Below are 54,693 nucleotides of genomic sequence, written 5' to 3'. Positions count from 1 at the left end.
CGCTCAACTTCCTCGGTGAGCCCTTGGTCGCCCTCGGGCTCACGGTTCTGTTTGCGATCGTGGCGCTCGGCTGGTCGCGTGGCATGCCGCGCGATCGGGTCGGCGGCATCCTGCGCAAGAGTCTGCCGCCCATCGCCGCGCTGCTGCTGACCATTGGCGCGGGCGGAGGGCTCAAGCAGGCGCTGGTGGTTGCCGGCATCAGCACGACGGTCGGCAAGATCGCGGTGGGCGCCCATATGCCGCTGATTCTGCTTGCGTGGCTGATCGCCGTCGCGTTGCGTCAGGCCACCGGCTCGGCTACCGTCGCGACGACGACGACGGCCGGCATTGTTGCCCCGGTCGTCATCGGCCTGAGTCCCACGCACGATTCACTGATGGCGCTGGCAATCGGCGCGGGCTCGGTGTTTTTCTGCCACGTGAACGACGCGGGTTTCTGGATGGTGCGCGAGTATTTCGGCCTGAAACTGAAGCAGACGGTGTTCGTGTGGTCGATCCTGCAGACGATCGTGTCGGTGGTCGGTCTCGCGCTCACGCTCGTGATGTGGAGCGTCCTGACCTAAGGTGGCTGCCTCGCTGACGCCGCGCCGGCGTCCCGCCTCTGTCCGACTCCTACTGGCAGCGATTGATGCCCGATTGGCATATCGTCCGCCTGGCGCCGGCCTAGACTGCTTCGTATCGGAAGGCGCCATGAAACGCGCCTTTTTCTTTTCTTGATGCGAACGAGTGTCCAATGCTCGAACTGAGGCCGTCCTGCGAACGATGCGGCAAGCCATTGCCACCGAATGCCCCTGACGCAATGATCTGCAGCTACGAATGCACCTTTTGCGAGGCCTGCGCGTTGAGCGCACTCTCCAATGTGTGTCCGAATTGCGGCGGCAACTTCCAGCACCGGCCGATCCGCCCACGCGCGATGCTGGCGAAACATCCCGCCAGCACGGAGAGGCGTGCGTCGCACGTCGACGAACCGGCCCATGCGGCCTATCTTGACCGGTATCGCATGACCCCGCCTAACGAGCGCTAGTCCGTTGCGCTATCGGCACCCCGCCATGCATCTCACTCTTCCGAGCGGACCTCGCTGGAGCCGTCGAGGCCGCTGACTTCACGCGATGCCGCCCGCAGCAAACCGATGTGCTTGCGGTAATTGCGGCAACCGCTGCAGGTCGGCAGATGCAGACCGACGGCAATCCACTCGCCGGCCGATAACGGCCGATCAAGCGCGTCCGATAGTAGACGCGTGATGTTCTTACACTTCCCCATTCGCATCCTCTCTCGTTAGGCCCTTCTCGGTCAGGCACGTGCGCAGCCTGAGTCGCGCGCGATAGATCAGGACGCTGCAGTGATTCGCGGTCATCTGCAACTCCGTGCAGATCTCGTCCATTTCCAGGTCGAGGAACTCGCGCATCATGAACACGCGGCCGATATGTTCGGGCAGGTGGTCAAGACACATCTCGAAGAGCTGCCAGAACTGCTGCTGGCGCAGCGCAGTCTCTGGTGTCGGCCAAGGGCGCGGTTTTGCCTCGCTGGACCAGTGGCCGTTGTCCTTGAAGAGCTCGCGGTCGAGCAGCGCTTCGCCCTCGAGTTCGGAGTCCAGCTCCGACAGGTTCACGGTACGTTTGCGGGCGCGCAAGGTATCGACGAGCTTGTGCCGCAGGATGCCGAACACCCAGGTCTTGTGTTCCGATTGCCCGGCGAACCGGTCAGCTTGCGACCATGCAGCGGCGAGGGCCTCCTGCACTGCGTCTTCGGCAGCGGCCGCATCGCGCAGTTGCAGTCGCGCAAAGCGCAACAGGTCGCGCCGCAATTGCATCAGATAGATCGGGTCGTCGAACGCGGGGCCGGCCGTTTGTGTCATGCGAGCCTCCGGCGCGACGCGCCCAGCCTTGACGCAGCCGACGTCCCAGCCGGCGTGACGTGTCTGCCCGCGCGTTGTGCAAGATCGATGGTCTTCATGAGTGGATGTTTTTCTGGGCGCTCGAGGTGGGTCTCGCGTCCATTCTCTCGCACGCTCCTGCCGGAGTGAACTGGAATTCAACATGGCTGCGCCCACCATCGGTGACTTCGACAGGGATAAGTCGTTTGACGGACGAATTTATGACAGTCGCGGCGATCGAAATTAATCATTGCGACATTTGCAAGTACCGCTCGACGGCGATAGTCGCTCCGCCTTGTTCAGCAAGCCTCCCGCGGATGTGGACTGCCTCGTCGGCCCATCCCGAAAAAGCGATTATTGCATTTACAAAGAGAATCTCTTATCAACTTCACCGTTTTTAAGGAGGAGCTTCATCGATATTCTTCAACCACCGAATCGATCGTCTCTGATCGCGAAACCTACGCTGAGTTGAGGAGTATCACCATGAAACGCATCATTTCCGTCCTGATCGCCTCCGTCGCCCTGTTTGCCGCTGTCTCGAGCGTGGCTGATGCCGCGACCGCTCCGGCCAAATGCAATGGACCGGCTTCGTATTGCAACGTGTTCTTCGGTCAGTAACGCCTGACGAATCTGCTTAAAAGAATCTGCTTAAAAATGGGCGCCCGTGAGGCGCCCATTTTTTACTCAGGAAAGCAGAATATCTGCTTTCCTGACATAACAATCTGCGTTTCGCCGCCGCCCGCGCTTTCTCCGCAGGCCGCCACCTTCAAATGTCTCGGTCCGGCAGGCCGCATACGTGCTACAGTAAGCCAGCCGCTTGTAGATCTCTCGCGCGCTTGCGCCGACCCGCCCAAGTCTTCGCCTTATTGCGCTCCCCGGATCGATCAGGATCCTTTCTTTCATGTCACTTCGCGTGGCCGCCAGTCCCGTCTCATGGATGCGACCGTCGTGCCCGCGTATCGACACCCCCTGCGCCCGTCGCAGGTCCGCCTGCCGCGGAAAATGTAGTGAGCAGTAGTTTGCGCGGGGCAACGCCGGCGCTACCGCCACCACTCTCGCCTGGCAGGGCACTCAACGGAGACGACTACCATGAACAACATCATAAGAAGCTACCGCGGCCTTGAGATTTATCCGTTGGTGTATCCGCATCAGCCGCGTGGCGCCAACGGTACACGTCACTACGATGCGGGTTTCGATGCGGCGGTGAAAATCTGCCGCCGCGGCACCGACAACACCGTCACGACAAGCCGCGTATTTCGCGTGCCGAGCCGCTCGCCATTCGGCACAACCGGCGACGCGCGGATGGCATCGGCGAGTCACGCCGAACTCGTGATTGACGGCATGATTGCCGGACAGTCGATCGTCGGATTGTGAGCCGCGTATAGATGGCCTATTCCACCCACCATGCGCGGCGCGAGGCGCCGCACGACCAGCCGGACCGCTCGGGCCGGGGCAATTACCTCGTCGCGGTGTCGTCGCGCCGCACGTCGAGCGGGACCGTGCCCACGCTCAAGGTCACGCGGTTAAGTGATGCCCGGGTGATCTACCCGTTCCAGGGGCACGCCGACATGCCGTTCTTCGAAAGTGCGCAAGCGGCCGAGCTGTATGCGCAAACGTACGGCTTGGCACTGGTAGATGGGGATATCGCGGTGCCGGAATGAACCATCGGCACGACCGAGCAGACTGGAAGAAAAAGAAAGCCGCTGCGATCCAGCGGCTTTTTCACGTAACAACGGGACTACTAAACGCGACCGACTACTTTAGCGAGGCATCTTCGTCGACGGGGTCACGGGCCGGTAGCGCCACTTTTCCGCGCCGGAGTCGATCCGCGCATCGTCCTCTTTGCGTTTCTCCGCTCGGGCCTGATCGGCCTCTTGCAGTTCCGCACGTTTGTCCTTGAGGGGACGCATTGCATCTGCCCGGTACGACATAAAGCCTCCGTTGTTGTATTGGGTTGGATCGAGCGAGGCGAACTACGGCTTGCCACCGCCATCCATGCCACCGCCGTCCATACCGCTGCCGCTTCGCCATACCTGCTTGCCGCGCTCCGACAGCTCACCGCAGCTATGCTGCGCGTCGGCCTGCGTACCATCTACCGCCATCTCGCCGCCGGCCTGTTCCTGCGATTTCTGCTTCTGATTCTTGCGGGCTGCGAGGGCTTCATCGTGTGACTTACCAGCGTAGTCGGTTGTCATGGTCGAATCCTCCATTTTGGGGACAACTACATGGGAGCAGGCCGCCGTGCGCCTGCTCCGGGCACGCGTGCCCAGCCGCCAACGCGGGGGTCATAACGTTCGAGACGGGCATCGGTCACAAGTTCGGACTTATCTTGTAACGCTTTCTCATGCATTCTTAATAAAACGGTCATTTGCCTGAAATCGTCTCAGACCGGAGACGTGCTTGACTGGAAAGGCAAAACCCCCACTTATCCACAAGGTTATTCAGTGAAATTGTGGATAACTTTGTTGAGGTCCTGGTTATCCACTGCACATTCCGCGAAGCTGATAGCGGCAGTGACCCCAATTTCGCCGCATGGCGCGCCTGAGTTGCCTTCTGCGTCACGCCATCTGAACGGGCGGGATGGGCGGCGCGACGTCGGCCGCCTTTAATCCATACTGGTCCGCCCCGGCGGCCTGCGCCAGATCCGTCAGACGTGATGGTGTCCCGTCACGCGATCCCAGCCATGCCGTACCGCTGCCTTGAAACGCTCCCACGTGTCGGTCTGGCCGGGTGACGTGGTCTCCCAATGGCGCCGTGCTTCCGGCTCCACTTCGTCCCAGGGACGATCGCGATAGCGCAGGTCACGGGCGATCGTCGCACCGTATCGGTATGCGGGCACGTAGTCTTCATAGCGCGCCTGGTCGCTCGCATACTGCTCGTCGTAGTGAGTCCGGAAATCCTCCTCATACTCGAGAAACTCGTCCGGGATCGCCTGCTCCTCAAGGGGTTCAGGACGTCGCGCCGCGGGTGCGACATCGACGGGCGTGAACACGGCCCCGAAGCCCGGAGCGCTGCCCGCCGCGATCGTGTTGAGGGTCGCCGCTTCGCTGAGCGGTGGCTGCGGCATCAAGGGATCTTCGATCAGTGGCTCGGGCGGTGCGGGCGACGTGGCCCGCAGCGGATCGTCCACGGGCCGGGCTGCAGCGGGCACCCGAGCGGGCGCCTGATTTGCGCCGCCCATGCCGAGTTCGTCGAGCACCGAGTGTTCGCGGCGCGCGTCGGGATCATCCAGGCCCGCGTCCCAGCCGGGCAAACGCTCGCCGATGTCGGTAGCGCCCAGCCGCGTCAGGGTCTTGCTTGCGAGCTCCGCATGCGATTCGCTGGCCGCGCTGACGCAGACCAGCACGGCGCCGCGACGCACGGCGTCCGCATAGCGGTCCGCCTCTGCCGGACGCGGTTCCTTGGAGAACAGGCTGGTGATGAATCGCTCGATATTCGCGAGGACGCTGGCATTCGCGACCGCATCAGTCGCCGCAGTCGCAGACGGCACCGGGTTGGCTTGCAGTTCGATGGTGTCGCTGGCGAAGCCGGTCTGCACGAGCGTGTCGCGCGCATTTTCCGCTTGGGAATAGGTGTCGAATAAACCAATCACGGTGTGTCGCATGGCTGTCTCCCGACGTTTTATGACGGCCGCCGCGACCGCGCGGGGCCTTACATCAGTTGGGAGGCGCAACGATCATGCCGGGTCACGCAGCGTCGCGTCTGCGCCCCGGCAGCACTACGTCGCGGGAATTGCCCCGCACCGCCGCGGACGGCCGCCGGCGACGGGCTGGGCGCTTTTACAAAACCCGGTAATTAGCGCCGCACCGCGCTGGGACGAGCCGCGCCGGGCGAAGCTGAGCGTTCAATCCGCAGGATGCGCGCTGGTTTGCGCCAGATCGTGTTGAAGATCCTGCAGCAGCTTCTCGAGCAGTGCGATATCGAACGGTTTCGACAGCACCCGCACGTCGACGTGGCGCGCGCGGTCGAGTTCTTCCGCGTAGCCCGTCACAAGGATCACCGGCAGGCGGGTTTCGAACGCCTGGACCGCTTCGGCCAGATCGATGCCATTCGTCGCACCGGGCATGTGGATGTCGGAGATCACCAGGTCGAACGGCAGTGGCTCGCCGGTGCGAGCCTGCTTCGCGTGGGCATCGTCGAACAGGCGTAGCGCGGTATCGGCGTTAAAGACGCAGGTGACCTGGTGGCCCATCATCTGCAGCAAGGCTTCGGTGCCGGCGGCAACCTCGTCGTTATCCTCGACCAGCAGAATGCGCAGACCGTGTGGCGCGCTGGTGTCTTCCACGTTCGGCTCGGCGGGACGCTCGGCTTCCGGGAGGGCGGCCGCGCGCGGCAGGTAGAGCCGAACCGAGGTGCCTGCGCCGATCGCGCTGTCGATCGCGGCAAGGCCGCCCGAGCGCTCGCAGAACGCGAAGACCTGCGGCAGGCCGAGACCCGTGCCCATGCCCTTCGGCTTGGTCGTGAAGAGCGGCTCGAAGGCCCGGGCCAGCACATCCGGCGGCATCCCCACGCCGGTATCTTCGAGCGAAAGCTGTACGAAGTCGCCCGTCAGCGGAAAGCCTTCCTCATGACGGAAGGTGATATTGGCCGCCCGCACCGTGAACCGGCCACCATTGGGCATGGCATCGCGCGCGTTCACGGCGATATTGATCAGCGCGAGTTCGAGCTCGGCGACGTCGACCCGCATCGGCCAGACGTCGGTACCGATGTCGATTACGAGCGAGACCTTCGCGCCTAGCGACGCACGCAGCAGTTCGCGACAGGCCGGCAGCCAGCGTTCGACCGCGAGCGTCTCGTTGCGCAGCGGCTGCTTGCGCGCGACGCCAAGTAGCTGCCGGGTGAGCGACTGACCGCTCTTGAGCGCGCGTTCGATGGCGGACAGCTCGCGATCGAGTCCCGGCGCGCCGCGGCGCCGGGCAATCTGCACGTTCGCTGAGACGATCATCAGCAGGTTGTTGAAATCGTGTGCGACGCTGCCGACCAGATTGCCGAGCGCTTCCATCTTGCGCGACTGCCGGTAGGCGGATTCGATCGAGCGGCGCATCGACGCTTCCGCCTGCCAGCGCTCCCACGCTTCCTCTTCGGCGCCCAGACGGCGCAGGGACAGCCAGATCACGCACCACAGCACGATGGATGGCGTGAACATCGACAGGATCAGCACGCTCAGATGGCGGTACCAGGCCGCCCAGATCGCCGAGGTGCGATAGCCGCACGACACATACACCGGATAGGCGCCGACCCGCCGATACGCCACGATCAGATTGTCGTTGTCGAACACGGAGCGCGTCCGGACCACGCCGGCGCGGCTGCCCTTGGCGAGGGCGTCGGAAAACGTCGTATGCGGCGCGATCATGACGGGCTGGCCGGGCGCGGACGGATAGTGGGCGAGAACCGCGCCATCGGCGCGGGTCAGGCTCATGGTCATTGGCGTGTCGTTGCCGCCGAGCAGTTCCTGGTAGAACGCGCTGAAATATCCGGGCCGCAGCGCAACCGAGACCACGCCGGCGAACGCACCGTCCGCGCCGCGCCGCGCGACGCCGGTGTTGAAGACGTTTTCGCCGGCGACCTGGCCGACCATGTCCTTCGAGACGTGCTCGAGCACCTGGCCGTCGCGAATGCCGCTGAAGTCGTCGCGCTTCGCAATCGAGAGAGGTGGGGCCGGGTAAAAACGGCTGCTCGCGAGCAGCGTGCCGTCCTGGCCGAAAATCGACACCGCCGCGACCTGTGGATAGCCGCCGCCCATGGTACGCAGCTTGTCGTGGATGTCGGCTTGGCTCGCGCGGATGCCGTCGTCGTCGAGGCCCTGCACCAGATCGACAACGCGCGCATCGAGCGCTTCGTTCATATCGAACACTTTCAGCGCGTGTTCTTCGGCAACCCGCACGGTACGCAGCGTCAGGTCGGTCGCGTCGGCATCGCGTGCCCGCAGGTCGCTGTAGGCCATGGCCGCGACATACACGCATGGCAACACGATTGCCGCGACCAGTAAGGCAATCAGCGTCATGCGCCGGACGTGAAAATTCTGTTCCGGCACCGCTGGGAACAGCGCCTCGTCCTCCCGGTTAGGGGAAAGGCGGCTCGCTTCGCGCGGGTCGGACCGGTCGGGTGTCATCTTTTAATACCGCTGCAATCGTCAGAGACGGAAAATCTTACAGTTACCATCATACGAGAAGCCAGAATTCGCCGGGAAGGATCGATCGGGCCGGTAAGAATAGACCAAACAGGTCGTGCGGAAGTTTTTCTCCAAACAGCGACGAATCCAGAAGCGCAAACGTACACAAAAGCATAAACCGCGTAATCAATAAGATTGATGATTATTAAATTCCCAGAATGGCCGAAGCTTGAGTCATTCCTGTTCGTTAAATCCAATTTGACGAGTTGCCTTTTCGCCGGATTAATTTAAGAATCTCGTCACGATAACTTATGCGTCCGCCATGCTCGGACGCACGTGCCGCGAGGGCCAGCCACATAACGCACACAAGGCGTGACGGAGGGGGTTCGCGGGAACCCGCGCGACAGGCTGGAGTTCGCCTTTTCCACTTGGCCGCGCTGAATCACCTACGGGGTAGGCTCGAACATGCCGGTCACCACTATCGTTCCGCGTGCGCCCATGCGCATCCGCATCGTTCCTCTCGCGCGCGCGACAGCGTGCGAATTCTCCGGCTGTTCGCAATCTGTATTTCCTTTGGCATCGGAGCGACCTTGCACGGGTCCGGCCTCGGCCCGCTAAAGAATCTTTGATGCAGGCCGTTAACACGACCGAGCTAATCCCGTTTTTTCGACCCGCCGCCATGCCATTGCCCATTGTGATCGCCGATGATTCGCTGCTTGCCCGCAAGGTGCTCACAAAGGCGCTGCCGGCGGACTGGGACATCGACGTCAGCTATGCCTCGAACGGCCGCGAAGCCCTCGCGCTGTACCGCGAAGGCAAGGCGTCAGTGATGTTCCTCGACCTGACCATGCCGGACATGACCGGCTATCAGGTGCTGGAGGCATTGCAGCACGAGGACCTGAACACGTTCGTGATCGTAGTGTCCGCTGACGTGCAGCCCATGGCGCAGGAGCGCGTGCGTTCGCTCGGCGCTATTGCCTTCATCGCCAAGCCTGTCAGCCCCGAGGCGCTACTACCCATCCTCAAGGAGTACGGGTTGTATGTCTGAGCCAGTCCTCAACGAAGATCAGCGCGACGCGCTGCAAGAGGTCGCCAACCTCGCGATGGGCCAGGCCGCGACCCGTCTGGCGCGGCTGCTCGATACGTTCATCGAACTGTCGGTGCCGCGCGTGCAGGTCGTGGAGATCAGCAAAGCGGCGGCGGCGTTGCGCGAGATGACTGGCATCCAGGAGACAGTGAGCGCGGTGCGTCAGGGATTCCGCTCGGACATCAAGGGCGAGGCGCTGGTGATCTGCCGCAGCGGCAGCATCGAGCAGCTGTGCGGGCTGGTGAACGACCCGTACCCGCGCTCCGCGTACGAGAAGGTGAGCCAGCAGGAACTGATTTACGATGTCGCCAACGTGCTGACGGGCGCGTGCGTCTCGTGCATTCTCGAGCAACTTGGCCGCACGCCGGTGTTTTCGGCGCCGGGTTTGCTCGGCGAGTCGATGTCGCTTGACGATGTGTTTCAGCCCGGTGTGCTCGCCTGGGAAGTGGCGCTGCTCGTGGAAGTCAATTTCGCGCTCGAAGACCAGAGTTTCCGCGCACATCTGGTCATGCTGATGGCTGAAGAGTCGATCCGCCACATGAACGACGCGCTTGACGCGTTGCTGTCCAGCCTATGAATGTTGCCCCTGCTTCGTTAAGCGATCTCGTCGTCGAGCGCGTCGGCTTTGGTATTTTCGTCCTCGACCGCGAGATGAAGGTGCTGATGTGGAATCGCTTCATGCAGGATCACAGCGGTTTGTCGGCCGAGCAGGTGGTCGGCAAGTCGATTTTCGCCAGTTTCCCCGAGTTGCCGCGCGTGTGGCTGACCCGCAAGCTCGAGAGCGTGTTTCAGCTCGGCAGCTTCGCGTTCAGCTCGTGGGAACAACGCCCCTATCTGTTCAAGTTCGACCATGACCGGCCGATTACCGGCGGCGTCGATTTCATGCAGCAGGATTGCACCTTCATGCCCCTTACGCGCGAGCGCGAAGTGGTGGCCGTGTGCGTGACGATCTCCGACGTGACGCACGTCAGCATTGTGCAGCGCGAGCGCGAAGAGGCGGTGGCCAAGCTGCAGGAATATGCGGATCGCGACGGCCTGACCGGCATCTCCAATCGCCGCTTTTTCGAAGCACGGCTGCGCGACGAATACACGCGCTGGCAGCGCTATGGCGGCGACATGTCCGTGCTGCTGTTCGATCTGGACCACTTCAAGAAGATCAACGACCAGTTCGGCCACGGCGTTGGCGACACGGTGCTGCGCGAGATGGCGCAGCGGGTCGCGCAGGTAGTGAGGGTGCAGGACACCTTCGGCCGCTTCGGCGGCGAGGAATTCGCGCTGCTCTTGCCGTGCACGCCGCTCGAAGACGCGATGCAGGTTGCCGAAAAGATCCGCCATACGATCGGCGATGCGCCGGTCGACGTGCAGGGTGTGTCCGTGCCGGTGACGGCGAGCGTCGGCGGCGCCGCAGCGCGCGTCGGCGTGCCGAACTACGACGTGCTGATCAACGAAGCGGACGCGGCGCTCTATAGCGCCAAGCGGCAGGGCCGCAACCGGTCGGTCGCCTTTATTTGAGGGCAGGTGCTCGCCGCGCCAATCGTCCCGCGCGACGCATAATTCGGCAATAATGGCCGATTGGTTCCGCCCCAAACTGCGTTATCCCGCAAAGGTTGTTATACTTTTCGCCGTTTCCGGCATCCCGGACGGTGTATTTGCGCGTGTCCGCGCGCGCGGCTTGCCCTGCGGGTAGGCCCGACTTCTTGACCGCCTCCAGAGGGCCCCTCAGCGGAGATCGTCTTGGCTGTTTCCAATCTTGTCGTGGACGATACAGAAACCGACGCCGCTGCCGCCACATCGGGCAGCTCGTTCTATCTTGCGATGCGCATCCTGCCGGCTGCGCAGCGCGACGCGATGTATCAGGTCTACGCTTTTTGCCGCGCTGTCGACGACATTGCCGACAGCAATCTGCCGCGCACCGAGCGTGCTGCAGGGCTCGAGCGCTGGCGTGCCGACATCGACGCCTGCTATGCCGGCGCGCCGCGCGCTTCATTGCGCGCGTTGACGCGGCACATCCATACGTTTCACCTGCAACGCGAAGACTTTCACGCGATGATCGACGGCATGGCGATGGACGCCGCCGCCGATATCTGCGCACCGGACGAGGACACCCTCGACCTGTACTGCGACCGCGTCGCGAGTGCCGCAGGCCGTCTGTCGGTGAGGATATTCGGAATGCAGGAAGAGCCTGGCCGCCTGCTGGCGCACCACCTCGGCCGCGCACTGCAGTTGACCAATATCCTGCGTGATATCGACGAAGACGCGGATATCAACCGCTGCTATCTGCCGCGCGAGCTGCTCGCGCTGGAAGGGATCGCGACGACCACGCCGCATACCATCGCCGACGATCCGTCGCTGCCGCGCGTCTGCGCCAAACTCGTGACGCGTGCACGCGAGCACTTTGCTCAGGCGGACGCAGTCATGGACGCCACGCCGCGCAACCAGGTCCGCGCCCCGCGCATTATGTCCGGGGTCTATCGCTGTCTTCTTGATCGCACCGTTGAGCGCGGCTTCGATCTGCCGCGCACGAAGGTCAGCAAGCCGCGCGCGCGCCTGCTGTGGATCGTGGCCAAGTACGCCTTCTTCTGATGTCGAAGCTCGTCCACGTGATCGGCGCGGGCCTTGCCGGCCTGGCCGCTGCGGTGCAATTGCAGCGGCGCGGTGCGCAGGTCGTGTTGCACGAGGCGGGCGCGCAGGCCGGTGGACGGTGCCGGTCGTATTACGATCGCACGCTGGGCGCGACCATCGATAGCGGCAATCATGTGGTGCTGTCCGGCAATGCCGCGACGCTGAATTATTTGCGGGCGATCGGTGCGGCCGACGAATTGACGGGACCGGCGCAGCCCGAGTATCCGTTCATGGATCTCGCGACGCGCGCGCGGTGGACCGTGCGCCTGTCGGCTGGACGCTTGCCCTGGTGGATCTTCGATCAGACGGCTCGGGTGCCGAACACTCACCCGAGCGACTATCTGACGCTCGCGCCGCTGCTGTTCGCGAAGCCCGGCCGCACCATGGCGCAGACCATGCGCTGCGACGGCGTGCTGTGGGACCGCTTGCTGCGGCCGCTATTCCGGCTGGTGCTCAACCACGAGCCGCGTGACGCCACCGCTGAACTGGTAGCCGCAGTGGTGCGCGAGACCTTGGCGGCAGGTGGCCCGGCGAGCCGGCCGCTCGTCGCGCGCAATGGGCTGGGTAGTGCGTTTGTCGATCCCGCGTTGCGTCTGTTGCAACACGGCGGTGCTGCGATCCGGCTCGGCGCGCAGTTGGATCAAATCGTGTTTGCGGATACGAGCCGTATCAGCGCGCTGGATTTTGCGGGCGAGGAGCGACTCGAACTCGACGCCGGCGCTGCCGTGGTGCTGGCGGTGCCGCCTAATATTGCGCAGACGCTGGTGCCTGGTCTGCAGGCGCCGCGCCGTTTTAGCGCTACCGCCACCGTGCACTTCGCCGTCGAACCGCCGTTCGGCGTGCCGCCGCTCACGGCCCTGCTCAACGGGACGGCCGAGTGGCTGTTCGCGTTCGACGGGCGCCTGTCCGTGACGATCAGCGGCGCGGATCGTCTGGTCGAGACGCCGCACGAGGTGCTCGCGAAGACGATCTGGGCGGACGTGGCGCAGGCCGCCAGCCTGCCGCTCGAGCCCATGCCGGCCTGGCAGGTTGTCATGGAACCGCGCGCGACCTTTGCGGCTGTGCCTGGCGAGGAGATGCATCGGCCGGGCACGCGCACACGCTGGAAAAACCTCATGCTCGCGGGCGACTGGACGGCCACCGGCCTGCCCGCGACGATCGAAGGGGCGATCCGCTCAGGCCAGAAGGCCGCGGATACGCTGCTGAACGAACCGATGGAACGTAGATGAACGACTTATCCCTTGCCCGGACGACGGGCAACGACTCGCCCGACTCGCCCGAGACGCCTGCAATTGTCGCTGGTGCTGGTGCTGACGGCGCGGCCATAGCCACGGCCGGCGCTGTCACGCAGGCCACCGCCGCACTCGACGACGCCGTAACCCGGGCGACCGACGCGATCCTTGCCGCACAGAAGCCGGACGGCCACTGGGTCTACGAACTCGAAGCCGACGCGACCATCCCCGCTGAATACGTGCTGCTGGTTCACTACCTCGGCGAAGAGCCGAATCCGGAACTGGAGCAAAAGATTGCGCGCTACCTGCGCCGCATCCAGCTGCCCAACGGCGGTTGGCCGCTCTTCACCGACGGCGCGCTCGACGTCAGCGCGAGCGTGAAAGCGTACTTCGCGCTGAAGATGATCGGCGAGCCGGAAGACGCCGACCACATGCGCCGCGCCCGTGAAGCGATTCTGGCGCACGGTGGCGCCGAAGCCGTGAACGTGTTCACGCGTATCCTGCTCGCGCTGTTCGGCGTGGTGTCGTGGTACGCAGTGCCGATGATGCCGGTCGAGATCATGCTGCTGCCGCAGTGGTTCCCGTTCCACCTGTCGAAGGTGTCGTACTGGGCGCGTACCGTGATCGTGCCGCTGCTGGTGCTGAACGCGAGGCGTCCGGTGGCGCGTAACCCGCGCGGCGTGAGGATCGACGAACTGTTCCACGGCGCGCCCGTCACGACCGGCTTGCTGCCGCGTGCGCCGCACCAGAGCCAGGGTTGGTTCACGTTTTTCCGCGGCGTGGATCACGTGCTGCGCCTGATCGACGGCCTGTTTCCGAAGTACACGCGCGAGCGTGCGGTCAAGGCAGCCCAGGCGTTCGTCGACGAGCGCCTGAACGGCGAAGACGGCCTCGGCGCGATTTTCCCGGCCATGGCCAACTCGGTGATGATGTATGACGTGCTGGGCTATCCCGCCGATCATCCGAACCGCGCGATTGCCCGTCAGTCGATCGACAAGCTGCTCGTGATCAAGGATGACGAAGCGTATTGCCAGCCTTGCCTGTCGCCGGTGTGGGATACCTCGCTTGCCGCGCATGCGCTGCTCGAAACCGGCGACCCGCGCGCCGAGCAGGCAGCCGAACGCGGCCTGCAATGGCTGCGTCCGCTGCAGATTCTAGACGTGCGCGGCGACTGGATCTCGCGCCGCGCGGACGTCCGTCCCGGCGGCTGGGCGTTTCAGTACGCCAACCCCTACTATCCGGACGTCGACGACACGGCTGTGGTTGTGATGGCCATGCAGCGCTCGGCCGCACTCACGCAGTCGAACGTCGACGACCAGGCGATTGCCCGCGCCCGCGAGTGGGTGGTCGGCATGCAGAGCAGCGACGGCGGCTGGGGCGCCTTCGAGCCGGAAAACACCCAGTATTACCTGAACAACATTCCGTTCTCCGATCACGGCGCGCTGCTCGATCCGCCCACTGCGGACGTGTCGGGCCGTTGTCTGTCGATGCTCGCGCAACTGGGCGAGCTGCCGGCGAACAGCGAGCCGGCGCGCCGCGCGTACGACTACATGCTGAAGGAGCAGGAGCCGGACGGCAGCTGGTACGGCCGTTGGGGCATGAACTACGTCTACGGCACGTGGACGGCGCTCTGCTCGCTGAACGCCGCCGGCATGTCGCACGACGACCCGCGCATCAAGCGCGCGGCGCAGTGGCTGGCGTCGATCCAGAACGAGGACGGCGGTTGGGGCGAGGACGGCACGAGCTACAAGCTTGACTACCGCGGCTACGAGCGGGCGTCGAGTACGTCGTCGCAGACCGCCTGGGGCCTGATGGGTTTGATGGCCGCAGGATGTGTCGAGCATCCGGCCGTGGCGCGTGGTATCGAATACCTGCTGCGCGAGCAGCGCGAACACGGTCTGTGGGACGAAACCCGCTTCACAGCAACCGGCTTCCCGCGCGTGTTCTATCTGCGCTACCACGGCTATCGCAAGTTCTTCCCGCTCTGGGCGCTGGCGCGTTACCGCCAACTGAAGCGCGACGGGCTGACACGCGTCGCGGTCGGGATGTAATGGTGTCCGCCTCCACCCGCTCTACCCAGTCGGTTGCGTCATCCCAAGCCGCCGGTGGCACATTGCCGGTGATCGCCGTCACCGGCATGGCCTTCGAGGCGCGGATTGCGCGTGGCGAAGGCGTCGAAGTGGTGTACGCGGCGCGCGCCGATCTGCTCGAACGGGCGCTGAGCGCGGCCGTCACCCGTGGATGCTCGGGGATCATCAGTTTCGGCACGGCAGGCGGCCTCGCGCCCGATCTGGAACCCGGGGTTGTGATCGTTGCGGATGCCGTGGAAGGCCCGCTCGGGCGGTTCGCCACCGATCTGCGCTGGTCCGAGCGTCTGGCCGCCGCGCTGGCTGGTACGCCGCTCGGGGCGCGCCTGCACCGCGGTTTGCTGGCCGGCGTTACGGCGCCGCTGACGGGCGCGCACGACAAAGCCGTGCTGCTTCGGTCCAGCGGCGCGCTCGCTGTGGACATGGAATCGCATATCGCCGGCGCCATTGCTGCCGCGCACGGCGTACCGTTCGCCGTATGCCGCGCGATTGTCGATCCCGCGTGGCGCACGCTGCCGTCCGCTGCGACGGCAGGACTGCGTGATGACGGCAGTACCGCCATCGCGCCGATCCTGCGCGAATTACTGAAGCAACCGTCGCAGTTGGGGCCGTTGCTGCGGCTTGCCGCCGACGCGCGCGCCGCGCGCACCGCGCTGGTTCAGGCGCGTCATGCCCTCGGTGCGGCGGGGGCGCTGCAGCCGACAGTCTAAGAAGGTCTACAGGAAGACCGGCCGAGGTGCTTTTTTGACGAGCTAGGGAAAACCCTAGTATTTGGTATAATCTAGGTATTAACCCTAGGTTTTGACCTCACGGTCGAACCCCATCACCTCTTGTATGGGACAGATGCCAAATGAATTTCCACACCAGAAAATGGGTCAAGCCCGAAGACCTGAACCCGAACGGCACGCTGTTCGGCGGCAGCCTGCTGCGCTGGATCGATGAAGAAGCCGCCATTTACGCCATTTGTCAGCTGGACAACCAGCGCGTGGTGACCAAGTTCATGTCGGAGATCAACTTCGTCAGCTCAGCGCGCCAGGGCGACATCATCGAACTCGGCATGACCGCGACGCATTTCGGCCGCACGTCGGTTACGCTGCGCTGCGAAGTGCGCAACAAGATCACGCGCAAGAGCATCCTGACAGTCGAGAAGATGGTGTTCGTGAATCTGGGCGAAAACGGCGAACCGGCTCCGCACGGCCGCACGCAGATCCGCTACGCGGACGAAGCGTTCGAGCGTTATCGCGCGGAGTTGAGCCCGGCTACGCAGCCGGTTACGGGCGTCGAGGACACCGTAGCCCGGGTCGAAGCGGATACGATGCACTGAAGGCGGTGTTCACGGTACGTGGTTTGAGCGGCACCTGATTGGCGCCGCTCCGGCCGTGCGTGTGCGAACGCTGAAACGAAACAGCACGACCCGGTGTGAACCGGGTCGGGCTGTTTCGCATGGCGCGGGCGGTTTGCTACTTGACCGGAACCGGCACGGCAATGGCAGCCGCAGCAGACGCCGGCGCCGCGGCTGCCTGCGCGCTCGCCGCCTTCGCCGAACTCGCGCTCACTGCAGGCTGGGCGGTCTGAGCGTCGTTAGCGGGGGCCGTCTGATCCACCGGTGCGGCGCCTGACGCGCCATTCGCCGGTGCAGCCGGTGCCGCTGAATCGCCCGGATCCGTGTAGTTCGGCAGGCCGGCTGGCTCGCTACCCGATGCGCCATTCGCTGGCGCGGCCGGCGCCGACGAATCACCCGGATCACTGTAGTCCGGCAACCCGGCCGGCGCAGTACCCGATGCACCCGGTGCCGGGGCTGCGTCCGCGCCGCCCGGCGCGTCAGGATCCCCATAGTTCGGCAAGGGCGCGGCATTCGGGCTCGAGCCCCTGAGCAGCGAGGCACGCTGCTGCGTATAGGCGTCGCGCACGAACGAATACTTGTCGAGCGCCGCCGCCTGCAGCAGGTCCGACGCTCCGAGCAGGTCAGAACGTGCGCTGATGAACTGGGCGACGTACAACGGATTGCGCGCCGCCGGTTTCGTGTAGTGGATCAGGTTGAAGCGAAAGTCGACGACGTAACCGGTGCTGTCGCGGATCGAACTCGGGCCGAACAGCGGCAGCACGAGGTACGGGCCAGACGGCACCCCCCAGCGACCGAGCGTCAGCCCGAAGTCTTCATGGTGTTTTGGCAGCCCCGCGGGCGTCGCGAAGTCGATCAACCCGCCAATCCCGAAGGTCGAGTTCATCGCGAAACGCATGATGTCCTCGGTCGCATCGGTGATCTTCAATTGCAGGATGTTGTTCGCTGCATTGCCCAGGTCCCCGAGGTTCGAAAAGAAGTTACTGATCGCCTGGCGTAGGGGTTGCGGCGTCACCTTCTGATAGCCCCGCGCGACCGGCTGCGCCACCGCCCGGTCGAGCGCGTCGTTGAACTTGAAGATCTGGCGATTCATCGGCTCCAGTGGGTCGCCGGGCTTGCGGTCCGGCCCCGTCGCGCACCCTGTGGCAACACCTGCAACGAGCAGGGCCAAGGCGGTGGTTCGCATCTTCATTTCGTGATTCCTTGCTTTTCTTTTGAAGCGCGACGCGCGCGCGGCTTACCCATCAAGACGGGTTGAAACACCACGGCACCGATCAGTGTGCAGAAGAGGGAGAGCGCAAGCAGCCGCCCCATGCTCGACGTTCCCGGATGATGCGACAACCAGAGGCTTCCGAATGCCGTCGCGGTGGTAGCCGCGCTGAACATCACGGCGTGGGTGAGGCTCGACTGCAGCAGGCCCGTCTGCCCGTTGCGCCATGCCATCACAAAGTAGATTTTGAACGCAACACCCACACCAAGCATAAGCGGCAACGCGATGATGTTGGCGAAATTAAGTGGCATGCCGAACACTACACACAATTCAAGCGTCACCAGCGCCGACACCAGCAGCGGGATCAGCGTGCGCAGCACGTCGCTAATACGTCGCAGCGCGAGCCACAGCAGGATGGTGATCGTCAGCAGCGCCCAGCATGCGGCTTGCAGGAACGCCTTGATGATTACGTCTGCAGAATGCAGGATCGAGATCGTGCCGCCAATCGCGCCGGGCTCCGCGGTCTTCACAGCACGCGCGAAGCGGCGCAGCATCACGTCGTCGCCGGGGTCCGCGCCCGGCAGGACCTTCGGCGCGATATCGACGAGCGCGCGGCCGTCGGCTGACACCCAGTCGCGCGAGATCTCCGGCGGCAAGCTGGCCCGCGTGATTTCAGTGGGTTGCAGCAGCGCGGCGAGTTGCGCAAGCGCGATCTTCAGCGTGCCGGCCATCGCGGTTTCGGCGCGATCGCGCGTGGCGGGGCTGGCGGCGGCGAGTTTTTGCAGCGTCGCCGCAAGATGTTGGGCCTCCGTCGCGCCCGGACCTGGATGGTCCTCTGCCGCGAGCACCAACTGGTTCGCTGCGCGCTTCAATGCGGCAACGCGCAACGCGTCGCTCGACGGCGGCGCGGGTGTTTGCGTTAGCGCCGGCAGCAACTGCTGCGCCGCGCTGTTGATCAGCAGGAGCTTTTGCGTCTGATCGGTCGGGATGAAGGTGCTCAATGTGGAGACGCGGCCAACTTCCGGCAGCTTCTTCAGCCGCGCAGCGATCTGATCCGCCGCCGCGAGGGAAGGCGCCAGCACACGCACGTTGTTGACCGCCGCTTCCGGCGAATCGTTCAGCGAGAGCAGCGTCGCCATCGACTCCGTATGCGGATCCTTCAGATGCAACGGATTGAAGTCGAAGCGCAAATGGGTGAGCAGCGGCAACGCGCCGATCACGACCACGAGGGTGCCGATCAGCACCGGCTTGCGGTTGCGGTCGAGAAAGTCGTCGACCGGCGCCAGTTGAGTGAAACCCGGCGCGGCGGCTTCGCCCGGCGGGTTGAAGATTTTCAGGAGTGCCGGAAACAGCGTCATGTTGGTCACATAGGCGACGAACATACCGACACCGGCGATCTGCCCCAACTCGGCCACGCCGCGATACGCGGTGGGCAGGAACGAAAAGAACGCCTCGGCGACCGCGACGGCGGCGAGCGTCAACGGCACGCCGATGGTGTGCGCGGTGTTGATGAGCGCGGCGGCCAGACGGTCGTCGCGATGGCGCTCTTCGCGGTACTTGACGCCGAACTGGACCCCGAAGTCGATCCCGAGCCCGACGAACAACACCATGAAGGCGACCGAGATCATGTTGAGCGCGCCGACCATCATCAGACCGAGCGCCGCCGTGATGGCCAGACCAACGAACAGCGTGATCAGCACGGCGACGATCATGCGTCCCGAGCGTAACGCGAGCCACAGGATCACCAGCACCACGACGAAGGTAATCATGCCGTTGAGCGCGGCGCCGTCCTGCACGGAGGCGAACTCCTCGTCGGCGAGCGGCTGTTCGCCGGTCAGACGGATCGACGCGCCGTAGTGGGCCCCGAGATCAAGCGATGCGGCGGTGGCGCGGATCGCGGCCGAGGCGCGCGCACCAGGTTCGAGCGCGCCGTAGTCGACCACCGGCTGCACGGTGATGAAGGCACGCGCCGGATTGGTGGAGACGTCCTTGTCGACGAGTGCGCGCCATGAGAAGGCGGCGGGCTGGCCGGCGAGCACCCGGTCGAGCACGTCGGCGCTTTGCGAGAGCAGATGGCTCATGTCGCTGAGCTTTACCTGGCCGAGCTGGAGCGGCAGCAACAGGCTGGTGGTGAGGACACCTGCGAGACCTGTCAGGCTGGGATCTTTGGCCAGCGCGTTGACGAGCGGACGTGATTGAACGAGTTGCCCTGTGGTGGACTGGACCTGGTCGAGCGACGGAAACAGCAGGCCGTTGTGCTCGAAGAACGAACCGCCGGCTGGTTGAGTGACGGCGACGAATTCCTTGGGCTGGCTCTTCAGCGCGGCGGTGAGGGCATTGGCGGCGGCGTCGGCGAATTCGGGGGCACGCGCTTCGACGACGACCAGCACGGTCTGACCGCGTTGGGGGAAGGCGTTGTCGATGGCGTCATCGAGGGAGGACCAGGCCTGATCGTTCTCGACGAGGCGGCTGATGTCGGTATTGATCTTGAAGTGACCGGCAACGTAATAGCCGCTTAGGACCGCGAGGATCAGCGAGAGCAGGATGACGCGCAGCGGGCGGCTCACCGACCAGGCGACGAGACGGACGATAGATGACTTCAGCATGTAGGCGAGTGGGGCCCTGTCATGAATGGCGTTTTTGGCATGAGGGCACAAGTATACCGGCGTGGAACTGATTGGCTCAGCTTGTGGTGCATGGTTGCACGTCCAAAATCGGTATACTGGCTTTCAGCGTGGCCCGGCGGGTCATCCAGTGGTCATTTTTACTGTCCTGATGAGCTTATGAAACGTTATCTGTGTGCTTTTCTGGCGGCTGCGGTGGTTTCCACTACGGCTTTTGCGCAAGCTGCGCCTGATGCGGTGGTCAAGAGCGCTGTTGAAGGCACGGTCAGCGCGATGAAGGCCGATCCGCAGGCGCGCAGCGGCGACATGGGCAAAATCACCCAAGTGGTGATAACACATTTCGTGCCTGCGACGGACTTCCAGCGTACGACGCGGATTGCTGTGGGTAAGGCGTGGACCACGGCGACGCCGGAGCAGCAGAAGCAGTTGTACGAGCAGTTTCAGACGTTGCTGGTGCGGACGTATGCGGCTTCACTGGCGCAGTTGCGGGATCAGGAGGTGACGTTCAAGTTCGCGCCGGCGAACGTGGCGGCGGGCGGCAAGGATGCCGTGGTGCAGTCGCATGTGATTAGCAATGGTGGGGATGATTCGGTCGGGTATCGGATGGAGAAGACGGACTCCGGCTGGAAGGTGTATGACATCGATATGATGGGGGCCTGGCTTATTCAGGTTTATCAGACGCAGTTTGCTGATCAGCTCGCCAAAGGCGGGGTTGATGGGTTGATTAAATTTTTGACTGAGCATAATGCTCGGAGTGCAGGCTGAGTTTTTTTGGTTGTCTGGCTGACGGCTTTGGGTGGTTTTTTTATGGCGTTGGCCTTTGGTTGATTTCTTGTTGGTCTGTTGTTTTGCCTGCGGCGCCTCGTTTGTTGATTGTTCGCGTCGGGCGTTGGCCTTTCCTTGTTTTCTTATCGGTCTATTAGCTTCGCCCCTGTGCGGGGCGGCACCTACTTTCTTTGCCGCCGCAAAGAAAGCGGGCTCACACCGCCAGCCTGTAGGTGTCCACCTCTTGAGCGAACCCAGAGTGGTCCGAGACAAGACGGTCCCTCGCGCCGCCCCCGTTAGTGACACAGGGTTCATTCATCCCACTCCGCACTGCGTGCGTCGCGGATGGGTCTGCCGGGGACGGCGGGGGCGGCCAACACTTAGTTTTCCTACAGACTTTACGGAAGGGGTTGTGCCCGACGGCGTGGCGCGCAGCGCGACGCTGGAACGGATGAGTGCTTTGTCACTAACGTGGGTGGTGCAAGGGCGGGTCTTGTGTTGGGCCGTTCCCGGGGGATGACCGAGATGGCTCACTACGGGCTGGCGGTCGCAGCTCGCTTTCTTTGCTTACTTTCTTTGCGGCGGCAAAGAAAGTAAGTGCCGCCCCGCACAGGGGCGAAGCTAATAGACCGCTAAGAAAGCAAGGAGAGGCCAACGCCGTAGGCAAACAGCCGAAACAAGGCGCCGCAGGCAAAACAACCAGACCGACAAGAAAACAAGAAAAGGCCAACGCCGTAGGCAAAAAACCCAAAACCGTCAGCCAGACAAACAAAAAAAACCGACCCTTAAACTTCCCGCGCAGCAAGCGGCTGCATCAACTTAGCGGGCAGCTTAAACTCAACTTTCTCCTCACGGCCAGCCATAGTAGAGACGTCAACAGGCCCGAGAGCGCGCAGCGCATCAATAACATTCTCGACCATCTCTTCAGGAGCCGAAGCACCGGCGGTAATGCCGACCGTCTGCACGTCAGCAAACCATTCGGCCTTCACTTCCGAGCCATCAGCAACAAGATAACTAGCAACGCCAGTCTCACTGCCAATCTCCCGTAAGCGATTCGAATTCGAACTATTCGTCGCCCCGACCACCAACAACACCTGCACCTGCGTGCTCAACTCCCGCACCGCCGCCTGACGGTTTTGCGTCGCATAGCAAATATCCCGCGTATCCGGACCGACGATATTCGTAAACCGCCGCAGCAACGCATCAATGATCCCGCGCGTGTCGTCGACCGAAAGAGTCGTCTGCGTCACATACGCAAGCGGCGCATCCACCGGCAAATCCAGATGCGCGACCTCAGCCTCGCTCTGCACCAGCAACACCTTGCCCGGAATCTGGCCAATCGTGCCTTCGACCTCGGGGTGCCCCGCGTGCCCAATCAGGATCAGCGTCCGCCCAGCAGCCACGTACTGGCGCCCCTGCACGTGCACCTTCGTGACGAGTGGACAGGTCGCGTCGAGCACGTCGAGACCGCGCTGTTCCGCGTCGCGTTCGACGGTCTGGGCAACACCGTGTGCGCTGAAAATCGCCACCGCGCCTTCAGGCACCTCGTCGAGCTCCTCGACAAAGCGCGCGCCCTTCTGACGCAAGTTGTCCACCACATGGCGGTTGTGGACGATTTCGTGACGCACATACACCGGTGCGCCGTGTTGCTGTAACGCGCGATCGACGATTTCGATCGCCCGGACCACCCCCGCGCAAAAGCCACGGGGTTGAGCAAGGATGACTCGCATAGGCTGCCGAACTCCGACTGACGCAGGTTTCGAGGAAGTCGGTCTAAACGACTTTATCGCCGCGACAATGATAATAATTGATGTCTGAAAACCGGTGCAAAGCCGGTAGACGAAAACTAAACGCGCATTCTAACGCTATCGGGCGCGCTTTGCTCTGCTGTAGCCCCGTCCCAGCGGCCCGTAAGGCCCGTCCGGCATGAATGCCGCGCTGCAGTCCCCGTGCGGAACCCTTAAACTATAGGGTCCTGCGGTTAATGCTTACAACCGCATTACCTTATGTATTACCTTATGTATTTGAGGCTCGCCGTAATATGGAAGCCGATCACTACGAAAACTTACCGATCGCCAGCGTGCTGTTGCCTAAGGCGCTGCGCATGCCCGTCGACGTGATCTATCAGGTTGCCCGCACGGCCGCTGACCTCGTCGAAGAAGGCGACTGGAGCGCCGCCGAGCGTCACGCGCGGCTCGCCGATTTCCGCGCCGGGCTCGACGCAGTGGCAAGCGGCTACATGGCGCCGGTGCATCCGCTGATGTTCGGCAAGCTGGCCGGTGTGGTAGCGCAGTATAAACTCCCGCTCGCGCCGTTCTACGACCTCGTCTCGGCGCTCGATCAGGACATCGATACCTCCCGCTTCGCTGACCGGTCTGCCATGCTCGACTATTGCCGCCGCTCCGCGCACCCGGTGGGACACCTGATGCTGCATCTGTTCGATGCCGCGACGCCGGCCAATCTGGCCGATTCAGATACTATCTGCACCGCGCTTCGTCTGATCAATTTCTGGCAGGACATCGCGATGGACCTGAAAAGCGACCGCGTCTACCTGCCGCAAAGCGACCTCGAGCGCTTTAACGTCACCGAAGCCCGCATGGTCAACGGCGTGGCGGACGACGCATGGCGCGCATTGATGGCTTACGAGGTCGCCTACGCCCGCACGATGCTGGTCCGCGGGGCGCCGCTCGCGCTGCGCATCCCCGGGCGCGCCGGACTTGTCCTGTGCGGCATCGTCCACGGCGGGTTGCGCATTCTCGAGCGCATCGAGCAGGCCGGCTACGACGTCTTCCGTCATCGTCCGGCGCTCGATGGCTTCGACTGGTTTGTCGTCACGGCGCGTGCGCTCGCAATGTGGCTGTCCCGGCGCGTCGGTGTACGCGTCACTTCGATTGAGGGCAACGCGTAATGCAGGTGGTTCTGTTTGGTCTGTCGTGTATCTCCCTGTTGATCTGGTGTGTGCTGGTGTTTGCCCGCGGTGGTTTCTGGCGGGCACGTCCCGCTGCGCCGCTCGCGAGCGCGCCACGCGACGCATGGCCGGCCGTGGCCGCCGTGGTGCCGGCCCGCAATGAAGCCGACGTCATCGCGCAGGCGGTCGGCACGCTGCTAGCCCAGGCGTATCCGGGTCCGTTCCATGTGATCGTGGTTGACGACCACAGCACGGACGGCACCGCCGACGCGGCCCGCGCGGCCGCGCTGGCGCTTCAATGTCCCGAGCGCTTGACGGTGCTGGGCGCGAAGCCGCTGCCGCCTGGCTGGTCCGGCAAGGTCTGGGCACAGTCGCAAGGCATCGAGGCCGTGCGTACGCTTGGCCTGCCTGCCGACTTCCTGTTGCTTACCGACGCCGACATCGGCCACCCCACCGACGCCGTGACGCAACTCGTCGCTCGCGCCGACGCCGAACAGCGCGACCTTGTGTCACTGATGGTGCGGCTGCGCTGCGACTCGTTTTGGGAAAAGGCGCTGATTCCGGCCTTTGTGTTCTTCTTCGCCAAGCTGTATCCGTTCTCGTGGGTCAACAACCCGCGCAACAAGACGGCAGCGGCAGCCGGCGGCTGCATGCTGGTGAGGCGCACTGCGCTGGAAGAAGCGGGCGGCATCGAGTCGATCCGTGCCGAGCTGATCGACGATTGCAGCCTCGCCGCGCGCATCAAGCATCGAGGCGAGGGACGTCATCCGATCCGTCTGGATGTGGCGGCGCGCAGCGTATCGCTGCGTCCGTACGACAACTGGCGCGAGATCTGGAACATGATCGCGCGCACCGCCTTCACGCAGTTGCATTACTCCGGGTGGCTGCTGGCCGGCACGCTGGCGGGCATGGCGATCATCTATCTGATCCCGCCGGTGGCCGCGCTGGCGCTCGGGCCGCACGGGTTGCCGGCCTGGCTCGCGTGGGCGGCGATGTGCTGCGCGTATGCACCAATGCTGCGCTATTACGGTCGTTCGCCGCTGTGGGCGCCGTTCTTGCCGCTGGTGGCGTTGTTCTATGTCGGCGCGACGTTTGCGTCGGCCGTGCGCTATTGGCGCGGCAAGGGCGGTCAGTGGAAGGCGCGCGTGCAGGCGCCGGTGCAACAGGATCGGTAAGTGAGCGGCGGCGGCTAGTCGGGCAGTTGGACGCCGCCGTTCGCATCAACGCTGCGTCAGCAGCGCGTACAGCTGGATCACGTTGTCTGGCGAGAAAGTGAACGGCACCCAGCCGTGTCCCGTATGTCGCATGATCAGCAGCCGGTCGCCGTTCGACTGCTTCTGTACAGCCATCGCCGGATTCTTGGTCGACACGAAGCGCCAGCCGGGTGGCACGTTCATCGCCGGCTCCGGCATCATCGAGGCACGCGCATTCGACAGCTCTTCGATCAACTGACCCACCTGTTCAGGATGCAGCGACACGGTCTTGCCGCCGATCGTCATCGTAATGACGTTCTGCGCGGGTCGGCCGATCGACAGGGTGGGCTTCTCCTCAGACGGTGCCGCAGCGATGGCTTCGGTTGCTTCTGCCGCGGCTCGCGCCGCAGTTTCTGCCACCGCGTGCATTGCGGGTTCGGGCTCGGCGGACTTGTCTACGCTCGCCGGGGTTGGGGCAAGTGCCGTAGCTGCGGCTTCAGCCTGATCCGCAGACGCTTCGGGCGCTGCAGTTGCTGCGGGTGTCTCGGGGATGTTTTGGGCCTGCGGGGCCACGACAGCCTGAATGAGCTGGTCGACGCCCACTTCAAGCGCGCCGAGCTGTTCGTGAAGGTTCATGCGAGGGTTCTCTGGTAAGACCCGCGATTTTACCTGTTGCGCGCGGGCTTTGACCCGCCGCGGGCCGGACGACGTTGTAACAAAGTGCTTGCGGGTTCGCCGGGATGTCCGTCTTTACGCTTTCAGATACCCCGCCTGCCTGAACCACTCGAGCGCATCGGCCAACCCTTCGCGGTAAGGCCGCGCGCGATAGCCAAGCTCGCGTTCCGCCTTCCCGGACGTGAAGTACATCTTGTTCTTCGACATCTTAAGACCGTCGACCGTTACGAACGGTTCGCGCTTTGTGATCTTTGCGACCGCTTCGGCACCCATGGCGAGCGGGTAGAGCGGCCAGCGCGGCAGACTGATGGTGGGGGCCTTGCGACCCGTGAGCGCCGCGATATCGGTCAGCATTGCCTGCAGCGGCAGGTTTTCCCCGCCGAGGATATAGCGCTCGCCGATCTTGCCGAGTTCGAGTGCGAGGAAGTGTCCGGCCGCGACGTCGTCGACATGCACGAGGTTCAGCCCGGTGTCGACGAAGGCCGGAATCTTGCCGAGCGCCGCCTCGACGATGATGCGCCCGGTCGGCGTGGGCTTCACGTCGCGCGGACCGATCGGCGTCGATGGATTGACGATCACGGCCGGCAGCCCGTCCTCGGCGATCATGCGCTCCACCGCGCGCTCGGCCAGCACCTTGCTGCGCTTGTACACGCCGATGGCCTGGTCGGCCTTCAGCGGCGAAGTCTCATCTGCCGACTGGCCGGAGCTCGTCACCTTCAGCGTTGCCACGCTGCTGGTGTAGACGATGCGTTCGACGCCTTCCTTCAACGCCGCACGCATGGTCGCCTCAGTCCCTTCCAGGTTCGAGCGTTCGATTTCGTTCGGGTCCGGCGCCCACAGCCGATAGTCGGCGGCGACGTGAAGCAGATAGCGCACGCCGCGCAGCGCGATGCGCATCGACGCCTCGTCACGCATGTCTCCGACGACGATTTCCGCGTTGAGCGCCTCGACATTGCGGCGCGGACTAGTGGCGCGCACCAGCACGCGCACGTTGAAACCTTTCTGTTGCGCGATGCGCGCCACGGCCGAGCCGACAAAGCCGGAAGCGCCGGTGACGAGTACGAGATCGCGATTCTGATCCATCATTCTTTTTCAATTCCCTGCATGGCGGTCGTCGGATTGTACGTGGGGCGTGCGCCGCGTGTCGCGTTGCGCCTCTGCGTTGCGATCCAGGCAAACTCGCCGCGACGCGACTAGAATGCCGGCTTGAAAGATTTTGCGTTGCATGGGACAGGAGAGGACGGCATGACAGGCCCGGATCTGGATTCGCGGATCGAAACCTATTACGTGCGGGTACGCGGCGTCGTGCAAGGCGTCGGTTTCCGTCACGCGACGGTGCGTCAGGCGCACGCGCTCGGCATCAGAGGCTGGGTGGCCAACCTCGACGATGGCTCGGTCGAGGCCATCTTGCAGGGACCGGCCAACCAGGTCGACCGGATGCTCTCGTGGCTGCGCCACGGGCCGCCGGCCGCCCGCGTGAGCGAAGTGGCCGGCGAGGAACGGTTCACGGACAAACGTTACGAACGCTTCGAGCAGCACTGAGCGTTGGCGCATTTCGAGGGCCGCGTCTGCACGCGGCGCGTGCCCACGGACGCTTCGGCTGCGACCGCAAACAAGGCGACGGCCCTGCGCCCCTATTGCGCGACCAGCAGGCTCTCAGCAAACCCCCAATCCCGCTCGACCCACTGATGGCTGCATACGAAGCCGGCGTCGTCGGCGATCGCGTGGACTTCTTCGGGCCGGTATTTGTGGCTGCTTTCGGTCCAGATCGTTTCGCCTTCCTCCAGCGTTACCGTCAGTTGCGCGGCCCGGACATGGGCGGTAACCGGACGCCGTGCGCGCAGATGCATTTCGATGCTGCGTGCGTCGGGGTTGAAGCGCGCCACGTGCTGAAAAGCGTCCAGCGGAAAATCACCACCCAGTTCGCGGTTGATGCGCGCGAGAAGATTCAGGTTGAAGGCGGCAGTCGCGCCGATCGGATCGTCGTACGCGGCCACCAGCACCGGGATCGGTTTCTCCAGATCGGTACCGAGCAGCAACGCGTCGCCCGGCGCTAGCATGCTGCGGATGGCGCGCAGGAAGCGCGTTGCCGCGAGCCGGCCGAAATTGCCGATCGTGCTGCCGAGAAACAGTACCAGCAGACGCTCGCCAGACGCGCGCTTCTTGCTGACTTCGGCGAGACCTGCCAGATAATCGCGCTCGTAACCGACGATCGAAATACGTTCGATGTCGCCCAGTTCGCGCCGACACAACTGCAACGCGCTGCGCGAAATTTCAATCGGGCAGTAAGAAGTGGGGCGCTTTTTACACAGCGCTTCAAGAATCCGCCGGGTTTTGCGGCCGCTGCCGCTGCCTAGTTCGGCGACGGTCACGTCGTGCGGAAACTGCTCCACCATGTCCGCGGCGTGCCTGGCAAGCAGGCGTTCCTCTGCGCGCGTGACGCCGTATTCGGGCAGCACGGTGATCACTTCGAACAGCGCGGAGCCGACTTCGTCATACAGATATTTGGACGGCAACTCTTTCTGCGGCGCGTGTGTGAGTCCGGCGCGAACCTCGGCGGCGAAATCGGGCGAGACATCCTGCGATAGGGCTGGCTGAGTCATGCTTGCTCCAGTTTTCACATTCCGGTGACGGTTTTTTGTCAGGATCTGGGTGTTGGCGTGCGCGACATTGAACCGTGTCGCACGCGTTTCGGAGGAGCGGACCATGGGTCCGCATGGACGGCGTATTCGCCGGACAGGCCGGGGTGATCAAGCAAGAACTGCGCTTGCGCGCGATTCTCGCCGCGGCGCGCCGCGAGATCGGCGCACACGTGAAGTTATGTTCTAGTTCATCGAAGGCCGTCGTGCAGGACTAAATGCAACCTTGCGAGGCCTTTCGCGGTCAACAATCCGTCTGGATCGAGCCTGGCGCGCAATGGTGGTGAAGGTGTCAACGCCCGTGATGTACCGCTGTGCGCTCGGGATTGATGCGCGTCGGACCCACTTCCGCTTCGATCGCTTCGCGCAGCGCCGGGCGCCAGCCAAAACCGAACAACGCTTCGGCCAGCACGAACAGCGGACCAATCAGCAGACCGATGACATCGTCGACGAAGGCGGGCTTGCGATGCTCGTACGCCATGTGACCGACAAACTGAAGCACCCAGCCGACGACGAACAGTCCAATTCCGGCGGCGAGCCAGGTGAGCGTGGATTGTGCGGCCAGCCATTGACCGCACGCGAGGCACAGCGCCGAGAAGACGGCCATCATCAGTCCCAGCGGCACATCGAGCACGAGGTAGTAGAGCGTCGCCACTACAAACAACACCCATGCAGGCGAGAGCGGCAACGGTAACGCGGCGAATAGCCATACGGGGCGGCTCGATAGCACCGCGACCGCCAGCACGATCATCGGAATGCCGACGAAATGCGTGGCGATGTTGCGCCGGTCGCGGTGGTAGGCCGCGTACTGGGTCAGTTGCTGGGTCAGCGTTCTCATGGATGCCGCTCCTCGATCAAAATCATCATAATCGCGCTCAAGCGGATCTGAAACCTTCGGGTAGACGACAATCTCCAAACTCCAGTCACGCACGGTCCCAGCCTATGAGTTCACCTTCTTCCATGAATGAGCCGGTTGCGGTGCTCGAACGCAGCGCATGGTTTCGCGCCGCGCCTGAGACGTTGCGCACGCAACTGGTCCAGCTTGGCCGCGTGGAGCGCTTGCATGCTGGCGAGCGGCTCTTCAGGCGCGGCGATCCCGACGACGGCATCTACTGCGTACTGGATGGCCTCGTGCGTATCGGCGCCGCGAGTTTTGCCGGCAAGGAGGCGCTCCTCGCGGTGATCGAGCCGGTCAACTGGTTCGGCGAGATCGCGCTGTTCGACGGCCTTGCGCGCACCCACGATGCGTATGCCGAACGCGACTCCGTTCTGTTTCATCTTCCACGCGCGGAACTGGCCACGTTGTTTGATCGCTCGCCACACTATTGGCACTGGTTCGGCTTGCTGTTGACGCAAAAGCTGCGCCTCGCATTCGACGCGATCGAAGAAGCGGCGCTATTGCCGGCGGCACAGCGGATCGCGCGCCGCTTGTTGCTGATGGCGGGGGGCTATGGCGAGCCGGGTGTGTTGCGGCGTGTGCTGAAGGTGCCACAAGAAGATCTCGCGATGATGCTGGCGTTGTCACGGCAAACCATCAATCAGATCCTTAAGCAGTTCGAAGCACAGGGCGCGTTGCAACTGCGCTATGCGGAAATCGAAATCGTCGACGCGAAGAAACTCGCGGTGTTGGCCGATCCCGATGCGAATCGGCGTTCATCGGCTTGAATCCGATCATCAGACGTTAACGTAAAAAAGGCGAGTCCGCAGACTCGCCCCTCCCCAACGGCATATTCGGCTTCGACTATGACGACGTAGCGGCCGGATTATGTCGAGGACCGATCACCTTAATTGGTCTTGGTGGTGTCGGTCTTGGCGCCGTCGGCTTTGACCGGCGCAGTGCTGGCCTCTTTGCTGCTATCCCCCGTGGCCTTTGTCTTTTCGGTGCTGGCAACGGCAGCGTGCTTCTTCGTCGCGACCTTATGCGCCTGAGTCTTTTGCGTGTGAGCGGCGCCGGTCTTTTTTGCGTGAACCTTCGCTTCGGCTTTTTCGGTGGACGTGCTGGCTTGCTTGGTCGATGCGCCGGCCTTCGCTGCATCAGTGGACGTTGCACCGCCGGCCTTGAGGTTTGCCTGACCAGCCGCTTGAGTTTGTTGATCGCCTGACATCGCCGGTGCAGCAGTTTGTGCAAAGGCCGTCGAAACGAGCAGGGCGGAAGCGAGAGCAGCGAAAATCATCTTCATGGTTTAACTCCTGATGTCGCGGCTGAAAAGGTTCAGCGCTGCCGGTTTAACGCTACCCGGATCACAGGAGTTGACGCTGTTCTGGTGACAAAACGTAACGGCGGAAATATATGCTTCTGAGAAGAACGTAAACAGCATCAACCATCACAGATGTGACGATTTAGGTTTTCCTTAAGAATTGGCGAGGCGCTGCGCTGAGTACGGATGGGGAGTCTGTTGGATGATACGGATTGCAAAATGAAAAGCGGTAGGCCAGTCCGGAATACTCCGTCCGCGCAGCGACGCGTACGGAGTGCCTGCGCTGCAGTCCTGCGTGTCAGGAATGGTTAATTGAACGGATTGTCGATGACGCCCGGTTTTGCGTCGGGTTCATCCTTGATCCGCTCAGGCAGGTCAGCCTGAGCCTGCAACGCGCCGACAATGCTGTCGAGCGCCTGCTTCAAAGCGAGCGCGGCCTTCAGGCCGCGTTGGTCCCTGGTCAGCGCGAGTGTGCCGCTCAACGTGACGCGCGTCGTTCCATTGCTGACGGTGAGCGCGTCGCCCTGAATGTTGAGGACGTCGTCGTCATTCGAGAAAGCGTTAAACACCTTTGAGTCCTCCTGGACGCTGATCCTTCAACGACTCTGGAATGCCTGGAAAGCGGATACCGCTCATCGCTTCGAGCTCGTGAACGGTTTTGATGTTGTAGCGATAGGTCGAGATATTGTCGACTACAACCGCGAACGCCATCTGCCTTGACGGCACGTACACGAGCTTGAACAACTGCGTTGGCACGAAGACGTGGCTCGGTCCGATGGTTTGCAACTGCTGGCCGCTGAACATCGGTCCGGTCACCACATACGTATCGTCGTTGCGGAGTGCGATGTAGCGCACGGAGGTTTCGATGCGCGCCCATAGGCGCTGATTGTTTTCGCGATTCTGCGGCACGACGTTAGCCAGCGAAAACGATTGTGCCATTGCTTCCGGATTCCAGCGGTTGCCCGCCGGGCTCATATGACCGCGGTCGTAGCCGCTGCGTTTGTAGTCGGCGAGCGTCGCGCCTTCGCCGTCAGGCAGACGCGCATCTTCGAAAAACTTGTTGGTACGCACCATGTCCTGTGCAGCTTCAATATGGTCGCGCGTGAGATGTTCCGCGGACCACAACGGGCCATGCGTGATACCGGAATGCAGGACGGCGAAGTCGGCGTAGCAGAGCATGCGCGTCTTCGGCGCCATCTTTGGATTGACCAGCACCGGCCACTGAGCGTTGGGCGTGAATTCCGTGCAGGAGGGTGCGGCCATCGCGTGAGCCGCGACGACGAACAACAGAGAGGCAAACCACTTCTTCATGAGTCGGGCACCGGAGGAACGGGGGCAAAAGTATAGCGTCGCCCGTGGGGTTCCCGCGAGTGTTGTCCGGTAGCGGGGCACAAGCGCGCCCGCCGCATTGCAATATGCGTTTCAGATGGAAGCTTAAAACAACGACAACCGGTCCTGCTTATCGACGACTAGTTATCGAAGACGCGATGTTCCGCGTGGACAGGTTGGCGGTCGACGGCTTGTAGACGCCAAAAACCCGTTGCCGGCGTACGTGCCTTTACCCCCGTCCAGGCGGCCGCGCCCTCAGCAGAACTCACACGTTGCTTGCGGTCGACGTGCAGGCCGCGCAGCGTGCAAAGGGGCGCATCGGCACTCGGCGCACACAACGTCGTGACGCCATCGGTGTCGCGTAATTCGCCCCACGGGGGCAGATCGATCCCTTGATGCGCTTCTCTCGACCACCGGCGTTCGTCGGTGTCGAGCCATAGCACAGCGTAGTCGTGATTAACGGTGGGATCGGAACCGTTGATGAGAATCGTCAAACGCATGGCAGTTCCGTTACACAGAGTGCGAAGTCTTGCCCTACCAGTCTATGCCTACCTTCACGTTATGCAAGCCCAACGACTATCGGTGGCATTGAAAAACACTATTGGGGAACGTGTGACGTAGCTTCTAGATTTAAAGATGCGGTGCAGCCACGCGCGTCTGCCCGGGAGTTAGTCCGACGATCACTCGTCCACCGTCGCGCGCCCCACAATATAGGTTTGCATGGAGGCTCAGATGTCGCAACTCAAGGGTTCGAAGACCGAGGAGAATTTGAAGGCAGCGTTCGCCGGTGAATCGCAGGCGAACCGTCGTTATCTGTATTTCGCAGCCAAGGCGGATGTAGAGGGTCAGAATGACGTAGCGGCACTGTTCCGCTCGACCGCCGAAGGCGAAACTGGTCACGCTCACGGTCACCTCGAATATCTGGAAGCGGTAGGCGACCCGGCCACCGGACTGCCGTTTGGTTCGTCGCGGCAAAATCTGCAAGCGGCGATTGCCGGCGAAACCCACGAATACACTGATATGTATCCGGGGATGGCAAAGTCAGCACGCGAGGAAGGCTTCGACGAAATCGCCAACTGGTTCGAAACGCTGGCAAAAGCCGAGCGTAGCCACGCGAACCGTTACACGAAGGCGCTCGAAGCACTCGTCGACTGACACGGCACGCACCGGCGCGCTCGCCGCCTCACTGAAACCGGCAATGGGAGCTTGCGGAAAGGGTCCGCAGGCTCCTGTTCGTGTGCATTCAAGGAGTCCGACTCCATGCCCCACAAAGAAGGCAGCCTCGAGGCGCCCACCCGGCATCCGCTCGATTGGCTTTCGGATGCGTTCTACGATCAGGATGCGCTTGATCAGGAACTGGCACGCGTCTTCGACATCTGCGCGGGGTGCCGCCGTTGCGTTTCGCTCTGCGGCGCGTTTCCCACGCTGTTCGACCTGGTCGACGCCACGGACATGGGCGAAGCCCACGAGGTAGACAAGGCCGAGTTCGGCAAGGTGGTCGATCAGTGTTACCTGTGCGACCTCTGCTACATGACCAAGTGCCCCTATGTTCCGCCGCATCCGTGGAACGTCGATTTCCCGCATTTGATGCTGCGCGCCAAGGCCATTGATTACAAAAAGGGCGACGTCAAGCTGCGCGACAAGCTTCTCTCGAACACCGATGCGCTGGGCCGCTTCGCGGGCATTCCCGTGGTTACGCAGACGGTGAACGCGGTGAATCACACGGCGGCGGCGCGAGGCATCATGGAGAGCGCGCTTGGCGTCGACAAAAATGCGTGGCTGCCCGATTTCGCGCCGCGCAAATTCCGCAGTGCCGCAAAAAAATCTCCGGCGGCTCAGGTGCGCGATGGGGAACGCACGCCCGGCAAAGTAGCGATTTACGCCACCTGTTACGTGAATTTCAACGAGCCGGGGATCGGCCACGATCTGCTCGCCGTACTCGCGCACAACGAGATTCCTTACGAACTGGTAAAGAGCGAAGCGTGCTGCGGCATGCCTTTGCTCGAACAGGGCAACCTGCAGGGCGTCGCCGATAAAAAGGAAAGGAACCTGCCGGTGCTCGCGAAATACGCCCGCGAGGGCTACGCGATCATTGGCGCAATTCCGAGCTGCGTGTTGATGTACAAGCATGAACTGCCGCTGATGTTCCCTGACGATGCCGACGTGCGTGCCGTCAGCGAGGCGTTTTGGGATCCGTTCGAATACTTCGTGTCGCGTCATCGCGACGGACTCCTGAAAACCGACTTCAAGACCGCGCTTGGCAAAGTGTCGTATCACGTGCCATGCCACGCGCGGGTGCAGAACATCGGCCGTAAAACATCCGAAACCCTGGCGCTGGTGCCGGATACGCAGGTCACCGTAGTCGAGCGCTGTTCCGGGCATGCCGGCACGTTCGGCGTCAAAAAGGAGTTCCACCGCACGGCGATGCAGATCGGCACGCCGGTTTTCAAGGCGATGGCGCAGCCGCACCCCGACTACATCTCGTCGGATTGCCAGCTGGCCGGCCATCATATCGAACAGGGGCTCGACGGAAACGGCTTGTCGAAAGGACAGCTCGCGCATCCGCTCACGCTGCTGCGCAAGGCCTACGGGCTCTGATAACGCTTACTGACTGCAAGGATTCCTGATGAGCATCGCCCGCAACTCGCTGTTGTCGCTCGAGAATTATTCGAAGTCGCGTATCGCGATGCGCGCCAAGGTGATCGAGCACAAGAAAGATCGCACCGTGCCGCTCGGCAACCATGTCACGTTCCTGTTCGAAGACGAAACGACGATCCGCTACCAGATTCAGGAAATGCTTCATATCGAGAAGATTTTCGACGAGGACGGTATTCAGGGAGAACTGAACGCGTATCTGCCGCTGGTGCCGGACGGCAGCAATCTGAAGGCGACGATGCAGATCGAGTACGAAAACGAAATCGAACGGGCTGCGGCACTGGCGCGATTGATCGGCATCGAAGACAGTGTGTTTATGCAGGTTGAGAGCGAACCGCCCGTCTATGCGATCGCCGATGAGGACCTCGAGCGCGACAACGATCAGAAGACCTCAGCCGTGCACTTCGTGCGCTTCGAATTCACGCCGGCGATGAAAGCACGGTTGCGCGACGGGGCCGCGCTGCAGATCGGTTGCGATCATCCGAATTATCCGGTTCCCACCCAGATCATCGAGTCGCGGGTCCGGGCTGCGTTATTGAAAGATCTCGCCTGACGAGTAAAGCGCTCGGCGCGCAATGAGCGCAACCGAGCGCAACGCGCGCGTGCTCGCCCTGCGTGACGAGCACAGCCATGTAGGATGGGCGGCGTCGGGACGACGATCGCGGAGGCGCGTCATGGTGCGTCAATGGTTACAGCCCGCCTTTGCGGCGGTGTGCCTCAGTACGATGACCACAGCCAGCTTCGCGGCTGACAGTTCACCGTTTCCGGCTCCACCGCCGGTCGTCTATGTGGCGGACTTCGATCTCGATGCGGCCAGCGTCAAGCCGGACAGCGGCCCGGGCAGCCGCCTGCGGCGTTTGGGCGGCGTACTGCCGAGCGGACCCTTGCGATCTTCGAAGGACCCGCAGACACATGCCAAGGAGATCGTCAACGAAATGGCGGATGACCTGACTGGCGACCTGAAGCAGGCAGGCGTCGACGCACGCCGGGTATTGCCTGGCCAGGCAGCGGCTGCTACGGGTTGGCAGGTGCGCGGCGTGTTTCTGAGTGTCGATGACGGCAACCGCTTGCAGCGCGCGATGGTGGGTTTCGGCGCAGGGCAGAATGACTTGCAGGTCGCCGTCACGCTCGACGATCTGTCCACGCCGGATCTACCGCCGCTTTACGAGAGCACCGAGGAAGGCAAGAGCAAAGACAAACCCGGCGCCTTCATCAAGCTCAACCCGTACGTGATTGCCGCGAAGTTCGTGATGGCCGGTCACGACGAGACATCGACCATCAAGAATACGGCGCAGCAGATCTCTGATTCGGTGGTGGCGAAGTTGAAGGCCAAGCTACCCTGAGCGCGCAATGGTCATCCGGGCGGATGTCCGCCAATGTGAGTGCCCACTTACCAGTTTATGCGCACAAATCGCAGTCCCGCTGACCCAGCGGGACAACATCACAGTCACCTAGGCAAGCTCAAGCGTTCCGGTCAGATCGCCTAGCGGTGCGAGCCCGTTTTGCGCGAATGCGCGATCCCGTGCGGCCACGCCTTCGAGCGGAGGCAAGCCATGCACCCGGCTAATGAAACGCAGGATCGAGTTGGTGTCGTAGACGGTGTGATCCACGTAGCCCTTCTTCGCGAGCGGCGACACGACCAGTGCGGGAATGCGTGAACCCGGACCCCAGCGATCTCCCTTCGGCGGCGACACCGGATCCCACCAACCGCCGTTTTCGTCGACCGTGACGATCACCACCGTATTCGCCCATTGCGGACCGCGCTGCAGATGCTCAATCACCGTGGCGATATGGCGGTCGCCCGATTCGACGTCCGCATAGCCCGCGTGCATGTTCAGATTGCCTTGCGGCTTATAGAACGTGACGGCAGGCAGGCGCCCGGCTTCGATTTCGGCGATCAGGCGGTTGGTCGAGGCGTCGTCGCCCACGCCGGCGTCACGCAGATGTTGGCGGCGCGCGTCGGTGCCCGGCGCGTAGTTGACGAAATAGTTGAACGGCTGGTGGTGGTACTGGAAGTCAGGCACATCGCCCGTGTCGCGATGGTCGGTCGCGTATTGCCACGCGCCGGCGTACCACGCCCAGTCAACACCCTTATCCGACAGACGGTCGCCGATCGTTGCGTAGTTTTGCGGTGGCAGCACGCGCGGATTCGACGGATCGGCGTAGGCTGGATTGCCGCCCACTGCGGGCTGCACGAAGCTCGGCTGGTATGGCGGCGCCATCGTGTTGACGGCGTAACCGTCAGGTGTAAACAGACCGTCGTTGACGAATTTCGGCGGCCCGTTGAGCGCCGACACCGGCGAATTCGCAGCAAGCTTCAGCCGCGCACCGGTCGGATCATCCCCCTCGATCACGGACACAAACTGCTTGGCCGCGCTGTTATGCACATCCGGCACCAGCGGCGCTTGCGCCGAGATGAGGAAGATATGGTTCAGCCAGGAGCCACCGAAGGCCGCCATAAAGAAGTTGTCGCACAGCGTGTATTGCTGCGCGAGATTCCAGATTCGCAGAGTCTCGGCGGAATTCCGGTAGTGCCCCATCACGAGTCCGCCGGAGTCGGCCCACGCGACAAACTGATTGTTGCGCCCGGCGTTGATCTGCATCTGGTTCTGATAGAAGCGGTGCACCAGGTCGCGGGTGATCACGCTGTTCGGCAAGGGCGCGCCCTGCGCGTCGGGGATCCGGAACGGCCGATTGTGCAGATCGACAATCGCGTTTTCGCCGATCATATAGTGCTTGCCGTCCACTTCTTGCGCCTGCGGGACGAGGCCGCCCCAGATTTTCGGCAACTGCGGCAGCGGTGTCCTGCCGTCGCGGTCGAGCTGCATGTAGCGTTCTGCCGGCACCGCATCGAGCGGATGCTGCACGCCTGGGAAATTGCCGTACAGGTTCGCAAAGCTGCGGTTCTCGGCGTAAATCACCACAATGTGGCGCACCTGGTCGTGCAACGCCGCGTCGAGCCTGAGGTCGGCTGCGCTCTTCGGCGTGCCCGCCGCCTGCTCTTCTGTATTGCAGCCGGCGAGCGCGAGTCCGAAGCCCACCGCCGCGATACCGGTGAGGACCCGGCGGCGTTCAGGATTGTCGGGACCGTCGTCGTTGCCAGCCTCGGGGTTCGCGTGCGGCAGGGGCAAATCGTCCTTCTCGTTCATTGAGCTAGATCCTCAGGTCGGGGCTGCTTCGGCGCGCCGGTTATCGGGCGCGCATTGCGGCGAGTACTTGGCGCTTCGTTTCGTGACTCTGTTGCTGAAGCAGTGAAATGTTTTCGTCGAGGGCGCGGCGTTTGCAGACGTCGACGATCTGCTAATGATCGCGCTGCACAGGTTCTTTTTGTGTGTCAGGCGGCATTCGATTGTGCGGTAGCGGTTCGACGGCACGCACGTTGTGAAGGATCGACATTTCAAGTGCCTTGCGATTGTCGATGACCGCGGCGGATACGGTCAAGGCGTGGCTAAATTGGCCCACAGCGCTTCGCGCTATCATGCTGACCTATGGACGATCAGCACGAACTGCAGCCGGATATGGCAAAAGAAAACATGACAGGAGCGGGACGCAAACCGGCCAAGCCGCGCGCCGATGCGCCGACGGCTCACAACGAGGCTCTAGCACCCGTTGACCTAAACGAAACCGCCGACGAAGAGAGCGCCGGCGGTTCGACCTACCTCGTGCCCGGCCTCGAGCGGGGCCTGCGCATCCTTGCAGAATTCACCGCGCGTGAGCCCGTGCTCGGCGCGCCGGAGTTATCGAAGCGCATCGGCATTCCTCGTACCACGACCTTCCGCCTGCTGCAGACGCTGGAAGCGCTCGGCTTTCTGGAACGCGTGAACGGCGACCGTCATTTCCGGCTGGGCGTCGCGGTGTTGCGGCTGGGCTTCGAGTATCTGAGTTCGCTTGAATTGACCGATATCGGCACGCCGCTTCTCGAACGTCTGCGCGACGCAACGGGACTCAGCACGCACCTGTTGATTCGCGATCAGCGCGACGTGGTGTTCGTTGCGAAGGCGCAGACGCACGATCCGATGTTCAGCTCGGTCAAGGTGCACGTTGGTACGCGTCTGCCGGCGCACGCCACGGTGCATGGCCAGGTATTGATGGGCGATCTGAGTTACGAAGAATTGCGCCAGCTTTACCCTGAGCCGCAACTCGAGCGCTTTACGGATCGCACGCCTGCGACGGTCGAAGAACTGAGCGAGCGCGTGCGGGAAAGCGCGGCGCTGGGTTACGCGGTGAGCGAGGCTTCGTTCGAGCGTGGCATTTCAGTGGTGACGGCGCCGGTACGCGACCAGACCGGTCGCATCGTGGCGGCGTTGACGGTTACCGTGCCGCGTTCGGATATCGGCGAGGCTGGTGAGCGCGAGCCGCTGATCGCAGCGGTGTGCAACGCGGCGATCGATCTGTCGACGCGCCTGAACTATCGTCCGCGTCCGGACGATCCGACGGTGGCTGCGGCACGCCGCAGTTCTGTGGCGGCCAGCTAGGTGAGCTAAGCGAATCGAGTGCTGCGCGGCCACCCTTTGACGCGTCGCCTCGCTAAAGCCCCCTCGCTCAAGCTTCTCCTCGAACTGCTCGCTTTAGACCAGGAAGCGAAAACCTCAAACGCAAAGGGCCGGGCAACAACACGATGTTGCTGCCCGGCCCTTTGCCGTCGTCCACGTGCAACCGACCGCTCACCTGCTTAGAACGAGTGGTGAATGCCCGTCAGGAAGATTGTCTGATTGCGGCTGTTCGAGACGCCTGCCGTGAAGAACGCAGCGTCCGTATTCGAACCTGCACGCTCATACAGCGCATTCACGTACACCTGCGTCGACTTCGACAGCGCGTAGATATCGCCGATCTCGAACTGCGTCCAGCGATGACCGTCGAAGCTCGTCGTCGCCGCGCCGCCTGCGACGCTGTTGGCTGGCGTGAACTGATAGTTCGCGCCTGCGTCGTAGCTCTGATACGTGTTCGAGTACCCCGGGTTGTCCAGCTTGACCCGCGTGTACAGGCCATGGACCAGCAGCTTGCCGAACTGATACGACAGGCCCGCACCCATGTTCTCCATCTTGTCCGCCGTGTAGGTTGCGGCCGCGACACCCTGGAAGTTCGTGATACCCGTCGTGATGATCGACGGCGTCTGGTTATGCTCGTTCGAGTACACCGCGCCGGCCTTGAACGGGCCGATCGCGTAACTGGCCGCGAAGCTCAAGGTGCGTCCGGTTGCGAAATCGGTCGTATTGCCGAGACCCATCATCGCGCCGAATGAGAAGCCGCTAAAGGTCGCCGAGCGGAACTTCACCGAATTGTTGAACGGAACGACGCTCGTGTCGGCGAGTTCGTCGATATTGCCCGGGTGGAACGCATACCAGCTGGCGGCGAGATAGCCCGTGCTGAGCGGGCCGAGCACGTCGAAGTTGAACGGCGTCTGGTGGCCCAATGTCAATGTGCCGACCTGATCCGAGCTCAAGCCCACATACGCCTGGCGGTTCCACAGCGTGCCGGGTGAAGACATCGCACCGGTTGTCGTAGCAAAGCCGTTTTCCAACTGGAAGATGGCGTGCAGACCGCCGCCCAGATCTTCCACTCCCTTGAAGCCCCAACGGTCGGGCTGCATGTTGCCCTGTTCTGCCATCCACTTCGTCCCGCCACCCACATTGCTGACGTACGCGACTCCGGCATCCAGACTGCCGTAAAGCGTGACGCTGCTTTGTGCCCACGCCCCTGTCGCGGCGCACATCGCGGAAAGACCGACTGCAATGATTCGTTTCACCGTTGGTTCTCCTTATCATATGACGAATGGCTCGATCCCATTCCGCCGTCCGTATTGCGTTGAGTAAATGAGCGGTAGTCGTGGTTTATGCGCCCAAACTTCGCTTCTTGTTTGTTCCATATATGGGCATATGTATCGCCTATGGAAAGTATAGGGTCTTCAGAAGTGGTCAAAATAAATTTTCGAGCCCCGAGGAAACCCGAATGCCCTGCGAGGGATTGCTTCGGACGACGACAGAAAATCCTTACGGAATAGGGACGTAGCGCAGGGATGGCCGTCAGGTCGGTAAGGGATGCAGTGTCTTTCCGATGCCACATCGGTGTTTTCCCCTAACGCGCCAGATTTTTATTTTCTCCGGCTCGGACGACTCCTATAATTGTCCATACACGAACTGCTGTTTCTTAGGTGGAACAGAAATGGCTTCAGGAGAAGGTAGCAAATGACTGAACAATGGCGTTGCGCCGGACATGCCGGCGAACTGTCCGAAGACGCGCCGCTCGAGTTCAAGCTCGACGGCACCGAGATCGGCATCTACAAGGTGGGCGATGCGTTCTACGCGCTGGAAAACGTCTGCCCCCATGCGTACGCATTGCTGACGCAGGGTTTTGTCGACGGCGACACCGTCGAATGCCCGTTGCACGAAGCCGTGTTCCATATCCCGACTGGCAAGTGCTTGAAAGAGCCGGGCGGCCGCGATCTGAAGGTGTACGCGGTTCGTCTTGCCGGTGAAGAAATTCAGATCAAGGTGGAATGACATGCGAGAGCAAGCCGTGAAATTCAATCCCTCCCTGAAGCCGTGGCTCGCGCCGCAGCCGAACAACGTTGCAGGCAAGGGCGTCATCGAAAAGCCGGGCGAGGCGCAAAACCTCGTGTGGCAGAACCGCAAGGCCGAGCCGACGCAGTACGAGAACGACTTCGGCGATGCGCTCGAAAAGGTCTTCGAAGCGGGCGCGGCGGAGCTGGAGGAAGTTGTTGCCGGCTTGAACCGCGTGGGCTTCCGGACGCCGGAAGGCGCGACGTGGACGGCCGAACGCCTGACCGCCGAATTCCGCCTGCTCGCCGAATAAGCGCGCTATCCCGACAACATCGCGAACCCGTCGCACCGTTCACGCATCCGGAGTCTTTTCATGACGTCCCCCACACCCCACACCACGACGGACAACGGCACCGCCGATCCGCTTCAGGCTTATCTCGACCTCGGCCTGCGCAACTACTGGTATCCGGTCGCCCCGAGCTGGCAGGTTGGCAATGCGCCGATCGGCCTGACGCGTCTCGGCGATCAGATCGTGCTGTGGCGCGACCAGGAAGGCCATGTCCATGCACTCGAAGACCGCTGCCCGCACCGCGGCGCGCGTCTGTCGCTGGGCTGGAATCTCGGCGGCAGCGTCGCATGCTGGTATCACGGCATTGAAATCGACGGCGGCGGTACAGTCACCAAGGTGCCGGCCGTTTCGAACTGCCCGCTCGAAGGCCAGAAGTGTGTGAAGTCGTATCCGGTGGAAGAACGCGCCGGCGCGATCTTCCTGTGGTTCGGTGACGACGCACACAAGGAACCCGCTCCGCTCGTGCTGCCGGAAGAACTGGTCGGTGAGGAGTACGCAAGCTTTCTGTGCATGTCGAACTGGAAGTGCAATTACCAGTACGCGATCGACAACGTGATGGATCCGATGCATGGCGCGTATCTGCATGCCACCTCGCATTCGATGGCCGAAGGTGACAAGCAGGCCGACATGCGTGTGCGCAAGACCGACACCGGTCTGATGTTCGAGAAGGTTGGCCAGCGCGACGTCAATTTTGACTGGGTCGAACTCGGCGAAACCGGCTGCCTGTGGATGCGTCTCGCGATTCCGTACAAGAAGAAGTTTGGCCCCGGCGGTAACTTCGGGATCATCGGCTTCGCGGTTCCGGTCGACGAAAACAACTGCCAGGTTTACTTCTGGCGTACCCGCAAGGTGTCGGGTTGGCAGCGCGATGCATGGCGCTTCCTGTACCGCAACCGTCTCGAAGGTCTGCATTGGGACGTGCTGGAACAGGACCGCTATGTCCTCGAAAGCATGGCGCCGAATGCACGCAAGCACGAATTCCTTTACCAGCACGACGTCGGCATGACGCGCGTGCGTCGCATGTTGCGCCAGCGTGCGCAGCAGGACTTTGAGGCACTGGTCGCGCACCGTGCGCAAGCTGCCACGGCCGAAGCCGGTGCAGCAGCAGGACATAGCCATGCATGACGCTAACGCTGCGCGCGCGGCTCTGAACGGCCGGCGCGTGATCGTCACAGGCGGCGCGCGCGGTTTAGGTGCAGCGTTTGTCCGCTCGTTGGCACAAGCCGGTGTGCAAGTCGCGTTCGGTGATGTGTTGCACGACGAAGGTCGGGCGCTCGCCGAGACGCTGCAAGGCGAAGGCCGTGCGGTGCATTTCCTCCCGCTTGATCTTGCCGACCCGTCGAACATTCAGAACTTCATCGCTCAGGCGGTTGCACAACTCGGCGGTCTCGACGCGCTCATCAACAACGCGGCGATCACCAACTCGGGCGGCAAGTTTGCCGACGAGCTCGCGGTAAACACGTGGGACGCGGTGATGAACGTCAACGTGCGCGGCACCTGGCTAATGAGCACGGCGGCGTTACCGCATCTGCGTGACTCGGGCCGCGGCAGCATCGTCAATATCGCCTCGGATACGGCGATGTGGGGCGCGCCGAAGCTGTTGGCATATGTCGCCAGCAAGGGTGCCGTGATCGCAATGACGCGTTCGCTGGCGCGCGAATTCGGCGTGCATGGCATCACGGTGAACGCAATTGCGCCAGGTCTGACCGAAGTCGAGGCCACCGCCTACGTGCCGGCCGAGCGTCACGAGTACTACCTTAAAGGCCGCGCGCTGAGCCGCGCGCAGGTCCCCGACGATGTCACGGGACCAGTCCTGTTCCTGTTGTCCGACGCCGCACGTTTCGTGACCGGCCAGTTGCTGCCGGTCAACGGCGGCTTTGTGATGAATTGATCTTGTCTTGACCGAAAGGAGAAAGAGATGGCGGACACCGATATCGAACGTAAGTCGTGGGATCAACCCACGGAAGCCAGTTTTACGCAGTGGATGGACACGCGCGTCGCACGCCTTGAAACCCGTCGCTACGATTGGGACGCGCTGAAGTTCCAGGCCGACTACGACCCGAAGTATCGCCGTGCGCAGATGCGTTATGTCGGCACGGGTGGCACGGGCGTCGCGAAGGATGTCAACACGGTGCCGGCTGGCGGCTTCACGTTCTCGACGATGGTGATCCCGGCCGGCAACATCGGCCCGAGCCATATTCATATGGATGTCGAAGAAATTTTCTTCGTGCTGCGCGGCAAGATGAAAGTGATCTGCGAACGCGACGGTGAGACGTGGGAATCGGTGCTCGGCGAGCGCGATCTGATCTCGGTGCCGCCGGGCGTGTATCGCACGGAAGTGAATATCGGTGAAGAAGATGCGTTGATGTGCGTGATGCTCGGTTCGCCGAAGCCGATCACGCCGACGTATCCGCCGGATTCGCCGCTGGCAAAGCTGAAGCGTTAAGCGTCGGGAGTTAAGCACGGGGTGCTGCCGGTTGAGCGGCTCGCGCCAGAGATACCCCACACGGCACACCGTGCACCGCACGGTTGCCGTAGTGAATGAAGTCACATCACCTTGCACTTGCAGATAGAAACCATGTCCGCTGTCCCTTCCGTCACTGCCGATCTTGCTGCCTCGCTCGAAGCGCGTCTTGCGCGCTTTCCCGCGCAGCAGGCCGTCACTGCGGCCGGGCAAACCGTGGGATATCGCGAAGCTCAAGCGGGGGCTTTGGTGAACCACGACGCGTTGCCGCTCGTGCTGCTGCATGGCATCGGCTCGGGTGCGGCGTCGTGGGTGCAACAGTTTGAAGCGCTGGGCGGCACGCGGCGCGTGCTCGCCTGGGATGCGCCTGGGTACGGCGCATCCACGCCGGTTGTGCCCGCGTCGCCTAACGCAACGGATTACGCCGAAGTACTGCGCGGCTGGCTCGACGCGCTAGGTATTGAGCGCTGCGTGCTGGTCGGCCATTCGCTGGGCGCGATCATCGCAGGCGCATTCGCTGCTGCGAATCCACAGTGCGTCGCAGGCCTGTTGCTTCTCTCGCCTGCAGGCGGCTATGGCGCGGCGGCAGCGGATGTGCGCGAATCGAAACGCGACCAGCGTCTTGCCATGCTGGCCGAACTCGGCCCCACAGGTCTCGCCGAAAAGCGCAGCGCGAACATGCTGTCGCGACATGCGGACGACACGGCGCGTGCCTGGGTACGCTGGAACATGGCGCGCATCGTGCTGCACGGTTATGCCCAGGCGACGCACCTGCTCGCAAACGCCGATCTCGCCGCCGACCTCACGCGCTTCCCCGGCCGCATCAACGTGGCGGTGGGTGCCGACGACACCATCACGCCGCCGTCGGCCTGCGAGCGATTGGCTCAAGCCGCCCGCACACCGCTGCAGGTCGTGCCGTGCGCCGGCCACGCTGGTTATATCGAAGCCGCTGACGCGTACACCGCGATCATCGACACGTTCTGCCGCGCAAGCGCGGCACCACGGAGCCACTAAATGACGCCCGACACGATTAGCGCCGAGCGCGTTACAGACAACGACCGGGACGACGACCGTGCCGATCCCGGCTACAAGGTGCCGGGTCTCGAACGCGGTCTGAAAATTCTCACCGAGTTCTCGCCCCGCGAGCCGGTACTGGGTGCGCCGGAGTTGTCCCGGCGCCTGAAGATTCCCCGCACGACAGTGTTTCGTCTGCTGCAGACGCTCGAATCGCTCGGCTTTCTGGAGCGTGCCGCCAAGGACCGCAACTATCGCCTCGGCGTCGCGGTGCTGCGCCTTGGCTTCGAATACCTGAGCTCGCTCGAACTGACCGACCTCGGCTTGCCGATTATCGAGGCCTTGCGCAACGACACCGGTCTGACGAGCCATATCCTGATTCGCGACGGACGCGATGTGGTGTTTGTCGCCAAGGCGCAAAGCCATACGCCGATTTTCAGCTCGGTGAAGGTGAACGTAGGTACGCGTTTGCCGGCGCATGCGACGACGCACGGCCAGGTCCTGATGGGCGACCTGACGCTCGACGAACTGCGCAGGCTATACCCGGAGCCGAAGCTCCATCGCTTTACGAAACTGACGCCGGAAACCATCGACGAGCTTTACGAGCGGATTCGCGACGACGCGCAGCGCGGCTTCGCGATCAGCGAGTCGTCGTTCGAACGCGGCATTTCGGTCGTCACCGCGCCGGTGCGCAACGACACGGGCCGCATCGTCGCGGTGATCACGACGACGATTCCGCGCCCCGAAATCGACGCGGCGCTGCTCGACAGCGGCCTGATCGACAAGGTCCGCCACGCGGCCGACGAACTTTCGCAGCGCCTGAACTACCGTCCCAAGTGCGGGCCGGGAGCGGGCAGCAAATATATGAAGGCATTGGGGCTCTGATGATTCAAATCGATTTGACCGGACAGGTAGCGGTGGTGACGGGCGGTTCGTCCGGCATCGGCCTCGCAACTGCCGAACTGTTTTCGCGCGCGGGCGCATCGGTGGCGATCTGCGGTCGCGATGCCGAGCGGCTTGCTCAAGCAGAAGCCTCGTTGAGGGCACAGTTCCCGGCTGCGCAACTGCTGGCCGCTCGTTGCGACGTGCTCAACGCCGAAGAGGTGAATGCCTTCGCGCAAGCAGTGCAAAGCCGCTTCGGCCGCACCGACATGCTGGTGAACAACGCCGGCCAAGGCCGCGTGTCGACTTTCGCGGACACCACCGACGACGCCTGGCGCGAAGAACTCGACCTGAAGTATTTCAGCGTGATTCGCCCGACCCGCGCATTTCTGCCAATGCTGCGCGACGCGGCGGGCGCGGGCAATGCTTCGATCGTCTGCGTGAATTCGCTGCTGGCACTGCAGCCGGAGCCGCATATGGTGGCGACCTCTTCGGCACGAGCCGGCCTGCTGAGCTTGATCAAGTCGCTCGCGGTTGAACTCGCACCGCAGCGCATTCGTGTGAATTCGATTCTGATCGGCATCGTCGAGTCCGGTCAATGGCGCCGCCGCTTCGTGACGCAAGCTGCGCCCGGTCAGAGCTGGGAAGAGTGGACCGCCGAACTCGCACGCAAGAAAAACATTCCGCTTGGCCGCTTCGGCCGTCCCGAAGAGGCCGCACAGGCACTCTTTTATCTGGCTACGAACCTGTCGTCATACACGACAGGCAGTCATATCGATGTCTCTGGAGGCAATGCACGACATGTCTAACAAAACCACCGTCGGCGAGCTGATTGCCGCCTTTCTCGAGCAATGCGGCGTTCGTACTACGTTCGGCGTGATTTCGATCCACAACATGCCGATCCTCGACGCGATCAACAATCGCGGCAACATCCGCTATGTCGGCGCGCGCGGCGAAGCCGGCGCGCTCAACATGGCCGATGGCCTGGCGCGCGTATCCGGCGGCCTCGGCGTGGCGTTCACCAGCACGGGGACGGCAGCAGGCAACGCAGCGGGTGCGATGGTCGAAGCGCTGACGGCAGGCACGTCGCTACTGCACATCACCGGCCAGATCGAAACCGAGTACCTCGATCGGGACCTCGCGTATATCCACGAAGCGCCGGACCAGTTGTCGATGCTGTTGTCGATCTCGAAGGCCGCGTACCGCGTGCGCACTGCTGAAACCGCGCTGCCGACGATCCGCGAAGCCGTGCGCGTCGCGCAAACCGCGCCGAGCGGTCCGGTGAGCGTCGAGATTCCGATTGACATTCAAGCAGCAGAAATCGAGTGGCCAGCCGATATGGGCGCGCCGCATGTGACCACCCTCACGCACGACAGCAAGCGCGTCGCGCAACTCGCCGAAGCACTCGTCAAGGCGAAGCGCCCGTTGCTGTGGCTCGGCGGCGGTACACGTCATGCGCGTGCTGCGGTGGAGCGTCTGGTGGCGCTGGGCTTCGGCGTTGTGACCAGCGTGCAGGGCCGCGGCATCCTGCCGGAAGATCATCCGGCGACGCTCGGTGCGTTCAACGTGCATGCATCGGTGGAAAGCTTCTATAAGACCTGCGACGCGGTGCTCGTCGTCGGCTCGCGTCTGCGTGGCAACGAAACACTGAAGTACAAGCTCGCGTTGCCGCAGCCGCTATATCGCATCGACGCCGACGCGCTGGCCGACAACCGCGGCTATCGCAACGAACTGTTCGTGCATGGCGACGCTGTCTCGGTGCTGGAAGAACTGGCAACGCTGCTCGAAGGGCGTCTGAAGGTCGATCCGAAGTTCGGCGCCGATCTGGCCGCCGCGCGTGAGATCGCGGTGGCGGACGTGGGCAAGGGCCTTGGCCCGTACAAGCGTCTTGTCGACGCGCTGCAGCGCTCGGTCGGCACAGACTACAACTGGGTACGCGATGTGACGATCTCGAACAGCACGTGGGGCAACCGCCTGCTGAAGATTTTCTCGCCGCGCGCAGGCGTGCATGCGTTGGGCGGCGGCATTGGCCAGGGCATGCAGATGGCCATCGGCGCAGCGCTGGCTGAGAACGCAGCGAAGACCGTGTGCCTGGTAGGCGACGGCGGCCTGATGGTCAACGTCGGCGAACTCGCGACGGCCGTGCAGGAAAACGCCAACGTCATGATCGTGCTGATGAACGACCAGTGCTACGGCGTGATCCGCAACATTCAGGACGCGCACTACGGCGGCCGCCGTTGCTTCGTCGATTTGCATCAACCGGACTTCGCGCAGTTCTGCGAAAGCCTGAGGCTCACGCACTACCGCATCAAGTCGCTCGACGACGCGGACGAAATCATTCGTGAAGGTCTGGCAAAAACCGGCCCGGTGCTGGTCGAAGTGGACATGCTGTCGGTCGGCTCGTTCGCCACCGCGTTTGCCGGGCCGCCGGTCAAGAAGCAGGAGCCCGAACATGCGTGATCGTCAGCACATGGGACATCACGCGCCCGTGGACGTTGCGATGATCGGCTTCGGGGCGATCGGCCAGGCGGTGTATCGCTCGGTCGTCGCCGATCCCCAGGTGCGCGTGTCGCATGTGATCGTGCCCGAGCGTCACGCCGCGTCGGTGCGTGAAGTGGTGGGTGCATCGGTGGATGTGGTGTCGTCAGTGGCAGCGTTGAACAGCCGTCCGCAATTCGCACTGGAATGCGCGGGCCATAGTGCGCTCGTGGATCACGTCGTCCCGCTGCTAAAAGCCGGTACGGATTGCGCGGTGGCTTCGATCGGCGCGCTGTCGGATGTGATGCTGCTCGATGCGCTCTCCGCTGCGGCCGATGAAGGTGATGCGACGCTGACGCTGCTCTCCGGCGCGATTGGCGGTGTGGATGCGCTGGCCGCGGCGAAACTGGGCGGCCTCGACGAAGTGCTGTACACGGGCCGCAAACCTCCGACAGGCTGGCTCGGCACGCCCGCCGAAGACATATGCGATCTGCAGACGCTGACGGAAGAGCGGATTATCTTCGAAGGTAGCGCGCGCGAAGCGGCACGGCTTTACCCGAAGAACGCCAACGTCGCGGCGACGATTGCACTCGCAGGTCTTGGCCTTGATCAGACGATTGTGAGGCTGATCGCGGACCCGGCGGTCACGCGCAACGTGCACCGGATTCTGGCGCGGGGCGCGTTCGGCGAGATGTCGCTGGAAATGTGCGGCAAGCCACTGCCCGATAACCCCAAGACTTCCGCGCTGACCGCGTTCAGCGCGATTCGTGCCCTGCGCAACCGCGCGGCGCGCTGCGTGATTTGATTAGACGTAACTGAGCGGATGACCGACATGACTCACTTCGATACCAGCCTTGTGCCCACCGGCGATATTTTCATCGGCGGCGAATGGTGGCAAGGGCGTGGCAACCCGTACAAAAGCCTGTATCCGGCGGATCAGTCGGTCAATATGGAAATCTCCACCGCCAGCGCCGACGACGCACGTGATGCGGTCGAAGCGGCTGACGCAGCGTGGCGCAAGGCGGATTGGGCAGGCCTGAAGCCGCATCAACGCGCGCTGATTCTGTACCGCATCGCCGACCTGATCATGGCTAGGCACGAAGCGCTTGCGCATCTGCAACGGCGCGACAACGGCAAGCCGATCGGCGAAACGCGCGTACTGGTGGCGAGCGCGGCGAATACGTTTCGCTATTTCGCCGCGTGCCTCGAAACGCTTGATGACGAACTCACGCCCTCGCGCGGCGACTACATGACGATGAGCGTGCATGAGCCGATTGGCGTGATCGCGGCGATTACGCCGTGGAACTCGCCGATTGCCTCGGATGCGCAAAAGCTTGCACCGGCGCTCGCGGGGGGTAACGCGGTGGTGTTGAAGCCCGCTGAAGTGACGCCGCTGGTGTCGCTCGCTCTCGCGCGCATCTGCGAAGAAGCAGGTGTGCCGAAGGGTGTGCTGAGCGTGCTGCCGGGCAAGGGCTCGGTGATCGGCGACGTGCTGGTGCGCCATCCGCTTGTGAAGAAAGTGTCGTTCACCGGCGGCACCGAAGTGGGCCGTGGCATCGCGCGCATTGCAGCGGACAAGTTGATGCCGGTCTCGCTGGAGCTGGGCGGAAAATCGCCGACCATCGTATTCGACGACGCGGATATCGACCACGCAGTCAATGGCGTGCTGTACGGCATTTTCAGCTCGTCGGGTGAAGCGTGTATCGCAGGCTCGCGCCTGTTCGTGCAACGCCCGATCTACGACGCGTTCATGAAGCGATTGACGGAAGGCGCGCGCAAGCTGCGCGTCGGCGATCCTTCGCGTGCTGAAACGCAAATGGGTCCGCTGATTACGCCGGCGCATCGCGAATCGGTGGAACGCTATGTCGCTTTGGGCCTGGAAGAGGGCGGACGCTTGCTATGTGGTGGAGAACGTCCAGTAGGCGATGGACGCGAAGCAGGCAACTTCTATCAGCCGACCATTCTTGAAGGCGTGTCGAACAGCGCACGCATCTGCCAGGAAGAAATCTTCGGGCCGGTGCTGGTAGCGATGCCGTTCGACGACGAAGCCTCGCTCCTCAAGGAAGCCAACGACAGCGTGTTCGGCCTCGCCGCTGGCATCTGGACGCGCGACTACAAGCGCGCATGGCGCGTCGCGCGTGCGCTCGAAGCGGGCACTGTCTGGATCAACACCTACAAGCTGTTCTCGATTTCGACGCCGTTCAGCGGCTGGAAAGAGAGCGGTCTGGGCCGCGAGAAGGGCCGCTTGGGCATCCGCGAATACATGCAGCAGAAGAGCCTCTACTGGGGCTTGAATGACGCGCCTTTGGCGTGGGCTAATACGCCCCAGGCGAATTAAGGAACACGAGGCACGACATGACGATTCTCGGTATTGAACAGATTACCTACGGTGTAACGGACCTCGAAACCTGCCGGCGCTTTTTCGCTGACTGGGGTTTGAAAGAGACTGCGCACGACGAAACCCGCGCCCGCTTTGAATCGCTGAATGGCTGCACGGTACTTGTCGTCGACGCGAATGATCCGTCGCTGCCGCCCGCCTTCGAGGAAGGTCCGACGCTGCGCGAGGTGACGTGGGGTGTGGCGACACGCGCCGAACTCGACGCGCTGCGTGGCCGCTTCGCCGGTCAGGCTGGTCATTTCGAACACGACGACGCCGTGGGGTGCATCGACCCGAACGGTATGGCGATCCGCGTTGAAGTGACGCGTAAGCGGGAACTCGAAACGCACGGCTCGCCGTCGAACGTGTGGGGCCAGACGCTGCGCGTAAATCAACCGTCGCCGATTTATGAACGCGCGGAACCGGTGGAAGTGGGCCACGTGGTGTTCTTTACGAACAACCTTGCCGAAACGGAGAAGTTCTACCAGGAACTGCTCGGCTTCGAGATGTCCGACCGTTATCCGGGCCGGGGCGCGTTCTTGCGCTGCGCGCCGCACGGTGGCCACCACGACCTGTTTTTGCTGGCATTGCCGAACGGCAAGCGTGGCCTGAATCATGTCGCCTTCACGGTGCGCGACATTCACGAAGTGTTCGGCGGGGGCATGCATATCAGCCGCTGCGGTTGGGACACGCAACTCGGGCCGGGCCGCCATCCGGTGTCGTCTGCGTACTTCTGGTATTTCCAGAACCCGGCGGGCGCGTTGATTGAGTATTACGCGGACGAGGACCAACTCACGCCCGAGTGGCAACCTCGCGATTTCGAACCGGGACCGACCGTGTTCGCCGAATGGGCGATCGACGGCGGTATTGACGGCAACACGCGCCGCCAGAAGAACGCCAAGGCGCCGGAAGGCAAGTTTATGACGGAGCGCAAACATGACTGACGCTGCCACTCAACACGCGCAAGCGGCTCACGCTGGACTGGAAGCACCGCGCACGATCGTCGTGATCGGCGGCGGCCAGGCCGCGGGCTGGGTCGTGAAAACGCTGCGCAAGGAAGGTTTCGACGGCCGCCTCGTGATGATCGGCGACGAGATCCATTTGCCCTATGAACGCCCGCCGCTGTCGAAGGCGGTGCTGGCCGGCGAAGCTGACATCGACACCGTGCGCCTCGTCAAGCCGGACGACTTCGCCGCACTGAACATCGAGGCGTGGCAACCGGACACGGCCACCTCGATTGACCGCGAACATCGCAGCGTGCGCACGCAGTGCGGCCGCGAAGTGCAGTATGACCGCCTCGTGATCGCCACCGGTGGCGCGGCGCGCCGCTTGCCGGATGCGTTGGTGAAGACGTCGAACATCGCCTATCTGCGCACGCTCGATGAAGCCGTCGCGCTCGGCGAGCGGCTGCGGGCGAGCCAGCGTGTGCTGGTGATCGGCGGTGGCTGGATCGGGCTGGAAGTGGCGGCAACGGCGCGCAAGCTTGGCGTAGATGCAACCGTCGTGGAAGGCGCGCCGCGTTTGTGCGCACGCTCGGTGCCGCCGGCGATTTCGGATTTCCTGGTTGAACTGCATCGTGCAAACGGCGTGGATGTGCGCCTGAATTCAGGCCTTGTTTCGCTGGACGATCACCCGCACGACGCCAGGCGCGTGCGCGCCACACTCGCCGACGGCACGACGCTCGACGCCGACTTTGCGGTCGCCGGCATCGGCCTCACGCCGCATACGGCGCTCGCGGAATCCGCTGACCTCGCTATTGCAGACGGCATCGTAGTCGATCATTTCGGCGCGACGTCGGATCCGCGCATCTTCGCGTGCGGCGACGTGGCGAATCATCCGAGCGCGTGGTTGAAGCGCCGTGTGCGGCTCGAATCGTGGGCGAATGCGCAAAACCAGGCCATCTCTGCTGCGAAGGCGTTGCTCGGTGTGTTCGAAGCGTATGCGGATATCCCGTGGTTCTGGTCCGATCAGTATGACGTGAACCTGCAGATTCTCGGCGACATCCCCAACGATGCGCAATTGGCAATCCGCGGCGATCTGCCCGGCAAACGCGCGACGCTCTTCTATGTGGAAGACAGCGCGATTCGCGGGGTGATTGCAATCAACACGCCGCGCGATTTGAAACTCGCGCGCAAATGGATGAACCAGGGCCGCACGATCGACCTTGCAACTCTGACTGACGCCAGCACGGCGCTCGCGTAACTCTTTTCGGACGGCGATAACGGCATGAGAACCATCGACAACACCATGGGGGACCGCAGCGGTGCCGGTGTCTCAGGCCCTGTGACCCGGGGCTCGATCATTGCGCGTCTGGAGCGCTTGCCGGCCAACGCGATGCAGATCCGCGCGCGTATCCTGATCGGACTGGCGACGTTCTTCGACGGCTTCGATGTAATTGCCATCGCAGCGACGCTGCCGATTCTGATCCAGAAATGGGGGCTCACGCCTTGGGAAATCGGCTTTCTGATTGCGTCGGGATCGATCGGGCAACTGGTGGGCGCGTTCGTGTTCCCCTGGTATGCAGAACGCAAAGGCCGGGTGCGAGCCATCGCGGTGAGTTCGGGAATCATTGGCGTGACGAGTATTGCTTGCGGGTTTGCGCCGTCGTTTACTGCGTTCGTTATCCTACGGATTATTCAGGGCTTGGGCCTTGGCGGTGAACTGCCAGTTGCGGCGACTTACATCAATGAGATCAGTCGTGCGCATGGCCGTGGGCGTTTCGTTCTCCTGTATGAAATCGTTTTTCCGGTGGGACTGCTCGCGTCGAATGCGCTGGGTGCGTGGATCGTGCCGCGTTTTGGCTGGCAGGCGATGTATTTCATCGGCGGCATGCCGTTGATCCTGTTCTTCGTATTGCGCAAGCTGGTGCCGGAATCGCCGCGCTGGCTGGCGGAGCGCGAGCGGATGGCCGATGCGGATGCGGCAGTGCTGGCGTTCGAACGGGCGGCTAAAGGCCCGCTTGCGCCGGTTGAGCATGCGGCGGAGTTCGATGCGATGGCGAACCGGCATCCGCGCCGCCGGATCGGCGATCTGTTTGGGCCGGCTTATCTGAAGCGCACGCTGGCTGTGGCGATGTTGTGGGTGACGTGTGGGTTTATCCAGTACGGTCTTTCCACGTGGTTGCCGACGATTTATCGCACGGTTTATCACGCGCCGCTGCAATTGGCACTGAACCTGGCTGTGGCGGCGTCAGTGCTGGGCGTGATCGGTTCGTTGACCTGCGCGCTGCTGGTCGACAAGGTGGGACGTAAGCCGATTATCAATCTGTCGTTCGTGTTGTGTGCGGTATCGTTGGCGCTGGCGGGTGTGTTCCACAATTCGTCCGTGTATGTAGTTGCGACGTGCTGCGCGTTTGCACTCGGTTTCCTCGCATGCGGGTTTATTACGGCGTATGTCTACACGCCGGAGTTGTATCCGACCAGCATTCGTGCATTTGGATGCGGCGTGGGTGGCGCGTGGTTGAAGGTCGCGGCGATTTTTGCTCCGGCGATCGTGTCGAAGACCATGGTGGGCGGGCATCTCGACATCGCGTTTTATATTCTCGCGGCCGTGCCATTCCTCGCGGCTTTGACCGTGCACTTTCTCGGGATTGAGACGAAGGGGAAGGTGCTGGAGCAGTTGGAGGCTTAGGGGGACGTGTTTGCTGGCGGTTGGGCAAAGAGGGCGCACCGGTGGGTGTGCCCTTTTTATTGGGCCTCGTGTAGCGGGGATCCGGCCTTCCTCTACAACGCCTTCCGAAAAACCACAAACCCCGAACGATCAGCGACGCTGTCATAGAGCTTCGTTGCCGTCTGATTCGTCTCATGCGTTTGCCAATAAACGCGGCTCGAACCAGACGCCTTTGCCTGTTCGTAGACGGCTTCGATCAGCGCCCGCCCGACACCTTTGCCACGCTCGCTCTCCAGCGTATAGAGATCCTGCAGATAGCAGATCGGCCCGGCCATCGTAGTGTGTCGATGATAAAGATAGTGAACAAGGCCTAGCAGGAATGGCACTTACTTAAGCCCGTGGCGCGTGCCCATATTTTCGGATGCGCTCGCGTGCGATGTGACGAGGCTCTTTCAGCCATGGGTAAGACTTC

The 54,693-nt window shown here is 62.8% G+C and carries 57 protein-coding genes and 1 pseudogene (1 of these 58 only partly in view); 38 read left to right on the top strand and 20 right to left on the bottom strand.

Annotated elements, in window-relative coordinates; all coding sequences use genetic code 11:
- Both P3T40_RS26470 and P3T40_RS26465 read left to right on the top strand, forming a co-directional pair.
- On the top strand, positions 1-560 hold the end of the coding sequence (locus tag P3T40_RS26470) for a gluconate:H+ symporter (protein ID WP_429270664.1). 817 nt of this gene lie to the left of the window's left edge; only the last 560 of its 1,377 coding nucleotides appear in the window; its start codon lies off the left edge, out of view; it ends in the stop codon at positions 558-560.
- Between the two features lie 170 nt (positions 561-730).
- The gene (locus tag P3T40_RS26465) at positions 731-1,021 is read left to right on the top strand and encodes a DUF1272 domain-containing protein (protein ID WP_429270663.1); all 291 of its coding nucleotides are present in this window, start codon (positions 731-733) and stop codon (positions 1,019-1,021) included.
- A 32-nt stretch (positions 1,022-1,053) separates the two neighbouring features.
- Here the strand turns inward: P3T40_RS26465 and P3T40_RS26460 are convergent, their stop codons facing one another.
- Together P3T40_RS26460 and P3T40_RS26455 are read right to left on the bottom strand one after the other, a co-directional pair.
- Positions 1,054-1,263, bottom strand: coding sequence for a zf-HC2 domain-containing protein (locus P3T40_RS26460; RefSeq protein WP_429270662.1), 210 nt, complete (start codon positions 1,261-1,263; stop codon positions 1,054-1,056).
- A complete protein-coding gene (locus P3T40_RS26455) occupies positions 1,244-1,852 on the bottom strand; it encodes an RNA polymerase factor sigma-70 (protein ID WP_429270661.1) in 609 nt (202 codons plus the stop codon). Before P3T40_RS26455 ends, P3T40_RS26460 begins: the two co-directional genes overlap by 20 nt.
- Before the next feature lie 501 nt (positions 1,853-2,353).
- On the opposite strand from P3T40_RS26455, the gene P3T40_RS26450 reads away from it, so the two are divergent.
- The 3 genes from P3T40_RS26450 (at position 2,354) to P3T40_RS26440 (ending at position 3,531) form a co-directional block, all read left to right on the top strand.
- Positions 2,354-2,488, top strand: coding sequence for a hypothetical protein (locus tag P3T40_RS26450; RefSeq protein ID WP_429270660.1), 135 nt, complete (start codon positions 2,354-2,356; stop codon positions 2,486-2,488).
- A 471-nt stretch (positions 2,489-2,959) separates the two neighbouring features.
- On the top strand, positions 2,960-3,244 hold the full coding sequence (locus P3T40_RS26445; protein ID WP_429270659.1) for a hypothetical protein: 285 nt from the start codon (positions 2,960-2,962) through the stop codon (positions 3,242-3,244).
- Positions 3,245-3,255: 11 nt separating this feature from the next.
- Complete coding sequence (locus P3T40_RS26440) at positions 3,256-3,531, top strand: DUF6723 family protein (protein WP_429270658.1); 276 nt, start codon at positions 3,256-3,258, stop codon at positions 3,529-3,531.
- A 99-nt stretch (positions 3,532-3,630) separates the two neighbouring features.
- Here P3T40_RS26440 and P3T40_RS26435 read toward each other — a convergent pair whose 3' ends face one another.
- The 4 genes from P3T40_RS26435 to P3T40_RS26420 all read right to left on the bottom strand — a co-directional run bounded on the left by P3T40_RS26435 (position 3,631) and on the right by P3T40_RS26420 (position 7,982).
- Positions 3,631-3,801 (bottom strand): hypothetical protein, encoded by a 171-nt coding sequence (locus P3T40_RS26435; RefSeq protein ID WP_429270657.1) that lies wholly within the window; start codon positions 3,799-3,801, stop codon positions 3,631-3,633.
- A gap of 42 nt (positions 3,802-3,843) precedes the next feature.
- On the bottom strand, positions 3,844-4,065 hold the full coding sequence (locus P3T40_RS26430) for a hypothetical protein (protein ID WP_429270656.1): 222 nt from the start codon (positions 4,063-4,065) through the stop codon (positions 3,844-3,846).
- A gap of 452 nt (positions 4,066-4,517) precedes the next feature.
- Complete coding sequence (locus P3T40_RS26425; protein ID WP_429270655.1) at positions 4,518-5,474, bottom strand: hypothetical protein; 957 nt, start codon at positions 5,472-5,474, stop codon at positions 4,518-4,520.
- Between the two features lie 240 nt (positions 5,475-5,714).
- The gene (locus tag P3T40_RS26420; protein ID WP_429270654.1) at positions 5,715-7,982 is read right to left on the bottom strand and encodes an ATP-binding protein; all 2,268 of its coding nucleotides are present in this window, start codon (positions 7,980-7,982) and stop codon (positions 5,715-5,717) included.
- A 679-nt stretch (positions 7,983-8,661) separates the two neighbouring features.
- On the opposite strand from P3T40_RS26420, the gene P3T40_RS26415 reads away from it, so the two are divergent.
- The 8 genes from P3T40_RS26415 to P3T40_RS26380 all read left to right on the top strand — a co-directional run bounded on the left by P3T40_RS26415 (position 8,662) and on the right by P3T40_RS26380 (position 16,334).
- Entirely contained in the window at positions 8,662-9,030 is a 369-nt protein-coding gene (locus P3T40_RS26415; protein ID WP_429270653.1) for a response regulator, read from the top strand.
- Positions 9,023-9,646 (top strand): chemotaxis protein CheC, encoded by a 624-nt coding sequence (locus P3T40_RS26410; RefSeq protein ID WP_429270652.1) that lies wholly within the window; start codon positions 9,023-9,025, stop codon positions 9,644-9,646. Before P3T40_RS26415 ends, P3T40_RS26410 begins: the two co-directional genes overlap by 8 nt.
- Positions 9,643-10,581 (top strand): sensor domain-containing diguanylate cyclase, encoded by a 939-nt coding sequence (locus tag P3T40_RS26405; protein ID WP_429270651.1) that lies wholly within the window; start codon positions 9,643-9,645, stop codon positions 10,579-10,581. Before P3T40_RS26410 ends, P3T40_RS26405 begins: the two co-directional genes overlap by 4 nt.
- A 222-nt stretch (positions 10,582-10,803) precedes the next feature.
- A complete protein-coding gene (gene hpnD / locus P3T40_RS26400) occupies positions 10,804-11,652 on the top strand; it encodes a presqualene diphosphate synthase HpnD (protein WP_429270650.1) in 849 nt (282 codons plus the stop codon).
- Entirely contained in the window at positions 11,652-12,920 is a 1,269-nt protein-coding gene (hpnE, locus tag P3T40_RS26395; protein WP_429270649.1) for a hydroxysqualene dehydroxylase HpnE, read from the top strand. The genes hpnD and hpnE overlap by 1 nt, the downstream gene beginning before the upstream one ends.
- Positions 12,917-14,974: a squalene--hopene cyclase gene (shc, locus tag P3T40_RS26390; protein WP_429270648.1), complete on the top strand. Its 2,058-nt coding sequence runs from the start codon at positions 12,917-12,919 to the stop codon at positions 14,972-14,974. Before hpnE ends, shc begins: the two co-directional genes overlap by 4 nt.
- Before the next feature lie 86 nt (positions 14,975-15,060).
- Entirely contained in the window at positions 15,061-15,720 is a 660-nt protein-coding gene (locus tag P3T40_RS26385) for a phosphorylase (protein ID WP_429270758.1), read from the top strand.
- Positions 15,721-15,860: 140 nt separating this feature from the next.
- Entirely contained in the window at positions 15,861-16,334 is a 474-nt protein-coding gene (locus tag P3T40_RS26380; protein ID WP_429270647.1) for an acyl-CoA thioesterase, read from the top strand.
- Between the two features lie 136 nt (positions 16,335-16,470).
- Here P3T40_RS26380 and P3T40_RS26375 read toward each other — a convergent pair whose 3' ends face one another.
- Together P3T40_RS26375 and P3T40_RS26370 are read right to left on the bottom strand one after the other, a co-directional pair.
- Positions 16,471-17,544 (bottom strand): MlaA family lipoprotein, encoded by a 1,074-nt coding sequence (locus tag P3T40_RS26375; protein ID WP_429270646.1) that lies wholly within the window; start codon positions 17,542-17,544, stop codon positions 16,471-16,473.
- Positions 17,541-20,168 carry an MMPL family transporter gene (locus P3T40_RS26370; RefSeq protein ID WP_429270645.1) on the bottom strand — a complete coding sequence of 876 codons (2,628 nt, stop codon included), beginning with the start codon at positions 20,166-20,168 and terminating at the stop codon, positions 17,541-17,543. The genes P3T40_RS26375 and P3T40_RS26370 overlap by 4 nt, the downstream gene beginning before the upstream one ends.
- Before the next feature lie 177 nt (positions 20,169-20,345).
- Between P3T40_RS26370 and P3T40_RS26365 the strand changes: the two genes are divergently transcribed.
- Entirely contained in the window at positions 20,346-20,951 is a 606-nt protein-coding gene (locus P3T40_RS26365) for an MlaC/ttg2D family ABC transporter substrate-binding protein (protein WP_429270644.1), read from the top strand.
- A 785-nt stretch (positions 20,952-21,736) separates the two neighbouring features.
- Here the strand turns inward: P3T40_RS26365 and ispH are convergent.
- The gene (gene ispH / locus P3T40_RS26360; RefSeq protein ID WP_429270643.1) at positions 21,737-22,681 is read right to left on the bottom strand and encodes a 4-hydroxy-3-methylbut-2-enyl diphosphate reductase; all 945 of its coding nucleotides are present in this window, start codon (positions 22,679-22,681) and stop codon (positions 21,737-21,739) included.
- A gap of 311 nt (positions 22,682-22,992) precedes the next feature.
- Here ispH and hpnC point away from each other — a divergent pair, with 311 nt between their 5' ends.
- Together hpnC and P3T40_RS26350 are read left to right on the top strand one after the other, a co-directional pair.
- Complete coding sequence (gene hpnC, locus P3T40_RS26355) at positions 22,993-23,859, top strand: squalene synthase HpnC (RefSeq protein ID WP_429270642.1); 867 nt, start codon at positions 22,993-22,995, stop codon at positions 23,857-23,859.
- Positions 23,859-25,034 (top strand): glycosyltransferase, encoded by a 1,176-nt coding sequence (locus P3T40_RS26350; RefSeq protein ID WP_429270641.1) that lies wholly within the window; start codon positions 23,859-23,861, stop codon positions 25,032-25,034. The genes hpnC and P3T40_RS26350 overlap by 1 nt, the downstream gene beginning before the upstream one ends.
- A gap of 45 nt (positions 25,035-25,079) precedes the next feature.
- Here the strand turns inward: P3T40_RS26350 and P3T40_RS26345 are convergent, their stop codons facing one another.
- Together P3T40_RS26345 and hpnA are read right to left on the bottom strand one after the other, a co-directional pair.
- Entirely contained in the window at positions 25,080-25,688 is a 609-nt protein-coding gene (locus tag P3T40_RS26345; RefSeq protein ID WP_429270640.1) for a hypothetical protein, read from the bottom strand.
- 114 nt (positions 25,689-25,802) lie between these two features.
- The gene (gene hpnA, locus P3T40_RS26340) at positions 25,803-26,813 is read right to left on the bottom strand and encodes a hopanoid-associated sugar epimerase (RefSeq protein WP_429270639.1); all 1,011 of its coding nucleotides are present in this window, start codon (positions 26,811-26,813) and stop codon (positions 25,803-25,805) included.
- A gap of 159 nt (positions 26,814-26,972) precedes the next feature.
- Between hpnA and P3T40_RS26335 the strand changes: the two genes are divergently transcribed.
- Positions 26,973-27,269, top strand: a complete 297-nt coding sequence (locus P3T40_RS26335) for an acylphosphatase (protein WP_429270638.1) — start codon at positions 26,973-26,975, stop codon at positions 27,267-27,269.
- A gap of 92 nt (positions 27,270-27,361) precedes the next feature.
- Here P3T40_RS26335 and egtD read toward each other — a convergent pair whose 3' ends face one another.
- Positions 27,362-28,330, bottom strand: coding sequence for an L-histidine N(alpha)-methyltransferase (egtD, locus tag P3T40_RS26330; protein WP_429270637.1), 969 nt, complete (start codon positions 28,328-28,330; stop codon positions 27,362-27,364).
- A gap of 113 nt (positions 28,331-28,443) precedes the next feature.
- Here egtD and P3T40_RS26325 point away from each other — a divergent pair, with 113 nt between their 5' ends.
- Entirely contained in the window at positions 28,444-28,584 is a 141-nt protein-coding gene (locus P3T40_RS26325; RefSeq protein ID WP_429270636.1) for a hypothetical protein, read from the top strand.
- A 74-nt stretch (positions 28,585-28,658) separates the two neighbouring features.
- Here P3T40_RS26325 and P3T40_RS26320 read toward each other — a convergent pair whose 3' ends face one another.
- Entirely contained in the window at positions 28,659-29,204 is a 546-nt protein-coding gene (locus P3T40_RS26320; RefSeq protein WP_429270635.1) for a DUF962 domain-containing protein, read from the bottom strand.
- A 104-nt stretch (positions 29,205-29,308) separates the two neighbouring features.
- Here P3T40_RS26320 and P3T40_RS26315 point away from each other — a divergent pair, with 104 nt between their 5' ends.
- Positions 29,309-30,031, top strand: coding sequence for a Crp/Fnr family transcriptional regulator (locus P3T40_RS26315; RefSeq protein ID WP_429270634.1), 723 nt, complete (start codon positions 29,309-29,311; stop codon positions 30,029-30,031).
- 119 nt (positions 30,032-30,150) lie between these two features.
- Here the strand turns inward: P3T40_RS26315 and P3T40_RS26310 are convergent, their stop codons facing one another.
- The 4 genes from P3T40_RS26310 to P3T40_RS26295 form a co-directional block, all read right to left on the bottom strand.
- Complete coding sequence (locus tag P3T40_RS26310) at positions 30,151-30,546, bottom strand: hypothetical protein (RefSeq protein ID WP_429270633.1); 396 nt, start codon at positions 30,544-30,546, stop codon at positions 30,151-30,153.
- Between the two features lie 326 nt (positions 30,547-30,872).
- Positions 30,873-31,133: a hypothetical protein gene (locus tag P3T40_RS26305; RefSeq protein WP_429270632.1), complete on the bottom strand. Its 261-nt coding sequence runs from the start codon at positions 31,131-31,133 to the stop codon at positions 30,873-30,875.
- A complete protein-coding gene (locus tag P3T40_RS26300) occupies positions 31,126-31,875 on the bottom strand; it encodes a DNA/RNA non-specific endonuclease (RefSeq protein ID WP_429270631.1) in 750 nt (249 codons plus the stop codon). The genes P3T40_RS26305 and P3T40_RS26300 overlap by 8 nt, the downstream gene beginning before the upstream one ends.
- 158 nt (positions 31,876-32,033) lie before the next feature.
- A complete protein-coding gene (locus P3T40_RS26295; protein ID WP_429270630.1) occupies positions 32,034-32,393 on the bottom strand; it encodes a DUF3564 domain-containing protein in 360 nt (119 codons plus the stop codon).
- A gap of 232 nt (positions 32,394-32,625) precedes the next feature.
- Between P3T40_RS26295 and P3T40_RS26290 the strand changes: the two genes are divergently transcribed.
- The 4 genes from P3T40_RS26290 (at position 32,626) to P3T40_RS26275 (ending at position 35,891) form a co-directional block, all read left to right on the top strand.
- A complete protein-coding gene (locus tag P3T40_RS26290; protein ID WP_074293883.1) occupies positions 32,626-33,048 on the top strand; it encodes a rubrerythrin family protein in 423 nt (140 codons plus the stop codon).
- Between the two features lie 105 nt (positions 33,049-33,153).
- Complete coding sequence (locus P3T40_RS26285) at positions 33,154-34,491, top strand: heterodisulfide reductase-related iron-sulfur binding cluster (RefSeq protein WP_429270629.1); 1,338 nt, start codon at positions 33,154-33,156, stop codon at positions 34,489-34,491.
- 28 nt (positions 34,492-34,519) lie between these two features.
- Positions 34,520-35,101, top strand: coding sequence for a DUF3501 family protein (locus P3T40_RS26280; protein WP_429270628.1), 582 nt, complete (start codon positions 34,520-34,522; stop codon positions 35,099-35,101).
- 121 nt (positions 35,102-35,222) lie between these two features.
- On the top strand, positions 35,223-35,891 hold the full coding sequence (locus P3T40_RS26275; RefSeq protein WP_429270627.1) for a DUF4410 domain-containing protein: 669 nt from the start codon (positions 35,223-35,225) through the stop codon (positions 35,889-35,891).
- A 108-nt stretch (positions 35,892-35,999) separates the two neighbouring features.
- Here the strand turns inward: P3T40_RS26275 and P3T40_RS26270 are convergent, their stop codons facing one another.
- Positions 36,000-37,697 carry an acid phosphatase gene (locus P3T40_RS26270; RefSeq protein ID WP_429270626.1) on the bottom strand — a complete coding sequence of 566 codons (1,698 nt, stop codon included), beginning with the start codon at positions 37,695-37,697 and terminating at the stop codon, positions 36,000-36,002.
- Between the two features lie 384 nt (positions 37,698-38,081).
- Between P3T40_RS26270 and P3T40_RS26265 the strand changes: the two genes are divergently transcribed.
- On the top strand, positions 38,082-39,023 hold the full coding sequence (locus tag P3T40_RS26265; protein WP_429270757.1) for an IclR family transcriptional regulator: 942 nt from the start codon (positions 38,082-38,084) through the stop codon (positions 39,021-39,023).
- A gap of 197 nt (positions 39,024-39,220) precedes the next feature.
- On the opposite strand, the gene P3T40_RS26260 is transcribed toward P3T40_RS26265, so the two are convergent.
- On the bottom strand, positions 39,221-40,294 hold the full coding sequence (locus P3T40_RS26260; protein ID WP_429270625.1) for a porin: 1,074 nt from the start codon (positions 40,292-40,294) through the stop codon (positions 39,221-39,223).
- 439 nt (positions 40,295-40,733) lie between these two features.
- Between P3T40_RS26260 and P3T40_RS26255 the strand changes: the two genes are divergently transcribed.
- From P3T40_RS26255 to P3T40_RS26190, 14 genes are all read left to right on the top strand, one after another.
- Entirely contained in the window at positions 40,734-41,048 is a 315-nt protein-coding gene (locus P3T40_RS26255) for a non-heme iron oxygenase ferredoxin subunit (RefSeq protein ID WP_429270624.1), read from the top strand.
- A 1-nt stretch (position 41,049) separates the two neighbouring features.
- Positions 41,050-41,361 carry a recombinase-like helix-turn-helix domain-containing protein gene (locus P3T40_RS26250; RefSeq protein ID WP_429270623.1) on the top strand — a complete coding sequence of 104 codons (312 nt, stop codon included), beginning with the start codon at positions 41,050-41,052 and terminating at the stop codon, positions 41,359-41,361.
- Between the two features lie 60 nt (positions 41,362-41,421).
- On the top strand, positions 41,422-42,522 hold the full coding sequence (locus tag P3T40_RS26245) for a Rieske 2Fe-2S domain-containing protein (protein ID WP_429270622.1): 1,101 nt from the start codon (positions 41,422-41,424) through the stop codon (positions 42,520-42,522).
- Positions 42,515-43,288 (top strand): SDR family oxidoreductase, encoded by a 774-nt coding sequence (locus P3T40_RS26240; protein ID WP_429270621.1) that lies wholly within the window; start codon positions 42,515-42,517, stop codon positions 43,286-43,288. The genes P3T40_RS26245 and P3T40_RS26240 overlap by 8 nt, the downstream gene beginning before the upstream one ends.
- Positions 43,289-43,315: 27 nt before the next feature.
- Positions 43,316-43,843 (top strand): cupin domain-containing protein, encoded by a 528-nt coding sequence (locus P3T40_RS26235; RefSeq protein ID WP_429270620.1) that lies wholly within the window; start codon positions 43,316-43,318, stop codon positions 43,841-43,843.
- Between the two features lie 132 nt (positions 43,844-43,975).
- Positions 43,976-44,875: an alpha/beta fold hydrolase gene (locus P3T40_RS26230; RefSeq protein WP_429270619.1), complete on the top strand. Its 900-nt coding sequence runs from the start codon at positions 43,976-43,978 to the stop codon at positions 44,873-44,875.
- Positions 44,876-45,760: an IclR family transcriptional regulator gene (locus tag P3T40_RS26225; RefSeq protein ID WP_429270618.1), complete on the top strand. Its 885-nt coding sequence runs from the start codon at positions 44,876-44,878 to the stop codon at positions 45,758-45,760.
- On the top strand, positions 45,760-46,566 hold the full coding sequence (locus P3T40_RS26220) for an SDR family oxidoreductase (protein ID WP_429270617.1): 807 nt from the start codon (positions 45,760-45,762) through the stop codon (positions 46,564-46,566). Before P3T40_RS26225 ends, P3T40_RS26220 begins: the two co-directional genes overlap by 1 nt.
- Positions 46,559-48,217 carry a thiamine pyrophosphate-binding protein gene (locus P3T40_RS26215; protein WP_429270616.1) on the top strand — a complete coding sequence of 553 codons (1,659 nt, stop codon included), beginning with the start codon at positions 46,559-46,561 and terminating at the stop codon, positions 48,215-48,217. Before P3T40_RS26220 ends, P3T40_RS26215 begins: the two co-directional genes overlap by 8 nt.
- A complete protein-coding gene (locus tag P3T40_RS26210) occupies positions 48,210-49,040 on the top strand; it encodes an aspartate dehydrogenase (RefSeq protein ID WP_429270615.1) in 831 nt (276 codons plus the stop codon). Before P3T40_RS26215 ends, P3T40_RS26210 begins: the two co-directional genes overlap by 8 nt.
- Before the next feature lie 27 nt (positions 49,041-49,067).
- On the top strand, positions 49,068-50,573 hold the full coding sequence (locus P3T40_RS26205) for an aldehyde dehydrogenase (protein ID WP_429270614.1): 1,506 nt from the start codon (positions 49,068-49,070) through the stop codon (positions 50,571-50,573).
- Positions 50,574-50,590: 17 nt separating this feature from the next.
- Positions 50,591-51,556 (top strand): VOC family protein, encoded by a 966-nt coding sequence (locus tag P3T40_RS26200; protein WP_429270613.1) that lies wholly within the window; start codon positions 50,591-50,593, stop codon positions 51,554-51,556.
- Positions 51,549-52,814 carry an NAD(P)/FAD-dependent oxidoreductase gene (locus tag P3T40_RS26195; RefSeq protein ID WP_429270612.1) on the top strand — a complete coding sequence of 422 codons (1,266 nt, stop codon included), beginning with the start codon at positions 51,549-51,551 and terminating at the stop codon, positions 52,812-52,814. Before P3T40_RS26200 ends, P3T40_RS26195 begins: the two co-directional genes overlap by 8 nt.
- Positions 52,815-52,838: 24 nt before the next feature.
- Positions 52,839-54,242 (top strand): MFS transporter, encoded by a 1,404-nt coding sequence (locus P3T40_RS26190; protein ID WP_429270611.1) that lies wholly within the window; start codon positions 52,839-52,841, stop codon positions 54,240-54,242.
- Between the two features lie 92 nt (positions 54,243-54,334).
- On the opposite strand, the pseudogene P3T40_RS26185 reads toward P3T40_RS26190, so the two are convergent.
- A pseudogene (locus P3T40_RS26185) lies at positions 54,335-54,598 on the bottom strand (GNAT family N-acetyltransferase); the annotation flags it as partial.
- Positions 54,599-54,693 lie beyond the last annotated feature (95 nt).

Source organism: Paraburkholderia sp. EB58, from assembly GCF_050436665.1.
Taxonomy (GTDB): domain Bacteria; phylum Pseudomonadota; class Gammaproteobacteria; order Burkholderiales; family Burkholderiaceae; genus Paraburkholderia.
This window is presented reverse-complemented; position numbering and strand designations above follow the sequence as displayed.

What these genes read in the sequence shown, in the direction of transcription:
- P3T40_RS26465 (WP_429270663.1), top strand. Translation starts at nt 731, where the DNA reads ATGCTCGAACTGAGGCCGTCCTGCGAACGATGCGGCAAGCCATTGCCA.
- P3T40_RS26460 (WP_429270662.1), bottom strand. Translation starts at nt 1,263, where the DNA reads ATGCGAATGGGGAAGTGTAAGAACATCACGCGTCTACTATCGGACGCG.
- P3T40_RS26455 (WP_429270661.1), bottom strand. Translation starts at nt 1,852, where the DNA reads ATGACACAAACGGCCGGCCCCGCGTTCGACGACCCGATCTATCTGATG.
- P3T40_RS26450 (WP_429270660.1), top strand. Translation starts at nt 2,354, where the DNA reads ATGAAACGCATCATTTCCGTCCTGATCGCCTCCGTCGCCCTGTTTGCC.
- P3T40_RS26445 (WP_429270659.1), top strand. Translation starts at nt 2,960, where the DNA reads ATGAACAACATCATAAGAAGCTACCGCGGCCTTGAGATTTATCCGTTG.
- P3T40_RS26440 (WP_429270658.1), top strand. Translation starts at nt 3,256, where the DNA reads ATGGCCTATTCCACCCACCATGCGCGGCGCGAGGCGCCGCACGACCAG.
- P3T40_RS26435 (WP_429270657.1), bottom strand. Translation starts at nt 3,801, where the DNA reads ATGTCGTACCGGGCAGATGCAATGCGTCCCCTCAAGGACAAACGTGCG.
- P3T40_RS26430 (WP_429270656.1), bottom strand. Translation starts at nt 4,065, where the DNA reads ATGACAACCGACTACGCTGGTAAGTCACACGATGAAGCCCTCGCAGCC.
- P3T40_RS26425 (WP_429270655.1), bottom strand. Translation starts at nt 5,474, where the DNA reads ATGCGACACACCGTGATTGGTTTATTCGACACCTATTCCCAAGCGGAA.
- P3T40_RS26420 (WP_429270654.1), bottom strand. Translation starts at nt 7,982, where the DNA reads ATGACACCCGACCGGTCCGACCCGCGCGAAGCGAGCCGCCTTTCCCCT.
- P3T40_RS26415 (WP_429270653.1), top strand. Translation starts at nt 8,662, where the DNA reads ATGCCATTGCCCATTGTGATCGCCGATGATTCGCTGCTTGCCCGCAAG.
- P3T40_RS26410 (WP_429270652.1), top strand. Translation starts at nt 9,023, where the DNA reads ATGTCTGAGCCAGTCCTCAACGAAGATCAGCGCGACGCGCTGCAAGAG.
- P3T40_RS26405 (WP_429270651.1), top strand. Translation starts at nt 9,643, where the DNA reads ATGAATGTTGCCCCTGCTTCGTTAAGCGATCTCGTCGTCGAGCGCGTC.
- hpnE (WP_429270649.1), top strand. Translation starts at nt 11,652, where the DNA reads ATGTCGAAGCTCGTCCACGTGATCGGCGCGGGCCTTGCCGGCCTGGCC.
- shc (WP_429270648.1), top strand. Translation starts at nt 12,917, where the DNA reads ATGAACGACTTATCCCTTGCCCGGACGACGGGCAACGACTCGCCCGAC.
- P3T40_RS26385 (WP_429270758.1), top strand. Translation starts at nt 15,061, where the DNA reads ATGGCCTTCGAGGCGCGGATTGCGCGTGGCGAAGGCGTCGAAGTGGTG.
- P3T40_RS26380 (WP_429270647.1), top strand. Translation starts at nt 15,861, where the DNA reads ATGAATTTCCACACCAGAAAATGGGTCAAGCCCGAAGACCTGAACCCG.
- P3T40_RS26375 (WP_429270646.1), bottom strand. Translation starts at nt 17,544, where the DNA reads ATGAAGATGCGAACCACCGCCTTGGCCCTGCTCGTTGCAGGTGTTGCC.
- P3T40_RS26370 (WP_429270645.1), bottom strand. Translation starts at nt 20,168, where the DNA reads ATGCTGAAGTCATCTATCGTCCGTCTCGTCGCCTGGTCGGTGAGCCGC.
- P3T40_RS26365 (WP_429270644.1), top strand. Translation starts at nt 20,346, where the DNA reads ATGAAACGTTATCTGTGTGCTTTTCTGGCGGCTGCGGTGGTTTCCACT.
- ispH (WP_429270643.1), bottom strand. Translation starts at nt 22,681, where the DNA reads ATGCGAGTCATCCTTGCTCAACCCCGTGGCTTTTGCGCGGGGGTGGTC.
- hpnC (WP_429270642.1), top strand. Translation starts at nt 22,993, where the DNA reads ATGGAAGCCGATCACTACGAAAACTTACCGATCGCCAGCGTGCTGTTG.
- P3T40_RS26350 (WP_429270641.1), top strand. Translation starts at nt 23,859, where the DNA reads ATGCAGGTGGTTCTGTTTGGTCTGTCGTGTATCTCCCTGTTGATCTGG.
- P3T40_RS26345 (WP_429270640.1), bottom strand. Translation starts at nt 25,688, where the DNA reads ATGAACCTTCACGAACAGCTCGGCGCGCTTGAAGTGGGCGTCGACCAG.
- hpnA (WP_429270639.1), bottom strand. Translation starts at nt 26,813, where the DNA reads ATGATGGATCAGAATCGCGATCTCGTACTCGTCACCGGCGCTTCCGGC.
- P3T40_RS26335 (WP_429270638.1), top strand. Translation starts at nt 26,973, where the DNA reads ATGACAGGCCCGGATCTGGATTCGCGGATCGAAACCTATTACGTGCGG.
- egtD (WP_429270637.1), bottom strand. Translation starts at nt 28,330, where the DNA reads ATGACTCAGCCAGCCCTATCGCAGGATGTCTCGCCCGATTTCGCCGCC.
- P3T40_RS26325 (WP_429270636.1), top strand. Translation starts at nt 28,444, where the DNA reads ATGGACGGCGTATTCGCCGGACAGGCCGGGGTGATCAAGCAAGAACTG.
- P3T40_RS26320 (WP_429270635.1), bottom strand. Translation starts at nt 29,204, where the DNA reads ATGAGAACGCTGACCCAGCAACTGACCCAGTACGCGGCCTACCACCGC.
- P3T40_RS26315 (WP_429270634.1), top strand. Translation starts at nt 29,309, where the DNA reads ATGAGTTCACCTTCTTCCATGAATGAGCCGGTTGCGGTGCTCGAACGC.
- P3T40_RS26310 (WP_429270633.1), bottom strand. Translation starts at nt 30,546, where the DNA reads ATGAAGATGATTTTCGCTGCTCTCGCTTCCGCCCTGCTCGTTTCGACG.
- P3T40_RS26300 (WP_429270631.1), bottom strand. Translation starts at nt 31,875, where the DNA reads ATGAAGAAGTGGTTTGCCTCTCTGTTGTTCGTCGTCGCGGCTCACGCG.
- P3T40_RS26295 (WP_429270630.1), bottom strand. Translation starts at nt 32,393, where the DNA reads ATGCGTTTGACGATTCTCATCAACGGTTCCGATCCCACCGTTAATCAC.
- P3T40_RS26290 (WP_074293883.1), top strand. Translation starts at nt 32,626, where the DNA reads ATGTCGCAACTCAAGGGTTCGAAGACCGAGGAGAATTTGAAGGCAGCG.
- P3T40_RS26285 (WP_429270629.1), top strand. Translation starts at nt 33,154, where the DNA reads ATGCCCCACAAAGAAGGCAGCCTCGAGGCGCCCACCCGGCATCCGCTC.
- P3T40_RS26280 (WP_429270628.1), top strand. Translation starts at nt 34,520, where the DNA reads ATGAGCATCGCCCGCAACTCGCTGTTGTCGCTCGAGAATTATTCGAAG.
- P3T40_RS26275 (WP_429270627.1), top strand. Translation starts at nt 35,223, where the DNA reads ATGGTGCGTCAATGGTTACAGCCCGCCTTTGCGGCGGTGTGCCTCAGT.
- P3T40_RS26270 (WP_429270626.1), bottom strand. Translation starts at nt 37,697, where the DNA reads ATGAACGAGAAGGACGATTTGCCCCTGCCGCACGCGAACCCCGAGGCT.
- P3T40_RS26265 (WP_429270757.1), top strand. Translation starts at nt 38,082, where the DNA reads ATGACAGGAGCGGGACGCAAACCGGCCAAGCCGCGCGCCGATGCGCCG.
- P3T40_RS26255 (WP_429270624.1), top strand. Translation starts at nt 40,734, where the DNA reads ATGACTGAACAATGGCGTTGCGCCGGACATGCCGGCGAACTGTCCGAA.
- P3T40_RS26250 (WP_429270623.1), top strand. Translation starts at nt 41,050, where the DNA reads ATGCGAGAGCAAGCCGTGAAATTCAATCCCTCCCTGAAGCCGTGGCTC.
- P3T40_RS26245 (WP_429270622.1), top strand. Translation starts at nt 41,422, where the DNA reads ATGACGTCCCCCACACCCCACACCACGACGGACAACGGCACCGCCGAT.
- P3T40_RS26240 (WP_429270621.1), top strand. Translation starts at nt 42,515, where the DNA reads ATGCATGACGCTAACGCTGCGCGCGCGGCTCTGAACGGCCGGCGCGTG.
- P3T40_RS26235 (WP_429270620.1), top strand. Translation starts at nt 43,316, where the DNA reads ATGGCGGACACCGATATCGAACGTAAGTCGTGGGATCAACCCACGGAA.
- P3T40_RS26230 (WP_429270619.1), top strand. Translation starts at nt 43,976, where the DNA reads ATGTCCGCTGTCCCTTCCGTCACTGCCGATCTTGCTGCCTCGCTCGAA.
- P3T40_RS26225 (WP_429270618.1), top strand. Translation starts at nt 44,876, where the DNA reads ATGACGCCCGACACGATTAGCGCCGAGCGCGTTACAGACAACGACCGG.
- P3T40_RS26220 (WP_429270617.1), top strand. Translation starts at nt 45,760, where the DNA reads ATGATTCAAATCGATTTGACCGGACAGGTAGCGGTGGTGACGGGCGGT.
- P3T40_RS26215 (WP_429270616.1), top strand. Translation starts at nt 46,559, where the DNA reads ATGTCTAACAAAACCACCGTCGGCGAGCTGATTGCCGCCTTTCTCGAG.
- P3T40_RS26210 (WP_429270615.1), top strand. Translation starts at nt 48,210, where the DNA reads ATGCGTGATCGTCAGCACATGGGACATCACGCGCCCGTGGACGTTGCG.
- P3T40_RS26205 (WP_429270614.1), top strand. Translation starts at nt 49,068, where the DNA reads ATGACTCACTTCGATACCAGCCTTGTGCCCACCGGCGATATTTTCATC.
- P3T40_RS26200 (WP_429270613.1), top strand. Translation starts at nt 50,591, where the DNA reads ATGACGATTCTCGGTATTGAACAGATTACCTACGGTGTAACGGACCTC.
- P3T40_RS26195 (WP_429270612.1), top strand. Translation starts at nt 51,549, where the DNA reads ATGACTGACGCTGCCACTCAACACGCGCAAGCGGCTCACGCTGGACTG.
- P3T40_RS26190 (WP_429270611.1), top strand. Translation starts at nt 52,839, where the DNA reads ATGAGAACCATCGACAACACCATGGGGGACCGCAGCGGTGCCGGTGTC.